The following is a 56,341-nucleotide window of genomic DNA, read 5'->3' as shown; positions in this document are numbered from 1 at the left end:
CGGCTTCCTGATCCTCGGCGGCCCCTATCCGGTCGTGGTCGACACCGGCTATCGCTCCAATCAGATCATGGAGACGCTGGGCATGCGGGGTCTCCAGTATCATGAGAACATGATCGAGAACCAGCTCGCGCGCCACGGCGTCCGCATGGGCGACGTTCGCTTCGTCTGCCACACCCATCTGCACATCGACCATGCCGGCAAGGACGATCTGTTCCCGATGAACACGACCGTCGTCCTGAACCGCAGGGAGCTCGAATATTCCGTCTCCGGCCTGATGCATCCGCAATATCCGGCGCCCGACATCAAGCACCTGATCGACCGCCTGCACACCAAGAGCGCGCTGCGCTTCCTGGATCTCGAGATCACCGGACCGATCGAGCTGATGCCCGGCGTCTATTGCGACGCCGCCAACGCGCACACCGAGGGCTCGATGAATATCATCGTCCACACAGCCGACGGCATTGCGACCATCTGCGGCGATGTGATCTACGACTTCAACGATCAGATCGTCACGCCTTTCCATGAAATACACGATTGGGAGCCGCGCACCACCGGCAACCATGGCACCACCAAGCGCGCAGAGAAGGCGGCCATCAAGAAGCTTCTCAGCAATTCGCGCTACCTGCTCCCGGTGCACGACCGGCCCGCCAAGATCGAAGGCGGCAACGTCGTGGGTCGGCTGCATGATCAGGTCCCCGGCCCGATCGTACAGTCCCTCCCCCAGCGCAACTGGTTCCCGGCTTAAGGTTGTCGAGGATCGACCGATGACGCATGTGACGTTGCGAAGCGAGTTCGAGACCCTGATCGACCCCTATGCGCCGGTCGCCCAGATCGGCACCGGCTTCGACTTCACGGAAGGGCCGATCTGGCATCCGGTCGATCATTATCTGCTGTTCTCGGACATGCCGGCCGACGTGCGCAGGCGCTGGGATGCGCGGCGGGGCGTCGTCGAGGTCAAACGCCCATCGAACAAATGCAACGGCATGACCTATGACGCCGAGCTCAATTTGATTGTTTGCGAGCACGCGACCTCGTCGCTGGTCCGCGAACGCCCGGACGGACGGCGCGAGGTGCTGGCCTCGCATTTCGGCGGCCAGGAGCTCAACAGCCCGAACGACGTCTGCGTGCACTCATCCGGCGCGATCTATTTCTCCGATCCCTGGTATGGCCGCATGCCGGTCTATGGCGTCGAGCGGCCGCGCCAGCTCGGCTTCCAGGGCGTTTATCGCCTCGTGCCCGGCAGCGAGCCGAAGCTCGTGGTCGAGCGCAATCTGTTCGATCAGCCGAACGGGCTGTGCTTCTCGCCTGACGAGCGGCTGCTCTATGTCAACGACACCGTGCAGGCCCTGGTCCGCGTTTTCGACGTCAACGGCGACGGTTCGCTGGCCAATGCACGGGTGTTTGCGAGCGGCATCAAGTCCGAACTCGAGCCCGGTCTGCCCGACGGCATGAAGTGCGACCAGCACGGCAATGTCTGGGTTACGGCACCCGGCGGCATCTGGGTCTATTCGCCACGGGGCGAACTGCTCGGCAAGGTCCGCGTGCCGGAGCTGGTCGCCAACCTCGCCTGGGGCGGGCCGGATTTCCGCACGCTCTACCTGACCGCGACGCGTTCGGTCTATGCGATCCCGACCAAGGCCGGTCCGCGGCACGAGCCGTATATGAGCGGCCGGCGAAGCAGCGGTGGCGCAACATCGAGCTCCGCCCCGGCCGCGCCCATTCTCGCCGAGGGTGAGCTGCGGCTCGATCCGCAACGCTGCGCCATGATCATCCAGGATCTCCAGAATGATGTCATCATGGACGGCGGCGCCTTCGCCGAGTCCGGCGCGCCGGGACACGCCAAGCAGCAGCATGTCGTGGAGAATGTGCGGCGCCTGGCGGAAGCCGCACGGGCCCGCGGCGTCGTCATCATCCATGTCTGGTTCGTCGTCGAGCCCGGCGCCCCCGGCGTCACACTGAACGCGCCGCTGTTCGAGGGCCTCGTCGACAGCAAGGCGATGGTGCGCGGAAGCTGGGGCGCCGCGCCCGTTTCGGGCCTCGAGCCGCGGCCCGGCGATTTCGTGGTCGAGAAGATGCGCATGAGCGCCTGGGAAGGTACGCGGCTGGAGACGATTCTCAAGGCCACCGGCCGCGACATGATCATCAATACCGGCGCCTGGACCAACATGTCGGTCGAGCACACAGCGCGGACCGGCGCCGACAAGGGCTATTTCATGATCGTGCCCGAGGATTGCTGCTCGACCATGAATGCCGACTGGCACCACGCCTCGATCAACTTCGCCATGCAGAACGTCGCCGTCGTGACCAGAGCCGACACCGTGATCAGAGCGCTGGGATGAGCTGTGGCAAAGCTCCTTCATCTGACCTGCTCGCCCCGCGCCGAGTCCGAGTCGAGTGCCGGAGCGCGCGTCTTTCTTGACGGATTTCGCCAAGCTCGGCCGGATTGGGACGTCGATCTCGTGGACATCTGGCGCGAGCGGATGCCGGAATTCACGGGCCCCATTGTCGAGGCCAAATATGCACGCATGAAGGCTCAGGCCTTCAACGGCACCCAACGCGACAGCTTTGCCGAGGCCGAGCGAATGGCGCTACGCTTTTCGCTGGCCGATCGGGTGCTGATCTCGACCCCGATGTGGAACTTCGGCATTCCCTACAAGCTCAAGCAGTGGTTCGACATCATCGTCCAGCCCGGTCTCACCTTTCGGTTCGATCCATCGCAGGGATATCTGCCGCTGCTCAACGACCGGCCGACGCTGGTGATCATCGCAAGCGGCAGCGATTTTGCCACCGGCATGAACCGCGGCCGGATCGATATGGCTACGCCCTATTTGCGGGAAATCCTGCGCTTCATCGGCATCAGAAATGTCCGTTTCGTTCTGATCGGTCCAACCACGGGACCGCAAGCGCCGATCGATGCTGCCCGCGAACGGGCCCATCAACGCCTCGCTGCAATGGCCGCGACCTTCTGAAGCGCGATGAGATGAGTCTTAATCGCTGCAACGACGGTAGTCGGCCCCCTCTCCCGCTTGCGGGAGAGGGTGTTTCCGCAATGGGATAATTCCTTAGAGGAGAAAGCCCTCACCCGCGCCGGAGCCTGTCATCGGGCGCGCCTTCGGCGCGACCCGGTGGGCGCGACCTCTCCCGCAAGCGGGAGAGGTTGCACCGAGCCCGTGGCAATCGATCGACCTAAAGCCATTCCGCGCTAGAGGCGCAGTCGGCGGCGAGTCGAGCTGAATCAGATCAGGCTCGACTTGCCCCGGCTGAGCACCTGGCCTGTACCTTTGGTGCCGACGATCCGGCCCTGGCTGCAGACCACCTGCCCCCTGGCGATCGTCGTCACCGGCCATCCCGTGACCTCGAAACCTTCCCAGGGCGTGTAGTCTGCGCCGTGGTGCAGATCGGCCTGCCGGATCGGCTTCTTCAATTTTGGATCCCAGAGAACGATGTCGGCATCAAAGCCGACGCCAATCGAGCCCTTACGCGGATAGAGGCCATAGATGCGGGCGTGGTTGGTCGCGGTCAACTCGACGAACTTCTGCAGGGTGATGCGGCCCTTCAAGACGCCTTCGGAGAACAGGATCGGCAGCCGGGTCTCGACGCCGGGGATGCCGTTCGGCACCCAGCGGAACGAGGTACGCGCATTCGGCGTCAGCTTCCCTTTGGGATCGTCGTAGCGGAACGGGCAATGATCGGACGAGAAGGTCTGGAACACGCCCGACGTGATGCCTTCCCAGATCGCCTGCTGGCTCTCGACATCGCGCGGCGGCGGCGAGCAGACGTATTTCGCGCCCGTGATGTCCATGTTGAGGCCCTTCATGTCGTCGGCCGTCAGCGTGATGTATTGGGGGCAGGTCTCCGCATGCACCGGCAGGCCGCACTGCTGGGCCCAGCGCACCTGCTCCATCGCCTCTCGGCCCGAGACGTGCACGATCATGATGGGAACGCCGATCACCTCGGCATGGCTGATGGCCCGGTGCGTCGCCTCGCGCTCGACCGCCTGCGGTCGCGAGGTGCCGTGATAGTACGGCGCGATATGACCTTCGCGCTCCAGCTTGCTGGTGAGAAAGCGGATGGCGTCGTAGCCCTCGCAATGGACCATGACCAGCGCCTCCTCGCGGCGCGCGACGTCGAACACTTCGAGCAGCTGCTTGTCGCTGAGCACGAGGTCGTCATAGGTCATGAACACCTTGAACGAGGTGTAGCCATCCTTGACCAGCGCCGGCAGCTCCTGCCCGAGTACCACGGCAGTCGGGTCGGAGATGATGAGATGGAAGGCGGTGTCGATGTAGCATTCGCCCTCGGCGAGCTTGCGATAGTTCTCGACGCAGCTGCGCAGCGAGGTACCCTTCTCCTGCAGCGCGAAGGGCAGCACCATGGTGTTGCCGCCGGCCGCCGCCGCACGCGTCGCCGAGGCAAAATCGTCGGCCATCACCACGTCGGGGCCCGAGGGCTGCGAGATATGGACGTGGCTGTCGATGCCGCCCGGCAGCGCCAATAGGCCCGTCGCATCGATCTCGCGTACCGCGCCCTCGATGCTATCGGCGATGCTGACGATGCGGCCGTCGCAAATGCCGATATCGGCGCGAAACTCGTCGCTGGCCGTCACGATGGTGCCGCCGCGAATGGCGAGGTCGAGCTGCGTCACTGATGCCTCCGTCACTTGATGCCTGGCAATGTCTGGAAGATCCGCCCCCACTGCGCAAGCGCCCGGATGTCGCCGCCGGCGAGGCCGAGCGATCGCCACAGCGTCACTGCGACCGAATCGAGCACGGCGACGCCCAGCTCCCGCTCCATCGAGGCCGCCTGGGCAGCACTGTCGAGATTGGTGCAGAGAATGACGATCACGTCAGCCCCCTCCGCCGCCACAGCACGGATCATGTCCGCAATCGCCGCCGGCGCGACCTCGGCGAAGGAGAAGTTGTCGCGCAAGCCCAGATGCCGCTCGGCATGCGGAGCAACGCCCTCCTCGGCCCAGACGTCGGCGATGCGCCGCTGGACATCGTCGGTATAGGGCGAGACCAGGCCGACGCGCCTGGCACCGAGCGCGCGGGCGGCATCGATGCAGGCCAGCGTCGATGTCGTCGCCGGCACATTTGTGCGGACCGTGATCGCCTCGCACAGGCTGCGGTCGCGGGCGATGCCGAGCCAGCTTGCGGACGTACCGTTCCAAGCGATGGCGTCAACCTTGGCATCCGCCAGCAGGTCCGCGGCCGGAAGCATCGCGGAGGCATCGAACTGGTTCAGCGCGGCGGCGTCGAGCGCAATCTCGGTGACGCGGAAGCGCGAAAAATGCGCAGTGACGCCGGGAGCGTCGGCCAGCATGGCGCTGGTGACGGGCTCGAGCACAGAGTTGGAGGACGGCGTGATCATGCCGAGACGCTTGCGCATGTCGAAACCTTACGACGCCTGCGCCAGGCGCGTCGACTCCTCGCGGATCAGGGACAGGATGCGGCGTTTTGCATCGTTGAACTCGGGGCTGGTGATGTCGCGCGGGCGCGGCAGGTCGAAGTTGACGGCCTCGCGGATCCGGCCCGGCCGCCTGGTCATGACCACGATCTTGTTGCCGAGCACCAGCGCCTCGTCGACGCTGTGGGTGACGAACACGATGGTACAGCGGCGCTTCTGCCAGATTGCGACCAGTTCCTCCTGCATTTCGAGCTTGGTCTGGGCATCCAGCGCCGCGAACGGCTCGTCCATCAGGATGACACTCGGGTTCATCAGCAGCGCGCGGGCGATGCCCACGCGCTGATTCATGCCGCCCGACATTTCGGAAGGATGATGATGCTCGAAACCGCGAAGGCCGACGAGGTCGATGAACTCCATGGCGCGCTGGTGCCGCTCGGCTCTGGCAACGCCCTTGAGCTTGAGATGGAAGGCGATGTTGTCGATCGCTGTCAGCCACGGCATCAGGGTCGGCTGCTGGAATACCACGCCACGGTCCGAGCCGGGCCGCTCCACCTGTCTGCCGTCGACCAGCGTGCGACCGGAGGTCGCCTGCTCGAAGCCGGCGATGATGTTCAGGAGGGTCGACTTGCCGCAGCCAGAAGGGCCGAGCAGACAGACGAAATCATTGGCCTCGATGTCGAGATTGATGTTGTCCAGCGTCAGCAGGTCACGGCCGCGCCGCTTGTCGGAGAACACCTTGACGATGTTGCGAAGCTCGATTGCCGCCATCAGCCCGCCCTGCCCTGAACGGTGGTTGTCTGCTGCCAGCGCAGCGTGCGCGCCATGATCGCCTTGAGGCCGAGGTCGGAGAGATAGCCGAGCAGCCCGATCGATATCATCGCCGCGAGCACGATGTCGTAGCGCAGGAAGTAGTAGGAATCCCAGAGCACGTAGCCGAGGCCGCTCTTCACCGCGACCATCTCGGCCGTGACCGTCAGCATCCAGGCCGAACCGACCGCAATGCGAAGCCCTGCGAAGATCGAGGGGAGCGCCGCCGGCAGCACGATGTCCGTCAGCATCTGCCGCCCGTTCGCGCCCATCATCGCGCCGGCCCGCACGAGATTGTGGTCCACGGTCTTGACACCATGGATGCTGTTCATCAGCACCGGAAAGAATGCGCCGAGGAAGACCAGGAAGATCGCCGGCTTGTCGGCGATGCCGAACCAGATGATGGCGAGCGGAATCCAGGATACCGGCGGGATCGGGCGCAACATCTGCAGCGTCGGCTCCAGCGTCTTCTCGAACAGCCGCGACCAACCGATCGCGACCCCGGCGAGGATGCCGAGCAGGCTGGCCAATGCAAAGCCGCCAAAGACGCGAAGAGCGCTGGCGAGCGCATCACGCAGCCAATGGCCAGAGTAGGTCTGCGTGGTCTCGTCGAAGCCGAACACCCAGTCGCCGAGCGCATGCAGCACCGCACTCGGCGCCGGCAGCAGCGCGGGCGGCAGCATGCCGCTGCGGGCAAACGCCTCCCAGCCCGCAATCAGCAGCGCGGGGACGACGAGGCGTTCGAGCCCCTGGAACGCCCGCGTCAGCCGGAACGTCGGCCTCGCGGGCGAGACGTCAGTAACCGAGGTCATTCTTGGCCTTTCCCGTGGCCTTTTCCAGGAACGAATAGTCCATGTTCTTCTCCGCTTCCGCGGAGACGTCCTTGGAGATGTATTTGAGGTCGCGCATCATGGCGGCGATCGCCAGCGTCTGCGACCGATGGATCGCAGGATCGGGCGAGGCATTTTTCAGCGCCTCCGTCGCGACCGTCTTGTCGAGGCCGGTGAGCTTGTTGATGACCTCGATCCACGGCCCCTTGTCGGCGATCAGCTTGTTGTCGAGCTCGACCACGGCGCTGACGACGCCCTGGACGCCGACGCGCTGGCCCGCGATCACGTCGGAGCGGGTGACGATCAAGTTGGTCAGATTGCCTGCGGCCTGTTCATACGGCAACACGAAGTGCTTGCCGGCACCGGCGAGCCGGATTTGCGATGCAAACGGCTCGACCGAGCAGATCATGTCGACCTCGCCGCGCTGGAGTGCAGCGAGATGGTCGGACGGATTGGGAATGTTGATGAACTGGATGTCCTTGTTGGGATCGACGCCCTGCTTGAGGAATGCCCCGCGCATATGGATGTCCTGCGCGTTGCCGCGGGAGGCCGCAACCTTCAGCGGCTGACCGTCGCTCTTCGCCTTCGCAACGGTCGCCTTGAACGTGGCCCAGTCCTCGGGCGGCAGGCTCAGCTTCGCGGAGGACAGGCATTCCGAGCCGCCATTGATCTGACCGGACACGGCAACAACGTCAAAGCCTTTGTCGAGCGCGGTGATGTAGTGGAGATAGGTGACCTGCGCGACGTCGATGCTCTTCGATATCAAGGCGGTGAGAACGTCGTTCCCCGAGTTGAAGCCGGTGGCATCGACCTCGACGCCCTTGGCCATGCCTGGGATCAGCGACATCGGCAAGCAGTGCGCGCATTTGGCGTAGCCGAGCTTGATCTTCGCCGTCTGCGCCGAGGCGAGATCGCCTCCGCCAAGCATTGCCGCCATTGCCACTAGACCCAGTCGCAAACTCATCCGCATCGCTTACTCCGCTCCGAAGGCGCGATATCCGCGCATTGCGCAGGATCATCCGTCGAACTGCCGCCGGGTTCGCAGACCCAGGAGACCTGGCTGTCAAAGGAGCTCGGCGTGTCCCGCACCCCCTTGCGCGAGGCCATGAAAGTGCTTGCCGCGGAGGGGTTGATCGAGCTTCGCCCCAACCGCAGCCCGCGCATTGCCGATATCGCGGCGGACGACATCTCGGAATTGTTCGAGGCGCTCGCCGGAATCGAGCGGCTCGCCGCCGAGCTCGCTGCGGAGCGCGCGACCGAGCGCGACCTCGCCCGCCTGCGCACGCTTCAGGCCCGCATGGAGGGTCATCACCGCAGCGGCAAGCTGGACGACTATTTCGCCATCAACGGCGAGATCCACAACGCCATCGTCCGCATGGCCCGCAACACGCCGCTGCGGGAAGCTCACGAGACGCTGATCACCCGGGCCGAGCGCGCGCGATATCTCGCCCTCGGCGCCGACCGGCGCTGGAGCAATTCGGTCGACGAGCACGCCGATATCCTGGCCGCCCTCGAAGCGCGCGACGGCGAAGCGGCGGGCCGCCTGCTCGGCGCGCATGTCGCGCGCACCGGCACGGCCCTGCTCGAAGTCCTCGCCGCCTCTCAGGCCAAGCAGACAGCGGCATAGTCATGAAGCTGCTGCTGCTCAACCCGAACACCAGCGCCGAGGTCACGCACCTGATGATGGGTGTCGGGCAGCGGGCGGTCTCGCCCGGGACGGAGCTGATCCCCTGCACAGCGACCCGCGGCGTGCCCTATATCGCGACGCGCACCGAGGCGCAGATCGGCGGGGCCATTGCGCTGGAGATGCTGGCCGAGCAGCACAGGAGGGTCGATGCCGCGATCATCGCGGCCTTCGGCGATCCCGGCCTGTTCGCCGCGCGCGAGACCTTCAACATTCCCGTGGTCGGCATGGCGGAAGCAGCGATGCTGACCGCCTGCATGGCGGGGCGTCGCTTCGCCATCGTCACCTTCGCCCAGGCGCTTGGTCCCTGGTACGAGGAGTGCGTCCGCGCCCACGGGCTGTGGGAGCGTTGCGCCGGCATCCGCATGCTCGATACGCCGTTTCAGGCCATCTCCGAGGTCGGCACCGAGAAGGAGGACGTGCTGGTCGAACTCGCCCACCGCGCCATCGTCGAGGACAAGGCCGATGTTCTGATCTTTGCCGGGGCCCCGCTCTCCGGCCTCGCCGAGCGCGTCGCCGACCGGATTCCCGTTCCCGTGGTCGATCAGGTCGTTGCCTCAGTGAAGCAGGCCGAAGCGCTGGTGGCCTTGCGCCTGCGCAAGGCAGCAACGGGAACGTTCCAGCGGCCCGCGGCCAAACCGACCCTCGGTCTCGCCGCTGCGCTCGCCGCCCGGATCGAGCATCGCGACAGCTGATCAGAGAGGCGGCCGACGATGCGAAAAGCCCAATTCGTTCTCGAGAACACGGCCAAAGGCAAACAAGCGGGATTCCCCGCCCGGCAGCGCGATGATCTGGATGCCGAAGGGCAGTTCGCTCGCTTCTCGTCGTCGTACCGGTATGGTCAGGACCGGAAAGCCGACCAGCGACACGATGAAGGTGACCGCGAGATAGTCGATCGGCGTCTCCAATGCCGCCCCGTCAATTGCGGTGACATCGCTGATCTCGTTCGGCCAGGAGAAGACGGACGCGGCCGGCGCAATCAGGAAATCGGTACCGATGAACAGTTCGCGAAAGCTGCGGTAGATGGCAGTGCGACGCCGTTCTGCGTTGAGGTAGTCCTGCGCGGACAGTTTCGTGCCGGCCTCGATATTCCAGATCACCGTCGGAGTGAGCTCCGCACGCCGGGTCCTCAGCAACTCGCCATAGCTGTTGGCGATGTGCGCAGCGCGCAGCACGCGGAAGGTTTCGACCGCGCCGCTACAATCGGGCGACGACGGCACGATTTCGGCAACCCGGGCCAGCGCCTCGCACGCGGTGGTGAAACGCACGCGAACGTCGCGCGCGACCGGTGCAACGCCGAAATCGGGTGTGACGGCGATCCTCGGACGTCCCGCGTTCGACCAATCGTCGCTGCCGAGGCCGAGCGATACCGGGTCGTGCCCATCGCTTCCCTTGCACACGGACAGCGCAAGCGCGAGGTCATCGACACCGCGGGCCAGGAAACCGTGGGTCGCCAGCATGTCCCAGCCGAGCGGCCGGCGCGGCGACGGAATGCGGCCGGGCGTCGGCCGGATCGAGGCGACGCCGCAGAAGCTTGCGGGCGTGCGCACCGAGCCGCCGAAATCGGTGCCATGCGCCAACGGCACCATGCCCGCCGCGACAGCGACGGCAGAGCCGCCGGACGATCCGCCGGAGGTCAGTGCGGAATCGTAGGGATTGCGCGTCGGCCCGCACAATCGGTTGGTGCAGACCGCGCCGAAACCGAACTCCGGCGTGTTGGTCTTGCCCAGAATGATCGCACCGGCGCGGCGCAGCCGCGCGACCACCAGATCGTCCTCGGCCGGAACGTGATCGCGAAACAGCATCGATCCATAGGTCGTCTTAAGCCCGCCGGTGTCGGTGAGGTCCTTGATCCCGATAGGCACACCGTGCAGCGGACCGAGCGGCTCCGATGTCGCATCGCAAATCTGCGCGGCGCGGCGAGCACCATCGGCATCGACAGTCACGAACGCCGCCAACCGACTGTTGAGACTCGCAATCCGCGCAAGATGCGCTTCAACGGCCTCACGCGAGGACAGTTCGCGCCTCGCAATCGTGCGAGCAAGCTCCGTGGTTGTGAGGTAGCAAACCGATCGATCCGATGTCATCGGGCCACCATGCCTGAGCGCGCGCCGAAAAGCGACAGGCACGGGCATGAGACTTGCTTTCTCCTCTGGGGCAACGGGAGGCAACACCATGGCTGAAACGCAAGGCGGCCGATCGCTCGTCGTCGATGCGGTCACGCACCGGTACCCGAGTGGCGCGCTTGCAGTCGAGAACATCAATCTCGACATCAAGGGTGGCGAGATCATCGCCCTGCTCGGCCCGTCCGGCTGCGGCAAGACAACGCTCTTGCGTATCATCGCCGGCTTCATCGCGCAGACGCAAGGACGGATCATCATCGGCGACGACATCGTGGACACGCTGCCGCCGAACCGCCGCGCCGTCGGGATCGTGTTCCAGAACTACGCGCTGTTTCCGCACCTGTCGATCAGTGAGAACGTCGCCTACGGCCTCGCCGCCCGCGGCATCGACAAGGCGACGCGCCAGCGCGAGGCGCAACGCCTGCTGGATCTGGTGCAGCTGCCGGCTATGGGTGAGCGGCTCCCGAGGCAACTCTCCGGCGGCCAGCAGCAGCGTGTCGCGCTGGCCCGGGCGCTCGCGATCAAGCCGTCGATCCTGCTACTGGATGAGCCATTTGCCGCGCTGGACAAGAATCTGCGGCTCGACATGCAGATCGAGGTCAAGCGGCTGCAACGCGTTTCCGGCATCACCACGCTCATCGTCACTCACGACCAGGAAGAGGCGCTATCGATGGCGGACCGCGTCGCCGTGCTGAGCCACGGCAAGCTCGAGCAGTTCGGCACACCGTCCGACGTCTACGACCGGCCGCAGACATTGTTCGTCAATACTTTCGTCGGTTCGACCAACCGCATGCCCGGCGTGGTGGTTTCGGCGGACCGTACCGCCGCCAAGGTGCGCCTCGACGCCGGCGCGGAGATCATCGCACGGCCCGCCGGCGGGGCGCTCAGCGAAGGTGGCCGAGTCACCGTCTGCATCCGTCCCGAGCATCTGCAATTCGTCGGCGACGAGACCGGCTTTGCCGGCGTCGTCGGCATGTCGCTGCCGCTGGGCGCGACCGTCGTCCACGAGGTCACGACCGCCGACGGCTCCGGCGTCAAGGTCTCCCAGGCGCGCATCGGCGAGACGCGCGCGCTGGAGAACGGTGCTGCGGTGCGCCTCGCGCCGCTCGCCCCGTCGCTCGCCAACGCCTTTCCCGCAACGCTTTAAATCCAGTCTTTGTCCAGAGGGGAGTTTGATATGATCATGAACCGCAGAAGCCTGCTGACCACGGCGCTCACGCTCGGGGCCATGAAGGCATTTCCAGGTTTGAGCTTTGCCCAGGCTCGCCCACTGGTGTTCGCGACCTTCACCGGAAGTTGGGAGGAAGCTCACAAGGCCGTGCTGGTGCCGGCATTTCGCAAGGCGAACGCAGACGCCGCGATCGTGCTCGATCCCATGCTCTCGGTGGACCAGATCGCCAAGGTCAACGCTGCGAAAGCCAATCCGCCGATCGACGTCATGCTGCATGATCCCGGCCCTGCACTCATCGCCATCGGCCAGGATCTGGTCGAGCCCTATCCGGTCGAGAAAAGCGTCCATTACAAGGACCTGATCGCCGAGGCGCAGGAGCCGATGGGCCCTGCCCCGTTCTTCCAGGTCGTCGGCCTCACCTACAATCCGGAAGCCGTCAAGACGCCGCCGACATCGTGGGCCGACCTCTGGAAGCCCGAGTTCAAGGGCCGGGTCGGAATCACCAACCTCAACTCGACGCTCGGCACCGGATGGCTGGTCGAGATCGCCAAGATGCGCGGCGGCTCGGAAGCCAATGTCGATCCCGCCTTCAAGGCGCTGGAAGAGCTCAAGCCCAATCTCGCCGCGGTCGCCGCCAATCCCGGCGCACTCGCGACCCTGTTCCAGCAGGGCCAGATCGACATCTCGCCCGGCAACTTCAACGCCATCCAGATCCTGAAAGCGCGCGGCGTGCCGGTCGAGTTCGTGGCGCCCAAGGAAGGCGCCATCGCCTTCAAGACCACGATCCACATCGTCAAGAACTCGCCGAACCGCGAGCTCGCGTTCAAGCTGATCGAGGCGGCGCTGACACCGGAGGTGCAGACCACGCTGATGAATCCGCCCTATCTGATCGTGCCGACCAATTCCAAGGTCACGATGGGCGGTGAGATCGCGCGCGTGCTGGCCAAGGACACGGCCGAGCTGAAGAAGAAGTTCGTGTTCCAGGACTGGAAGAAGATCAACGAGCAGCGCTCGGCCTGGATCGAACGCTTCAACCGCGAAATCAAGATCTAGAGCATGATGAGATTAGATTCGACTGCCGTGACGAGGGAGGTGTGCACCCTCCCCCGTTTGCGGGAGAGGGCTGGGGAGAGGGTATCTCCGCAATCGAGACCCCCCAAGAGGAGAGAACCCTCACCCGGCGCATTGCGCCGACCTCTCCCGCAAGCGGGAGAGGTGCACCGAGTCCGCGGCCGATTGATTCAACTTAAGACCATTTCATCCTAGAACATTCGAGGAATGGCGATGGGCACAGCACCGGCATCACGCGATGTGACATCCTACGGGATGGGATTGGCAGCGCCGCTGGCGCTGTTCTTCCTCCTCTTCTTCGTCGCGCCGCTGCTGCAATTGTTCTGGCTCTCGCTGCACAACGACACGGCCGGGCTCCACTGGGGGCTCGGCCAGTACCTGCACTTTCTCACCGATCCATTCAGCCTGGGCGTGCTCGGCTCGACACTGCTGCTGGGCGCCGAGGTAACCGCCGTCTGTCTCGTGCTCGGCTTTCCCATCGCCTGGCTCTATCAACGAGTCGGACCAAAGCTTCAGACCATCATCATCCTGATCGTGTTGCTGCCGCTTTTGACCAGCGTGGTCGTGCGCACCTTCGCCTGGATCGTCATCCTGGGCCGGCAGGGAATCATCAACGCCACGCTGCAATCGCTGGGGATCATCGATACCCCCCTCAAGCTGCTTTATACACAGTTCGGCGTGGTGATCGCGCTGGCGCAGGTGCAGATGCCGCTGATGACGCTGCCGCTGATCACCGCGCTCGGCCGCATCGAGCCCAATCTCGACGATGCCTCCTGCTCGCTCGGCGCCGGAAGCTGGCGCACCTTCTTCCGCGTCGTGCTGCCACTGTCATTGCCCGGCGTGATCGCCGGCTGCACGCTGACCTATGCCGCTGCGATCACCGCCTTCATCACCCTGTCGCTGGTCGGCGGCGGGCAGATGCTGTTCATGCCGATGTATCTCTATCAGCAAGCCTCCACGCTCCAGAACTGGCCGTTTGCGGCGGCGATCTCCATCATCTTCCTGCTCGCCGTGCTCGCGGTCGTCTCGGTCTTCACCACGCTCGGCCGCCTGTCGCGCGGCCATGGAGGCGCGTAATGAGCGGCCGCAGGCGTACCCTGGAAGCCCTGAGCTTCGAGCTGGTCATGACCGTGATCGCGGTGATCGCGCTGATCATCATCATCGCGCCGTCGCTGGTCGTTGTGATCGTCTCCTTCACGAGCGGCTTCTCGCTGCGCTTCCCGCCGCCCGGCTATTCGCTGCGTTGGTACGCCGAATTGTGGAATGCCTGGCAACTGCATTTCGCGGCGAAGAACAGCCTGATCGTGGCGTTCTGGGCGACCGGCCTCTCCGTTGTGCTCGGCGTCGCAGCCGCGCTCGCAATCTCGCGGTCGCGGACGTTGTCCGCACGGCTGCTCGATTCCCTCTTCATGTCGCCGCTGGTCTTGCCGGCGCTCGCCTTCGGCCTTGCCGCCCTGATGCTGTTCTCGCTGGTCGGCCTGCCGGTGTCGCCGCTGACGCTGGTGATCGGACACACCGTGGTCTGCGTCCCCTATGTCGTGCGCAACACCGTCGCCGCCCTCGCCCAGCTCGAGCCGACCCTGCTCGAAAGCTCGGCCGTGCTGGGGGCAAGCCGTCTCTACACGTTCCGCCGCATCGTGCTGCCGCTGATCCGGCCCGGCATCATCGCGGGCGCCTTCATCGCCTTCATGTCGTCCTTCGACAACGTGCCGGTGTCGCTGTTCCTGCGCGATGCCGCGACCGACATGCTGCCGATCCGGATGTGGCAGGATCTCGAAGGCAAGCTCGACGTGACCATCGCCGCGCTCTCCGGCGTGCTGATCATCGCCACCGTCGCGCTGGTCGCGGTCATGGAGCGTGTAACTGGCCTGTCGCGGCGCCTGACCAACTGATCAGGCACCGCGAAACAGCGAGTAGCCCCAGCGCGTGAATTTCAGCGGCAGATGAAAATGCTCGTCAACGTTCTTGATGCGGAACCGGAACGGCGTCACGGTCAGGAAACCGTCGCGCTCGCCAAAGAACTCGCCGAGATGAAACAGCACCTCGTACTCGCCGGCCGTCACGCCAGCGCCTTGCGCGACGGGATGATCGAGCGCGCCGTTGGCGCCGAGCCGCCCGTCGGCGATGCGCGCGGAGTCCGGATCGATCCGCCAGATCTCGACGCGCAGCCCCTGCGCCGGCCGCCCGCTCGCCACATCAACCGCGTGAATGGAAATGCCGCCTGCCACGTTGTTCCTCCCATGAGCAAGCCGCCATGGTAGACAGAAACGCGGCCGTTCGGCCAGCACCCGCATTGCTGCCGGCCCTTGGCGCGATGACCTTGCTGCAGGCCCTCGTTGCGTTTGCCTTGTTCGCGCCTGGCGTGGTCGCGCCGCGCGCCCATATCGAGGTCTGGCAGCTCTCGATATTCTCCTGCGCTGTGTTCGCCGTTGGCATCCCGGCCTCGTTCTGGGGCGGCGGCTTCATCGCGCGGGCAGGCTCGCTGCGGATCGCGAGCCTGTGCGCGGCGGCCATCGTCGTCGCCATGGCGCTGGCCGCGCTCGGATCGACCGCCGCCCTGCTGGCCGCGGGCATCTGCCTTGGCCTTGCGATGGGGCCCGAAACACCGGCGAGCGCGGCGCTGCTGGCGCGGCTCGTGACCGCCGAGCGGCGCACCTTCGTGTTCTCGGTGCGCCAGACCGGCAACCAGATTGGCGCTGTCTGCGGCTCGCTGGCCCTGCCCGCGATCGCCATCGCATTCGGACCGGCCTGGTGCTATGCGGTGGTGGGCCTCTGCGCGCTGCTGGCGATCGTTCTGTTTGAATGGTTACGGCCGGCCTACGCCGTCAAGCTCGTCCCGCCCCCAAAGCTCGATCTCCGCGCGCGGCTGGCGCTGATGACAGCGGACCGGCGTATCGCGATGCTGGCGCTGGCCTCGATGCCGTTCAGCGCCATGCAGGTGTCGCTCAACACGGTGTTCGTCACGCTCGGCACCCGCGAGCTCGGCCTCAGCCATATCGAGGCCGGCATGGCGCTCGCCTGCGCGCAAGCTGGCGGCCTCGTCGGCCGGCTCGGCTGGGGATTTGTGGCGATGCGGCTCGATGCTCCGCGCATGGTGCTCATCGTCATCGGTCTCGGCATGGCCTTCTGCGCCGCGCTGCTCGGCCTCGACGGCGGATCGCTCAGTCGCACCTGGCAGTTCGCGATTGCGGCGTTGTTCGGCTTGACGGCGTCGGGCTGGAATGGCGTCTTCATTGCCGAGATCGCCCGCCTCGCCCCTCAAGACCGGATCGGCGAAACCACCGGCGCGGTGCTGACCGCATCCTATGCCGGCCTGCTGGTGGCGCCCGCGCTGGTATCAATCCTTGATGGTGTGGCCGGCCTCGGCGCGGCCTTCTTTGCCTTGGCGTGCCTCGCCCTCTGCGGCACGGTGGCGCTGATCTGGGGAGGCCGTGCCAATGCCAGCGCATAGTGCCCGCGAGATCGCGGCCGATTTCGCAGCCGGGCGGACGAGCGCCGTCGAAACCGCAAAGGCCGCGCTCGCGCGGATCGAGGCCGCTAAGGCGTTGAACGCGGTCGTCACGATCGATCCCGCACACACGCTGGCCGACGCTGCGGCGGTCGACGATCGCCTGCGTGCCGGCGAGGCGATGCCGCTCGCCGGCGTCCCCGTCATCGTGAAGGACAACATCTGGGTCGGCGGCTGGCGCGTGACGCAGGGCTCGCGCCTGTTTAGCGATTTCATCGCACCGCACGATGCCGTCGCGATCGAGCGCCTGCGCAGGGCCGGAGCGGTCGTCGTCGGCATCGGCGCAACATCCGAGTTCGCATGCAAGGGCGTCACCACCTCGCCGCTGTATGGGTCAACGCGGCATCCGCTCGATCCCGCGCTGACGCCAGGTGGCTCGTCGGGGGGACCGGCGGCCGCGGTTGCGGCCGGCCTCGTGCCGCTCGCGATCGGCACCGATGCGGGTGGCTCGAGCCGCAGGCCGCCAGCCCATGTCGGGGTCGCCGGCTTCAAGCCGTCCTATGGCGCGATCCCCTATGGGCCAGGTTTCGCCGAGCCCTTCTTTGGCCTCTCCGTCATCGCGCCGATCGCAGCTGATGCGGCCGATATCGCACTGGTGTTCGAAGCCATGGTCGGCGCCGATCCGCGCGATCCGGATTCTTCTGTCGTTGCGCTGCAGGCCGAAGACATCGGCGGCCAGCGCATCGCGTTCTCGCCGCGCCTTGGCCTCGATGTCGCGATTGATGACGTCGTCGCGAATGGGCTCGCCTCCGCCATCGAGCGCCTTTCCGCGGCAGGTTTGTGCATCACGCAACGCGATCCCGTTTGGCCGGCAGGCACCACGGAAGACGCCATCATGCCGCTTCAGCATGCGGGTCTCGCGGCACTCTACGGTGATACTTTCCGCAAAGATCCTACCATCTTCGATCCCGACATCGCCAGGCAGATCGAGCGAGGTCTCTCCTGGTCGGGTGCCGAGGTTGCCGGAGCGCTACTCGCAAGCGCTGCGATCGCCAATGCCTTCGCGGCTTTCTTCACTGAAGTTGACCTCTTGCTGACGCCGACTGTGCCATGCGTCGCGTGGCCGCTGACGCAGCTCGGCCCGGACATGATCGGTGGAAAACCCGCAAGCCCGCGGGCCCACGCGGTGTTCACGCCCTTTATCAATCACGCCCACCTGCCGGCGATTTCGATTCGGTGCGGAACGGATCGGTGCGGGCTTCCATTCGGCCTTCAGATCATCGCCGCGCGCGGACAAGACCGCTCGCTGCTCGGAGCAGCGCAAGAGATTGAGGCCATCCTGCGAGTGTAAATCCTGCCGTGACTGAGCGGCACATCGACCTCGAACACCTGCTCGTCTGCGCATCTCGGATCGCTCGGCCATAATGGGCCCGTCGAGCCGACTGCGAAACCGCTCGTATCGGTCCAACGCCTTTTTCAAGCCTGCGGGACCGCCTCCTCGATCGACCGGTCCATCAATGCATAGTGTGCGATGCCTCCGACAATAGTCCTGAAGAAGTTCAGAGTGAAGCGACCGTAAAGAGCGCCTAACCCGGATCCCGAGGATGCAAAGCGATAGGAGGCACTGAGGACACGCGCGATCTCGAACAATCCCATGAGCTCGTGGTACACCAGCGCCGACTGAATGCCGAGCAGCGGCAGCAACAGGGACTGCAAACCGACGCTGGTCATGACGCCCTCGCTTCGGGGCGCGGCAACGGCAGGAATTGCGCAAGGTGAGCACTCCTCCACTGATATGGCGTATTGCCGGCGAAGCGCTTGAAGACTGTCGTGAAATGAGCCTGGGTCTGGAACCCGACGGTCAAGGCGATGTCTACGAGCGAGATGTCCGACCGCTGCAGCAATTCCTGAGCACGCTCGATCCGCCGCTTCAGCAAATATTCGTGCGGCCGCATGCCGACGGCCGCCCGGAACTGCGCGGCGAAGTGCATCCGGCTGAGGCCAGCAACGGCGGCCAGATGCTGCAAGGTGACCTTCGCGTCCAGATTGTCGTCGATATACTGCATGACGCGCTTGAGACGCCATTTTTGCAACGACCGCACCGCCCGGCAGGCGTGCCCTCCGCGGTCGCTCTCGGTCGGCTCGGACTGGCCTCGTCCGGCCGTCGTTCCCCCGCTGGCCTTCCGGGTCAGAATGGCCAGGCGCAATGCGTCGACGAGAATAGCGGAATGCGGATCTTGCATGGCTTTGGTTGCCGCGAGTGCATCCGAGAGGCGCCGCATCACCGGGTCCGCGCTTCCCTCCGCACCCGTCTCCCGATCGGACTCCGCGGACGCGTGCGCAAGGCGTTTTGCCGACACCCTGAAGCTTGGCCCGCCACTGGCAGATCCCCGCACGTCCGGCGCAGGCGACTCGATGGCCAGCGCAACATCCAGATGCACGAGGGAGAGCATCACTGCCGCCTCGCTGGAGCGCGGCGAACGCTTCAATGACCGCAGCTGCGGGCCGTCGATGGGAGAGACGTCCATCGTGGCGGCGACATGATCCTCGGCATTTTGCGGGTATGATATCTGCAGCGACATCGTCGAACCTCCTTGTCCCAATTTGCACCAGCAATGCCTGGCCGGCTTGTCCGAATGCTATGGGAACAGAGTAGCTCGGCGATCCGCACGCTCCATTCTACGCGCGGGTGCATGGATAAGGTCTCGGGTTAACCGCGTCATACGTAGGTATGATCGCGGGCGAGAGAGCGAGCGGAACACTCCGCCCCAGCCTCGAGCCCTGAAGCTGCCCTGCCTGCGGTAAGTTGACGCGTCCGCGATGGGCAAAATCACCGATAGGCCTTGTTTCGCTGGGGAATTTCCGTCGCGCCGCCCTCGCCGCATTGGACTATCCACGGGGTCTTCTAAGAGGGCACGAAAATCCTCTAGGGGGATATTGTGGGCGCGATCAAATCGCGGCATCAACGCGGCTGCGATGAGAAGAAGCCCTAGCTGAGACGATGACGAACTTTGATCGGCCCACGGGCTTGTCCATGAGCCGCGCCGGCCTGCGGTTCTGGTCCGCCGTCCTCGCCTTCGCGGTCTTCATGGTGGACGTGCTGACGCCGCTCGAAGGCGCGGTCGCGGTTCTCTACGTCATTGCGATCCTGCTCGCGGCGAGGACGAACCGGCGCAACGACATCATCGTCGCCGCGATCGGCTGTGCCGCCCTGACGATCACCGCGTATCTGTTATCGCATGATCACGAGCCCATCGGCTCACCGGCCCTTCGTGCCCTGGTGAGCCTAGCGGCCATCGCAATCACCACGCTGCTCGCGCTCCAGAATCATGCCGCAACCAATCGCCTGGCGGCGCAGGCTCGCCTCCTCAACCTCTCGCATGACATGATCTTCGTCCGGGATCGCGCCGGCGTGATCAATTTCTGGAACAAGGCCGCGGAACAGACCTACGGCTGGACCACCGAGGAGGCGCTCGGCCAGATCGCCGACAAGCTTCTGCGAACCAGCTATCCCGACCGGAGGGAAGTCATCGAGGCCGCCCTGCTCGATACCGGGCGATGGGAAGGCAGGGTTGAGCAGCGCACGAAGGCCGGTGCCGTACTCGCGGTCGATGCCCGCTGGGCGCTGCAACACGACCATCTCGGCAAACCCGTCGGGGTGCTCGAAACGCACACCGACGTCACGGACCAGGTGGCGGCGCACAGCGCGCTCGTGCAGAGCGAGCAACGATACCGCCGAATGTTCGACGCGAGCCGGATCGGCGTCGTAGAGGAAGACTGGAGCGGACTACGGACCGCGCTGCGTTCGCTACCCACCCAAGGGGCAGACCTGCGCGATTATCTGGCACGGCATCCCGATTTCGTCCGCCATGCCCGCGGACTTGCCAGAATTGCCGACGTCAATCCTGCCCTGCAGAAGATGGCGGGGGCGAGCAGCTCTGCGGCCTTCATCGAGAACGTGGACAAGCTGCTAGGCGAGAACGATCGCAGTTTCCTCGACGCGCTGGTGGCATTCGCGGAAGGAGAGCAGTTCCACGAAGGGGAGAGCGAGCTCGTGCGCCTCGACGGACGCAAGCTCCCCGTGCTGTTCACGATCACCTTTCCGCCTCAATCCGACGAAGATCACAACGTGCTCATCTTCGTCGTCGACATTACCGAGCGTCGGCAGGCGCAGGATGCGCTGCTGGCGGCGCAAGCCGAGCTCGCTCATGCTGCACGCGTTGCAACCCTCGGCGAGCTCAGCGCGTCAATTGCGCATGAGGTGAACCAGCCGCTGGCGGCGATCGTCACCAGCGGCGAGGCCGGCTTGCGCTGGCTGCGGCGCGACGTCCCCGATCTCAAGGAGGTTACGACGACGATCGGCCATGTCGTCGCTCAGGGCCGCCGTGCCAGCGAGATCGTGACCCGCATCCGCACCTTCCTCAAGAAGGCCCCGCCCCAGCGGGATATGCTGCAAATCGGCGAGATCATCGAGGAGGCGACCGCACTGGTCGCGCGCGAACTCGCCAAGGACCAGGTCACCCTCACCGTCGAGTCGCAGCACGATCTGCCGCCGATTCGCGGCGACCGGGTCCAACTACAACAGGTCCTGGTCAACCTTCTGATCAATGCCGGCCAAGCCATGTCAGGCCAGCCCGGTTCCCGCACCATCACGCTGCGCGCCGGCAACGAGGACAGCGAAACCCTCGCCATCATGGTACAGGATAGCGGCCCGGGCATCCAACCTGAGGATCTGCCGCGCCTGTTTGATCCGTTCTTCACGACGAAGGATGGCGGAATGGGCATGGGACTTGCGATCTGCCGAACCACGGTGGAAGCTCACGGCGGCCGGTTGTCTGTGGCGAGCACTCCGGGCTCGGGAACGACCTTCCACCTGACATTGCCATTTAGCCAAGAACACGCCTTGCCATGACCCGACCCAACCAGGCGCAGCCGCCCGCCCAACCCTCCAGTGCATTGGTGATCGTCGTCGATGACGACGAAGGCATCCGCGCCTCGCTCGACAGCCTGTTCCGATCCGTCGGCCTGCAAACGCGCCTGTACGGCTCGCCCGCCGAATTGCTTGCCGGCTCGCTGCCCGACGGTCCCGGCTGCATCGTGCTGGACGTCCGCCTTCCGGGCGTGAGCGGGCTCGATCTGCAGAGCCAGTTCGTCCGGCAGGGCATCAGCTATCCGATCATCTTCATGACCGGCCACGGGGACATTCCGATGTCGGTGCGTGCCATGAAGGCCGGTGCCGTCGACTTCCTTTCAAAGCCGTTTCGCGACCAGGACATGCTGGATGCCGTGACCGCGGCGCTCGAGCGTGATGCGCAGCACCGTGCCGAAGCCGCGGCCAAGGAGGACATCCGCGCCCAGTACGAGACCCTGACGGCGCGCGAACGCGAGGTGATGGGCCATGTCACCGCCGGCCTGATGAACAAGCAGGTGGCGGCCCTGATCGGCCTCAGCGAGATCACGGTTAAAATCCACCGCGGGAACGTCATGCGCAAGATGGGGGTTAGGTCATTGGCCGACCTCGTTCGCAAGGCCGAGGCGCTCGGAGTTTCCCAAACCCGCAGGACTACGGACCAAACCTGAGTATAATTTCGGCGGTCCGGGCCCCGGGTGCATAAGGCATTATCGGCCGCGCAACGGGAGATATCCTCCTTGCCTTGCGGAACACCGCGGTCAGGATTGTGCGCAAATGGCCAAGACCCCTGTGATTGCGATTGTGGACGATGATGAAGGCGTTCGCGCTTCGCTTGCGAGCCTGGTGCGTTCGCTCGGCTACGAGGCCGATGCCTACGAGTCCGGCCTGGACTTCCTGCGGCATGCGCCGGGAGATGATCCGGCATGCATGATCACCGACGTGCAGATGCCGGTCATCACGGGCGATGAGTTGCAGGCCCAATTGATTGCCGCCGGCCGCCGCTTCCCGATCATCTTCATGACCGCATTTCCAAGCGAATCCGTGCGCCAGCGTGTGATGGCGGCGGGCGCGCATTGCTATCTCGGCAAGCCCTCCAGCGGCGATGAGATCATCCGCTGCCTCGAAGAGGCGCTGGCAGGCCACGCGCCGTAGCCCGCCTATTCGTCCCTCGCGCAACGGCCCTCCTCCCCAACCAGACGTGCATTCCGACAACTGGGTTGATGGACCGGAAATACCGGCAGGAACTGCAAACCTCATAATCGTCGTCGACTTTTTCGACTTCGGCCGGGCGGCACGCTTTGCCGAAAAACGGATGAGGCACGATGCCCGTGAACGCCACCAGTGCTGCCGCGCCGTCCCCGTTGGTCTTCGCCGGCTTCCCGGCAAGCTCCTGGGGCTTCGCGCTGCGGGTATGGCTGGCGATGATGCTCGCACTCTATGCGAGCTTCTGGCTCGAGCTCGAATCCCCCTCGTCGGCAGCCTTGACCGTGGCGATCCTGGCTTTGCCGACACGCGGTCAGGGCATGGAAAAGGCCGGTTACCGGCTGCTCGCGACGGCGATTGGGGTCATGGCATCGATTGCGATCGCCGGCGTGTTTTCTCAGACCGACGGCCTCCTGCTCGCCGTGCTCGGCATCTGGGTCGGGCTCTGCGTCTATGTCGCCGCCATGTTGGACGGCAATCGTGCCTATGCGGCGGCGCTCGGCTGCATCACCGTTGCCCTGATCGCCATCCAGCAGATCGACACGCCGCTCCAGGTGTTTCCGGCCGGCATCGCGCGCGGTGCCGCCATCGGCATCGGGGTGCTTGCGGTGGCGCTTGTCAACGAGGTGCTGGCCGCGCCGAACTATCATCCGGTACTGGCAGGCCGCATCGAGGCGCTGTACGACCGGGTCAAGGCCCTCACGCACGGTACCGACCTTGACTCCGCAGCGGCTGCCGCGAGCCTGTTGCACGACATCGCTGCGATACGTCCGGAGATCGCCAGCCTTACCACGGAATCGAGCATCGGCACGGCACGGACCGCGGCCGCGCGTTCCGCGCTGGTCGACCTCGTCAGCGTCCTCTCCCTTGGGCGCATGCTCGCGGCGCTCCCGGTCACGTCCGCCCCGGCGCAGAGTGCGAACGGCCCGGTCCAGAAGGCGGCCACGCTGACGGCCATTTCCCGATCCTGGCTCCGCAGCGAGATCAGCCATAAGCTTGCCCAGGTCCGCAGCAGCCTCGATGCGCTGCACCAAGGGGTACGTCCGTATCATGCATGGCGAGCGCCGCTCTACCGCTCGCGCCGCATCGCGGCGAAGGCCGGCGCACGGGCCGCGATCTCATTCACGCTGATCGCGATCTTCTTCGTCCTGACAGGCTGGCCGACCACCGAGCTCTGCCTCTCGCTCGTCGCGGTGATCCTCGGCCTCGGCTCGACGGCGCCCGCGCCACGCACCTTCACGATGGTGACGGTGATGGCGATGCCGATCGCCTGCGCGCTGGCGGGCATCCTGAAATATTTCGTCTTCAACGGCGTGTCCGAATTTCAACTGCTGGCGATCGGTCTCGCGCCTGTCGTCATCGGCTTCGCGCTGCTGATCTCGTCGCCGAACCCGCTGCTGTCTTCCCTCGGCCGGCTCACGCTGGTGTTCACGATCGCCGTCCTCGCACCGACCAACCCGCAGAACTACGACCCCGAGGTCTTTCTCGTGACGAGCTTCTTTGCCTGCCTGTCGTCCGTGCTCGTGCTCGCAGCGCAGACGCTGCTGCCTCCATTGTCGGGCGACCAGCGAGTTCGTCTGCTGTTGCGAGAGGCCACGGACCAGCTGGGCCAGCTCGACCGCTGGCGAGTTCGAGACCTCGCGCCAGAGGAAGCCGCGTTTCGCGACGCGGGGCGAGTCGAACAGATTTTGAGCGCAAACGGCGCCTCGGCTCTCAATGGTCAGATCGCGGCGAAGGCGATGCGCTGTTTCGACCAGGTTGAGAGCTTGCGACGCTGCCGCGCCGAACTGGAGCGGCTGACTCAAGGTCCGCTCGCCCGGCTGGTGCAGGACGCACGAGACGCCCTCGCCCAGCGCAACGGTGCCGCGATCCTCGTCGCTGCCGGGGCGCTGAGCAAGGCGGCATCGCAAAACAACCTGTCCGCGAATTCGGCCATCGCCGTGCTGGTTCCGGCAGCTACCATATTTGCACCATCGCAGTCTCCAACAGAGCCCAGCCAAGGCAAGCAGCCATGACAAACACATATCGGGAGCTCGTCATCGGTGGCGTGCTCATTGCTCCCATCGTCTCCTATGCCGCAATCGCGCTGCTTGCGTTCCTGATGCTTCGCCCGCTGCTGCGCTTCGTCGGCTTCGCGAGAGTCTTCAGCAACCCGTCGCTCGCCGAACTTTGCCTCTACGTGGCGATGTTCGGCACGCTCGCGCTGTTCTTCTAGGAGACGTGCCATGGAAGCCACCCTGCCTCGGGACGTCACCCCGCTTCACGGCGAGCCCCCAGCCGAAGCACCGGTCGATGCCGCAGACGCCGTGGACGGTTCAAACGCGCCGCAGACCGTGGCGCGCGACACCAGCGATCGGGCACTGCACAGCATCAGCCCCTCCGCATGGGCTACGCCTGCCACGAGGCGCCTGCGCCAAGCGGTCGGCCGCTTCATGCGCGGTGCCGGCAGGCACCTTGCGACACTCGGCATCGCATTGGTCGCAATTCTCATAGCGGCTTCAACCTGGCAGCACTACGTCACCGCGCCCTGGACGCGGAACGGCAGCGTCCGCGTGCAGGTCGCCAACGTGGCGCCGCAAGTGGCGGGCAAGATCGTGGAGCTTCGGGTGGCCGACAACCAGTTCGTCCACAAGGGCGACATCCTCTACGTGATCGATCCGTTCGACTTCGAGGTGGCCGTTCGGGTCGGCAAGGCTCTGGTCGACCAGCGGGCGGCGGACCTCGTGGTGAAGCAGGCCGAGTTCGACCGCCGGCAGCACCTGTCCGATCTTGCGACGACGCCCGAAGAACAGCAAATCTATGCAGGCAACGCGGCGCAGGCGAAGGCTGCCTACGAGGCTGCGGCGCACCAGCTCGCACAGGCGGAACTGAACCTGAAGCGTACGAGCGTGGTCAGTCCCGTCGATGGTTACGTCACCAACCTCCTGTTGCGCGCGGGAGACTATGCCGTCACCGGCGTCAGCAACGTTTCCGTGATCGATTCCAACAGTTTCTGGATCGACGGCTATTTCGAGGAAACCAAGATGGCGCGGGTTTGCGTCGGCGATCGCGCCGAAGCCCAACTGATCGGCTATCCCAAGCCGATATTGGGACATGTGAAGACCGTGACACGCGGCGTCAGCGTGTCGAACGCCGCCGCTGGCACACAGGGCCTGCCCAACGTGGACCCGATCTACACCTGGGTGCGGCTCGCGCAGCGCGTACCGGTTCGCCTCGCCATCGACACTGTGCCACCCGATGTGCCGCTCGTCTCCGGCATGACAGCGACGGTGACGATCCGGCAGCCATCCGCGAGCGAGGGCCAAACCTGGCTCGACCGGTTCCGCGCGAACTTCGTCGATCCCGTCTCCGATCTGTTCGGCGCAGGCCGCCCGCCTCGTCCGGACTGCCTGCAGGCGACATCGCAGCAACGCCCCGAGGTGGAAGCACTTCCCTATACGCGCGAGCCCGCGGTTCCTCCGGCAGAGAAGATCGCACCCGGCCTAACACCCGGCATCGACGCCTCGCCACGCCTGCCCTGAAGCAGGCCAGGACGCTTGACCTGGACGAGACGCACCATGCGTCTCGTCCCTTCCGCACGCACCAGCGCGACAGCCAGCACGAGTTCCGTGCGGCGACCTGACCTCGACACCCGCGAAGGCCCGGTCTCACGTACTGCGTGCGGGCCTCTTGTGGATCATGCGAAATGAGAAACGGCGGGGGTTCATGAAATACTCTGGCTGCGGGATCGGCGATGGTGTGCGTGTTAAGTGACTGAGACCCCCAAGTCACGGCTCGAGCCTCCCTCCTCCCTAGGCATCCGAGCATTTTAGGGGCCGTCCTCCCCCAAGGGACGGCCCCCTTTTTTTTCGACGGCACAATGGGCGATCGAGGGCATCTCCCGTTCGTGATTTGCCGGCGCTAGCTAGAGGATGACGTGACGCGTGAGCCAGGTGCGGACGCCCTGAAGGCTCCTGAAATCATCCAGCGCGTGCGCCGGAACTCCGGGTGCGGCTTCCGCAGCCATGCCGCTCAGCGCGTGTCCCGGCCCGAGTTCGAGAAATCCTGTCGCGCCCGCTTCGACACAGGCTTGCAGGCAATCGGCCCATTGCACGGTTTGCGAGATTTGCGCGGCGAGTTTGTCGAGACCAGTCCCGGGGGAGACGACCGGAGCGGCATCGATTCCGCTCAGAATGCGCGCACCGGTCCGCGGGGGGAATATCACCGATGCCTCGTGCAAGGTCTGACGAAAGACGGCAGACGCCGCGGCGAGTCGTTCGGTGTGGGAGGCGACCTCGACCGGCAACGCAACGATCCTTGCGTGCATCGCCCGCGCGTCTCGGACAAAATCGCTTAGCGCCTCACGGCCGCCGCCGATGACAAAGGCATCGCCCGGATTGACGATGGCGACCGCCGTACCGTGACACTCGCAAAGGCGATCGACCTCGTCCCGGGAAGGACCGTGGACGAAGATCAGTCCGTCACCGGTGTGCGTGGCCTCATTCATGACCTCCGCCCGGCGTGCCACGAGGTCCAGCGTGACGGTCGCGTCAAGCAGGCCGCCGACACCCCAGGCCGCGACCTCGCCGACACTGTAGCCGGCAATGATGGCGCTAGGTGGAATGGCATCTCCGAGCGCGGCCGCGGCGGCGAGGGCCTGCAAGGTGCACAGAACCTGGCCAGCACGATTGCGATGCAGGGCCTCGTCGGATTCGGCGCGCGCGAAATTGCGTGGATCCTTGCCGCCCAGCAATGTCGCCGCATGCGCAAACAGGGGCGCGGCCTCCGGCGCATCGCCCGTGAGGGCGAACATATCGCGATGCTGCCCGCCCTGCCCCGAACAAAGGATTGCCAATGTCATGGTCACGCCCTAATGCGGAAAGAGCAGCGCAATCACAATCGCCAGCGTCGGAACGCTGAATGCGGTGCTGGCGATAACCATGGACCCCACCCTTGCGGAATCCAGCCGGTAGTTGACCGCGAACAAAATCCCGAAAAAGCCCGAGGGAACCGCGGCGAGCAGAATGGCCGTCTTCGCTGCATCCTGCGCGATCGGAAGGACGAGAATGACCGCGACAGCCAACAACGGGCGGACGATGTCCGAGGCCACCGTTGCAGCGCTGATCTTCCAATCCAGCCGAAACGATTGCGCCGACAGAATGGCTCCGGTGAGGAACAGGGCGACGCCGGCTGCCGAGCTTCCGATCAGGGCGAGGCTCGCATGAGCCAGCGCGCCGAGGCTGACGTCCGACAACGAGAACACGATGCCGAGCGCGGGCGCCAGCACCACCGGCTTGGTGATCGCACGGCGGACTGCCGTCAAGATCTGCCGCGCCGCCATTTCTTCGCCACGAGCCTTGGCGGCACCCATTTCCGCTACGATCAGGGTCAATGGGCTGATGAGGATCGAGCCCGCCGCCAATGCGACGGCAACCGGAACGGCGCCGGTTGGACCCACGACTGAGGTCATGATCGGAAGACCCACCCCGGCGAGATTCGGGAAGCCGATCGTCAACGCCTGCAGGGCGGCCTCGGACTGGGAGAGCTTGGAGAGCCGACGTGCGACAAAATACCAGGCAAGATAGAGCAGCAGCATCGTGACGCCGAGCACCAGGAAGAGCGGTACCTGGTCGATCATCTCACGGCGCGACGCTGAGGCGGTCGCGGCGAACAGTGAAGCGGGCAATGCAAAATCCATCACGAGCGCGTTGAGAGCGTCGACATGGAGATTGTCGACGACATGAAGTTTTCCGGCCGCGTATCCCAACAAGAGAACGAAGAAGATCGGCACGAGCGCCATCAGGATTGCATTGGACATCATCGGCATGGGCTCTCATGGGCATCGACAAAGAGTGTCATCGCGAGCAAATCGGCCGATCCACCCGGGCTGAGACGACGGGCGACGAAGCTGTCATGGATCGATTGCGCCCGCGTACGCCAACCGGGCACGCTGACGCCGCCGGCATCGATGAAGCATCGCGCCGCATCATGCGCAAAGCGAAGGCCGTCGAACCCACCGCGATGCAGGAGGTTGGTGTCCTCGACCGAGGCGATCAGGGCAAAGCATGCCTCGACCCGGGCGGCTTCAGTATCTTCCGGCACGGCATGCGCCACCCTGCGCAGCGCCGGCAATCCGATCCGGTAGACGCTGGGAAATCCGTTCGCGGCCTCGGTACGCGCACCGCCGGCGTGAAAACGGCGTCGGGCCGCGCTGCCGTGGCTATGCAACAGCACCGGACCGTCGAGGATGCCGTCGCTCCACAGGCGCCTCACGACCTCGCCAAGCGAAAGCTCGGGATCGACCAGCCCGCCGGCCCTCGCACCGGCCGCCGCACACAACAGGCCGAGCCCGAAGATCGCGCCGCGATGCGTGTTGACGCCAGAGGTCGCTACAAACATCGCGTGCTCGGCCTCGAGGCCGATGATCCGCAGCCGCCCCATGCCGCAAGCGCGCGCGCCTGCATCGGCCAGGCGCTGAAGATGGGGCTCGATCGCCGCAGCGCTGCGACGGAACGTGCCGGCATCCATATCAACGTGACTGCCATTGTCGATATGACTCACGAGCCCCGGCTTCGGCCAGGTTTCCAGCTCCTCGACGAGGCAGCGGGCGGCGATGGCGCCGATGGCGGAAACGTCGGGCGTGATGCGCGCCCGCCGCTGAACCGACCGTTCCAAACCTCGCATGGCCGCGGTGATCATGATCCCCTCGCTCCGGAAATGAATCGATCCCTGCCGAGCAGGATCACGCTCTCGATGCTTTTCACCAGGAGCTCGCTACCGCCGCCGTGGAGTTCGCGCCAGTTCACGGCAGCACCATCCGCCCGCATCAGTTCGCCATCGATCCGCATCGGTGCTTCGATTTCGATCGCAGCCACATCGGCAACGAAACGATCGACGTCGGTTTCACCGCGAAACTCGAACAGCACGTCGAGGTCCGATCGGTCCGTCACGTAGTCGAGCCCGGTCAGCGACTGCCAGGCCAGGCTGCCGAAGACGCGCGCGTCCACCGAGTGACGAAGCTCCAACCGGTCGAGCCGATCGAGCGTCGGCCACCAGTTGCGCGGCGCGTAAGCCCGCGCCTGCCGCAGCGACGGCGGTCTCGCGACCGAGACGACGTGGTCGATATCAACCAGGAGGGAGATCCGCTTCTTGCCGGCCGATGGCGGCAATGGCAAGCCCAGAGCAAGACCGGCTTCCTCGCATGGCAGAGCGCGCCGCCTGATCGCTGGCCAGCCCATTTTGGACCAACGTGCGACCAACGCATCGGTAGCGAGATCGCCGCGCGCTTCCAGCATCGCACGCCATCCCGCCGGGCTGACGAAAACGAGGTCATGACGATCTGGTGAGCGCTCACCGTGCTTGCAGGGCCAGGTCACGAACCCGCTCCGCAATATCAGCGGCCTTCAGCCGGCCACCACGCGCCTTACCAAGCGCATCCCGCTGGTCTCGCGCGGCCGGCATGTCGGCCAGCAGCGCCTCCAGTTGATCAGCGAGCGAGGCGTCATTGCTCCATGTCATGTGAACCGCGCCCATCTGCACGAGATTGGACAGCCCCGGCGCGAACACCGGCGTCGACTTCGCCTTCTCCTCGAGCGCTTCCATCGATAGCTTGGTGACCTTCGCCGTTGACGGCAGGTCCATCACTGCAGGGTGTGCGCCGGGCAATCCGATCAGCACGCGGGTTGCAAGTCCCGTCGCGAGCAGAGCGCCCGCCGCCGAGTGACCGTAGAGAAGGCCGATGGTCGGGCGGCCGTTCATGTCCGCGTGGATCAACACTTTCGCCAGATGCGCAAGGAATTCGTTCAGCCCGAGCAACTCGTCGCGCTTGCTCATGCGCTGGCTGTCGCTATCGACGAGCACCAGGATCGGGCCAGAGTCCCGGCCGATCGACGCCAGGACATGGCCGGACAATCGGATCGCCTCGTCGACGCCCAGTGCGGTTCGATCCGCGACACCGAGGACGAGCATTTTGTCGCCGCGTCGCAGCGTCGCCGAGCCGAGAAGGACGCCTTTGTCGTTCCTGATCTCATGGCCCTTTGGGAACAGCGAGGCGAGAATGTCATCGAGCGTCACGGCTGGTCCTCCCGATCCTGTCGGCGAGCGTAATGAACTGGTCGGCCGGCAGCTGCGGAACCGTTTCAGCATGCGCGATGCCTTGCGCCGCCCAGATGTCGACGGCATCCAAGCAGGCACCGTAGCGGCTTAGCCGGTCGGCAAGCCGCTCCTGCTCCGCCTTCAAGCGGTCGAGGCCGAAAGGTCCGATCAGACCCAGCAGTTCCAACGCGGCCTCGCGGAAATCCTGCACGTTGTCATCGGCAAAGACGTCGGCGGCGCCGAGCAGCCGGCGATGCTTGCCGCCCATGGTGCGCCAGACCAGCGCGCGGTCGCGGGAGTCGAACTCCTCGACGCCGCGATTGGTCTCGATGACCTCGGGGCCCGACACCGCAATCCGCCCGGGCTCCGAGACGGCGAGAGCCGAGCAGCAGCCTGCGATCAACCCACCGCCGCCGTAGCATCCGGACCGGCCGCCGATCAGGCCGACCACCTTCACGCCGGCGCTGCGCGCCTCCATCACCGCCCGCATGATCTCGGCGATGGCGAGCTCGCCCGCATTGGCTTCCTGCAACCGGACGCCGCCGGTGTCGAACAGGATCAGGACGGGCATCGATGCGATCTGGCTTGCCGCGCGGAGCAACCCGATCAGCTTGGCGCCATGCACCTCGCCGAAGGCGCCGCCCATGAAACGGCCCTCCTGTGCGGCGACGAACACGGGCGAGTCATCGAGGCGGCCATGGCCGACGACGATGCCGTCGTCGAACTGCTCGGGCAGATCAAAAATCTTCAGATGCGGACTGACCTCGCGCTGCTCCGGACCGATGAACTCGGCGAAGCTGCCGGCATCCAGCAGCAACTCCAGCCGCGTGCGGGCCGACGCTTCGTAGAAGCTGGTGCTGCGGGCGCGCTCGGCCGGTGTGACGTCCTCGAGTGGTGTGGTCATTGGCCGTTCTCCGTGATCAATCGCACTGCCTGCGCCAACCGAAGCGAGACCGTATCGGGGCGCGCGCCGCCGTCATTGATCGAGAATCTCAGCCCGCCGGGTGAATAGCGCTCGACGAAATCGCCGATTACGGCGGTCCAGACCTCGCCGAAGCCAACCGCCGCGGTCCTGATCTCGATGGCGCATTCCGCATCCGGGAGGACACGTTCCACCAGCACCTCCAGATTGCCCGAAGCGACAACGCCGACGATCGCGCTCTGCCTGGCGCCGCCGGCCCTGGTACGAACGCTGTGCTGAAACCTAAGATCTTCCATGGCCCGTCCTCACCAGTTCCTGAACTTCGACGGCGGCGCGTAGAGTCCGCCAGACCAGCGCACGAGATCCTTGATCGAGCGCGCCGCGAGCAGGCTGCGATCCGCATCGAGCGGATTGATGCCGAGATCCTCCGGGCGCCGGATCACCCCGCGTTCGCGCAAGTGCGCGACCATGCGGTGATCCCGCCGACGGCCGACGTCGGTGTAGCCGGCGACGCCGCGGATGGCGTGCTCACGCTCCTGCGCAGTACGGCACAGCAGCAGGTTGGCAACGCCCTCCTCGGTGACGATGTGCGTGACGTCGTCGCCATAGATCATGATCGGCGCGAGCTCGAGCTCCAGCTTCTCCGCGAGTTCGATGGCATCGAGCTTCTCGACGAACAGCGGTACGTTCTTGTCGCCGAACGTCTCGCCGATCTGCACCACCAGCTTGCGGCCGCGGCGCATCAGGGGCGAGCCGTCCGGATCGGACTCCGCCCCGGCCTTCAGCCAGGGCTCGCTCGGATGACGCCGGCCGCGCGCATCCGCTCCCATGTTCGGCGCCCCGCCGAACCCGGCGATGCGGGAGGTGGTGACGGTCGACGAATTTCCCTGAAGATCGATCTGCAACGTCGAACCGATAAACATGTCGCAGGCATAGAGCCCGGCGGTCTGGCAAAAGGCACGGTTGGAGCGCAGCGAGCCGTCGGGGCCGGTGAAGTAGACGTCGGATCGGGCGCGGATGTAGTCGTCCATGCCGACCTCCGAACCGAACGAGTGGATTTGCCGGACCCAGCCGGATTCGATCGCCGGAATGAGTGCGGGATGCGGGTTCAGAGCAAAATGGGTTGCGATCTTGCCCTTGAGGCCGAGCCGCTCGCCGAAGGTCGGCAGCAGGAGCTCGATCGCGGCCGTACTGAAGCCGATGCCGTGATTGAGCCGCTGCACGCCATAGGGAGCATAGATGCCCTTGATCGCGAGCATCGCCGTCAGGATCTGTCCCTCGGTGATCGCGGCCGGATCGCGCGTGAACAGCGGCTCGACGAAGAACGGCTTGTCGGACTTGACGACAAAGTGGACACGATCCGCCGGGATGTCGACCCGCGGAACCTGCTCGACGATCTCGTTGACCTGGGCGATCACGATGCCGTCCTTGAAGGCCGTTGCCTCCACCACGGTCGGCGTGTCCTCGGTGTTCGGACCAGTGTAGAGATTCCCGTCATGGTCGGCGCTGACGGCAGCGATCAGCGCAACGTGCGGCGTCAAGTCGATGAAGTAGCGCGCGAACAGTTCGAGATAGGTGTGGACCGCGCCCAGCTCGATCTTGCCGCCGAACAGCATGCGCGCGATGCGGGCCGATTGCGGACCGGAATAGGCATAGTCCAGCCGCTTCGCGACGCCGCGGTCGAACAGATCCAGATGTTCTGGAAGAACGACGCCCGACTGCACCATGTGCAGATCGTTGACCCTGGAAAGATCGACCGCGAGCAGCGCGCGACTGAGCAGATCGGCCTGCTTCTGGTTGTCGCCTTCCAGGCAGATCCGGTCGCCCGGCCGGATCACGGCCTCGAGCAGGCGCGTGGCATTGCCCGCTTCCACGACTTTGCCGCGGGCAAGTCCGCCGCCTGCGGCGATGCGGGCATCACGCGTGGCGCGGTTGTTCTGCCAGCTCGTCATGGCCTTTGCTCCTTGACGCGCGTCAGGTCACGAACCGGTCCTCGACTTGCGCTGGTCTTCTCGATCACGCTCATGGAATTCTCCGGGGGTGGGCAGTCAGGCCGGCGGGAGTGCTGCCTCTCCCGCCGGCCCTCCGTTCACCGGCCGTGCGTTAGGACTGGCAAAATGCGGCGTCAGCGGGTGACCGGTTGATCGATGCTGCGCGCTGCGCGCGTGATGACAGCCGCCACTTCCTTGGGATGTGACTCGTAGACCGAGTGGCTCGCGCCCGGGATCACCGTTGTGTGGCTCTTGGCACGCTCGTAGTACCAGCGCTCCAGATCGGGGTTGATGATCTGGTCGCCGCCGGCAACGATGCCCCAGCTCGGCTTGGTCTTCCACGCAGCCGCCGTCAGTGGGGTGCTGAACACCTGTGCCGCGGCCAGGACCTGGGAGCGTGCCACGAACTCGGCGCGCTCACGCGGCAGATCGGGCGCGAACAGTTTCGGAAATTGCACGGGATCGAGATAGGTGAACTTGTCCGGCGTGACCTTGATGACGCCCTCGGTCTTTCCAAGCACGCTCGGCGTCTTCTTGCCAAGCGCCGATTCATCCTCGCCGACATCGGGGGCGTGCGCGGCGACGTAGACGAGGCCGGCGACTTTGGGATGAACGCCGGCCTCGGTGATGATCGAGCCGCCATAGCTGTGGCCGACGAGGAGTGTCGGACCATCCTGGAGATCGAGAATCCGCTTCGCTGCCGTGACGTCGTCGGCGAACGACGTTTCCGGCTCCTGCACCATGGTCACGCGGAAGCCTTCCTTGCTCAGGATCTCGTAGACCGGCTTCCAGCCGGACGCATCCACCCAGGCGCCGTGCACCAGGACGATGTTCTTAACGGGTTCCGCACGCGCCGGGGCGACGCTCGCGAACAGGGAAAGAGCTGCAGCAAAGGCGAGACCTGTGTTGAGGTGTTTCATGTCGGGATCACTCCGGGTTGGAACGATACGACACTACGTTGGCCGCTTGCCTGCGTATTTCGGCAAACAACGGCCCTTGCCACTTCGCACGCCGGGAATTATCGGCCGCAGCTCTGATCCAGCTCACGCTCCGGTTTCTCTGATGGCACGATCTCGTGCGCATGCAAAGCAGCCGACGTTCGCAAGCGAAAGACGGCGCGTATCGGTCCTGTCATTCCAGACAGACGTTCGCTACCGACACGAGAGGATCGACAATGACATCGAATTCACTCATCCGGATTGCAGCTGCCACTATAATCCTCCTGCAGGCGGCATCCCCGGCCCATGCTGCGTCCTGCGAAGATTCGATCGGGCGTGTCCAGGCACAGCTGGACGCCGCGATCGAGAAGAATGCCGGCGCACATGGCTGGAGCACGGAAAGCCTCGATGCACTGCGCGGTCATCAGCCCACGCCACGATCGCTGGCGCAAGCGGAAGGCGCGAGCGGAGTGTACCTTCGACTCGCGCTCGATGCCCTCGACCGCGCACGCGCCGCGGACGGCTCCAGCGACATCGCCACGTGCCGCCGGGAGCTGTCCGAAGCAAAGCGACTGCTTCGGAAGGGACCCCAATGATCCCGGGGTGGATAGCTTTCGATCGTGCGGCCAGACAGCGGGACGTGCATTCAGGGAATACCGGCACGCCGGCCGCTTCCTATCGTTCCGCACACATGAAAGAATCCGGAGCAGTCCATGCGAGAACAGCTCTCATTGAACAGGTTCGGATGCCACCGATTTGCATCGATGCATCTGGGCGTGGCGCTCGCAACCAGCCTGATTTGGCTGATCCCGGCCGCGGCGAATGCGCAGATGACGCTGCCGACAACGCTGCCTCCTGTCGGCATGTCTGCAACCTCGCCGCTCAACCTGGGCTCCACGCGGCCAGAAGGCATTCCGCTGGGCTCGACCGAAATCGCCACCCCTGGCGTATCTCCGATCAATCCTTCGCAAGCAATGACGAACTGCCCCCCATCAGGGAATACCGGATCGTCGGGGGCCTTGTTTGACGGCGGCGGGCTCTCCGGAAGCCCGTCACTCGGCTGCCCCGACGGCACGACGACCCAGGCGGCCTTGCCACCCTCGACATCGACGGTCGGACGCGTCGGGATTCCGCTCGGATCCACCGAGCTCGGCGGCGCCGGAATCAGTCCGTCCCTGCCGGTACCCGGCCCTGCCCCCATGGGCAGCACGAGCTCAATCGACGGTTCCGGCAATCCCTGAGATCAAGAAGGACCATCACCGTGAAACGGAAGCTCACCCTTGCACTGGTTGCTCTGGCCGCGATCCTGATCGGCGCAAGCCTCTGGTTCTACGGCAGCGACCACAGGCCGGTCGTGGCGGCCGCGCCGGTGCCAGCTGCCGTGCCGGTCGTCGCAGCCACCGTCACCGGCAAGGACGTCCCGATCTATCTGCGCGGCATCGGCACCGTGATCGCGTACAACACCGACGTCGTGCGCAGCCAGATTCAGGGGCAGATCGTCAAGATCGCCTTCACCGAGGGACAGACCGTCAAGGCCGGCGACCTGCTCGCCCAGATTGATCCGCGTCCCTACGAGGCGCAGATCGAGCAACTGACGGCCAACCGCGACAGGGACCAGGCGCAGCTCGTGAACGCCGAGGCCAATCTCGCACGCTACAATCAGCTCGGCGACAAGGGCTACGCGACCCCGCAACTGATCGAGACGCAGACGGCGCAGGTGGCGCAGCTCAAGGCCGCCGTGAAGGCCGACCAGGCGTTGATCGATCAGGCCAACGTCCAGCTCAGCTACACGCGCCTGACCTCGGCCATTCCCGGCATCACGGGCGTCCGCCAGATCGATGTCGGCAACGTGATCCATCCGACCGACCCCAATGGCCTCGTCGTCGTCACCCAGATCGAACCGATCTCGCTGCTGTTCACCCTGCCGCAGACCGACCTGCCCTTAATCCAGGAGCACGCTGCGAAGGGATCGCTGAAGGTCATTGCCTACAGCCAGGACAACAAGATGAAGCTCGACGAGGGCACGCTGCTGCTGGTCAACAACGAAATCGCAGGGACGACCGGCACCGTCCAGCTCAAGGCGGTGTTCCCGAACCGTGAGCACCGGCTGTGGCCGGGCCAGCTTGTGAACGCGCGCCTGCTGCTCGAAATTCAGAAGGACGCGCTCACTGTCGCGGGCTCGGCCGTGCAGCAGGGACCGAACGGCAGCTATGTCTACGTCGTGACCAAGGACCAGACGGCCGCCTTGCGCCCCGTTCACGTCGCACAGATCAGTGATGGCCAGGCACTGATCGACCAGGGGCTGAAGTCAGGTGACGTGGTCGTGGTCGACGGCCAGTATCGGCTGACGGAAGGCAGCCGCGTCCGGGAACTGCACGGCAAAGCTGCGCAGGAAGCCGACCTGCAGAGCGCCGTGCAGGACGCGATCCCATGAACCTCTCGGCGCCCTTCATCCTGCGGCCGATCGCAACCGCGCTGCTGATGGCCGGCTTGCTGCTGTGCGGCCTTGCGGCCTATCCACTGCTGCCGGTCGGTGCGCTGCCGAACGTCAACTACCCGACGATCCAGATCTCGGCGCAATTGCCCGGCGCCGATCCGGGCACCATTGCTTCGTCGCTCGCCACACCGCTCGAGCAGCAGCTCAGCCAGATCCCCGGCATCACCCAGCTCACCTCGTCCAGTGCGCTCGGCGTGGCCCAGCTCACGGTGCAATTCGAGCTGTCGCGGACGGTGGACAGCGCGGCGGTTGACGTGCTGGCCGCGATCAATGCCGCCAGCCCCTTCCTGCCGCCGAACATCCCCTACCCGCCGACGATCAGGAAGGTGAATCCGGCGGAGACGCCGATCATGCTGATCGCGCTGACGTCGGACTCGCTGCCACTGACCACGGTCGATGCCTACGCCGAAAACATCCTGCTGCCGAAGATTTCGCAGGTGCCAGGTGTCGGCCTCGTCGGCATCGGCGGCCAGCAGAAGCCGGCGATCCGTGTTCGCGTCAATCCGCAAGCGCTTGCCGCCCGTGGGATCGGTCTCGAAGACGTCCGCAACGTCATCGCCGGCGCCAATGTCGATCTGCCCAAGGGCACGCTCAACAGCCCGCGCGTCACCTACACGCTGAACACCAACGACCAGCTGCTGAAGCCCTCCGCCTATGAAGACCTCATCATCGCGTATCGCAACGGCTCGCCGGTGCGAATCCGCGATATCGGCACGGCGATCGAGGCGCCGGAAAACGATCTCCTGGCCGGCTGGTACGGCAAAGAGCGCGCCATTATTCTGGCGGTCCAGCGCGTGCCCGGCGCCAATGTGATCGAAACGGTCGACCACATCAAGAAGCTGCTGCCGCAGCTGCAGGCCTCCGTTCCGCCGGCGATCAAGGTGACGATCGCCGCCGATCGCACCGCCACCATTCGCGCAGCGGTTTCCGACGTCCAATTCACATTGCTCCTGACCGTCGCCCTGGTGGTGATGGTCATATTCCTGTTCCTGCGGAATTTCTGGGCCACCGTCATTCCGGCGATCACCGTTCCCCTGGCGCTGATCGGGACGTTCGCGGTGCTCTATGTGCTCGGCTACAGCCTCGACAACCTCTCGCTGATGGCACTGTCGATCGCCGTCGGATTCGTGGTCGACGATGCCGTCGTGGTCATCGAGAATATCGTGCGCCATCTCGAACAGGGCATGACGCCGCTGGAGGCGGCACTCAAGGGCTCCGCCGAGATCGGCTTCACGATTGTCTCCATCACCTTGTCGTTGATTGCAGTGTTCATCCCGCTGTTCCTGATGGGCGGCTATGTCGGCAAGCTGTTCCAGGAATTCGCCGTCACTATAACCGCCTCGCTGCTGCTCTCGCTGGTCATCTCGCTCACCCTGACGCCCATGATGTGCGCGCGCCTTCTGAAGGACGATTCGCGAAGGAAGCACGGCCGGGTTTATCTCCTGTTCGAGCACGGCTTCGATGCCCTGCTTGCGCTCTACGCGCGGGGCTTGCGCGTGGTGCTGCGGCATCGCTTCGCGACGCTGCTCGTCATGCTCTCGACTGTCGCGTTGACCGGCTACCTCTACGTGATCATCCCGAAGGGATTCTTCCCGCAACAGGACACCGGGCAGATCGTCGGCATCACCGAGGCCGCCCAGGACATCTCCTTCCCCGCCATGTCCGAACGCCAGCAGGCGATCGTCGACATCCTATCGAAGGATCCGGCAATCCAGTCGGTGGCGAGCTATATCGGGCCGGGGGGCCCAACCGCAACGCTCAACCAGGGGCGCATCTTCATCGTGCTGAAGCCGAAGCCGGAGCGCAAGGCGAGCGCCGACCAGATCATCGATCGTCTGCGCCCGCGGCTTGCCCATATCCAGGGCATCACGCTCTATATGCAGGCGGCGCAAGACATCACGATCGGCGCGCGCCTGTCGAAGACACAGTATCAGTACACCCTGACGGACGCCGATTCCAACGAGCTCACCCACTGGTCGGCGATCTTCCTGGAGAAGCTCCGCGCGCTCGACGTCATCAGCGACGTCGCAAGCGACCAGGCCAACGCCGGCCCACGGCTGGAGGTCACCGTCAATCGCGAGGTCGCCTCGAGCTTCGGAATCCTGCCGACGACGATCGACAATGCGCTCGACGACGCTTTCGGCCAGCGCATCGTCTCCACCATGTTCACCTCGCTGAACCAGTACCACGTCGTGATGGAGGTCGATCCCAAGTTCCAGTACGGGCCCGAAGCGCTCAAGGACATCTACCTGAACTCGGCCAGCGGCCAGCAGGTCCCGCTCAGTACGCTGGTCCATGCCGTCATCAAGCCTGCGCCCATCCTGATCAACCACCAGAGCCTGTTTCCCTCGGTGACGATCTCGTTCAACCTGCGGCCAGGCGTCGCGCTGGGCGATGCGGTGACGGCGATCCAGAAGATCGAGAAGGACACCGGAAAGCCCGCCTCGCTGTCGACGTCGTTCCAGGGCAACGCCCAGGCCTTCCAGTCCTCCCTGTCCGGCACGCCGCTGCTGATCGGGGCCGCGTTGATCGTGATCTACATCATTCTCGGCGTTCTCTATGAGAGCCTGATCCATCCGATCACGATCCTGTCGACGCTACCCTCGGCGGGTATCGGCGCGCTGCTGCTGCTGCTGGCTGTCCACATGGACCTCAGCGTCATCGCCATCATCGGCATCATCCTGCTGATCGGCATCGTCAAGAAGAACGGCATCATGCTGGTCGATTTCGCGCTCGAAGTGGAGCGCCGGCACGGGCTCAGCCCTGAAGAGGCGATCTACCAAGCCTGCACGCTTCGCTTCCGCCCGATTCTGATGACGACGATGGCTGCGCTGCTCGGCGGCGTGCCGCTGATGGTCGGCTCCGGCACCGGTGCGGAGCTGCGTCAGCCGCTCGGCTACACGATCGTCGGCGGCCTGATGCTGTCGCAGATCCTGACACTCTACACCACGCCCGTCGTCTATCTCTATCTCGATCGGCTCGGCAACTGGCTCACCGGGCGCAAGCCGCAGGCCGCCAAGACATCCACCCCATCCACGACCGAGGCACAGACGGAATTGAGCCATGAATCCGCTTGAGAAAGTGACGACCGGCATGACCGCCGAAAAACTGGTGACCGTCACGCCCGAGATGACAGTCGGCCATGTGGTGCCGGGCATGCCTGAAGTCTACGGCACGCCGATGATGATCCTGCACATGGAAATAGCAGCCGGATCGGCGGTTCAGCCGTTCCTTCCCGCAGGTCATGTCAGCGTCGGGATGATGGTCAATATCCGCCATCTGGCCGCGACGCCGGTCGGCCGCACGGTGCGGGCGACGGCACGGGTCATTGCGATCGACGCCAGAAGCGTCCTGTTCGAGGTCGAGGCCTGGGAGGGCGACCGCAAGATCGGCGACGGCACCCACCGCCGTGGCGTCGTCAATGTCGCCGAGTTCGAGCAGCGATTCGGCGTCACGAGGCCAACCGCCGAGATGGCCCAGGATCGCATCCAGCAAGCCCGATCGCAGTTTCGTGCGTTTTGACAAGACGCCTGCGAAAACGCAAAAGACCTCCCGTCGGCGGCGCGCTAGACCTTCCGCATGATGCTCGAACGCCTAGGTGGCTCACCCCCCGTACAGCCCCAGCGATGGTGGCGGCGTTTGCTGCCGATCCAGACAATACAGGATCGGATTCTGCTGTGGGCTTGGGGTAGCCTTGTTCTGACCCTGCTGTCCTTCGCCTGTTCACTGCTTGGAGACAATTTCACGGCGATCGCTTTCGCTGCTTTTTTAGCCGCTTCGCTGACGCTCGTCGGCGCGATCATGGATATCACGGCCCTGAAGAAGACCAGTGCCGAGCTGGAGCGGAGCGAGCAGCGCTACCGCCAGCTGTTCAACCGCATGCCGATCGCATTCCGGCAGCTCGACGCCAGCAGACTCGTTGCGCTGTTCCGAAAGCTGCGTGCCGAGGGCGTCAAGGACCTCGGCGCCTATTTCGACAGCCATCCCGAATTCCTCCGCACCTGCATGGATGCGCTCACGTTTCAGGAGGCCAACGAACGAGCCATCCAGATGTTCGGGGGAGGCGTCGAAAGCTTCGTCGGACGTTCCATGGCGGACACCTGGAGGGAACGGCCCGATACGTTCCGCCGGGCGATGGAGTCCCGCTATCGCGGCGAGACGAATTTCGAGGAAGAGACCAAGATGGTCACTTGGGACGGTCGCATCGTCGACGTTCTCTTCACGACCGCGCGCGTCGGCCCTATCAATGATCTCGAAATAAGCCTGGTCGGCACGATCGACATCTCACAGCGTCTTCGCGCCCAGCAGAAGCTCCAGCAGGTACAGGCCGAGTTCGCGCATGCCGCCCGGGTCTCGATGCTCGGCGAGCTCACCGCATCGATCGCCCACGAAGTCAATCAGCCCCTCGCAGCCATCGCCACCAATGGCGCCGCCGGACTGCGATGGCTGAACAGGCCCACTCCCGATATCGTCGAGATCCGCAAGACCATCGAAAACATCGCCGTAGATGCGCAGCGGGCGGCGAACATCGTGGCGCGCGTTCACGGAATGGCTTCCCGGAGGGCCCCCGAACAGACATCGCTGTCATTTGATGAAATCATTCGCGAAGCGCTTCTCTTCCTCCGGCACGAACTCGAATCCCGCGCGGTGACGATCGTGCATCGGCCCGACCCGAGCGCGCCGCAGGTGCTCGGTGATCGCACCCAGCTCCAGCAGGTGATCGTCAATCTGGCCATCAACGCGGTGCAGGCAATGACGCAGGCCGGATATGACGATCGCCGGATCGTCATCAGCACGATCACGCCGGACCCGTCGACACTATGCTGCTCTGTTGAGGACAACGGGCCTGGCATCGATGCCGAACATGTCGGTCGGCTCTTCGACAGCTTCTTTACGACCAAGGAGACCGGGATGGGCATGGGACTGTCCATCTGCCGGTCGATCGTCGAAGCGCATGGAGGCCGGATCGGCGCGGAAGGCAATGGCGCGCATGGCGGAGCCCGTTTCTGGTTCACGCTGCCGGTCTCCGTCCGGGCGGATGCGCCGTGCTGCGATGCGTGACCGCAACGCGCCTGTCGCTGGCTCTATTCCCGGGCCGCAGCCGAGCGCACAAGGCGAATCGGAACGCCCTTGTATGACGGCGTGAAGCTGAGAGGATCCCGGGCATAGAGCGGGACCAGCGGATTGGTTTCCGGATAGTACGCGGCGCAGCAGCCGGTCGGGAACGAATAGGCCACCACGCGGAAGTTGCGCACGATCCGCTCGGCGCCATCGGTTGATACGGTGATCAGGTCGACGCGGTCGCCGTCGACCAGTCCCCGCTTCTTCAGCTCATACTCGTTGAGGAAGACCACGTCGCGCTGGCCGAACACGCCGCGGTAGCGGTCGGACATCGAGTAGAGCGTGGTGTTGTACTGATCGTGGCTGCGTATGGTGGTGAGCCAGAGGAAATCGGCATCGCTCTGCGGGTCTTCGCCGCACCCCGGAAACACCAGGAAGTTCGCCTTGCCCGACGGCGTCGCCCATATCCGCTCGCGCGCCGTCGAGGTGAGGTGGAAGCCGCCGGGGACACGAATACGGGCATTGTAACCCTGGAAAATCGGGAACACCGCCTCGATCGCATCGCGGATCCTGTCGTAGTCGGCAACGAAGCCGTCCCAGTCGACCACGGTGCGTTCGCCCAGCGTCGCCTTGGCGACGCCGGCAATGATCGCAACCTCGCTGCGCAGATGCTCCGATGCAGGCTTGTTGCGGCCGCCGGACGCATGCACCATCGACATCGAGTCCTCCACCGTGATCGATTGCGGCCCTGACGCCTGGATATCGATCTCGGTGCGTCCGAGGCATGGCAGGATCAGGGCGGCGCGGCCATGGATCAGGTGGCTGCGGTTGAGCTTGGTCGAGACGTGGACGGTGAGATCGAGCTTGCCGAGTGCCGCCTGCGTCGCCTGCCAATCCGGAATGGCCGCGGCGAAATTGCCGCCCATCGCGAAGAAGGCCTTCACCTCGCCGCGGATCATCGCCTCCAGCGCGGTCACCACGTTGTGTCCCGGCGCGACCGGCGGCTTGAAGCCGAAGCGTTGCTCGAGGCGATCGAGGAAGTCCGCCTTGGGAACCTCGGTGATTCCCACGGTGCGATCGCCCTGCACGTTGGAATGGCCTCGAACCGGGCAGACGCCGGCGCCCTCGCGCCCGACATTGCCGCGCAACAGCGCGAGGTTGGCGATCTGCTGCACGTTGTGCGCGCCGCGCCAGTGCTGGGTGATGCCCATGCCGTAGACGATGATGGCACGCTCGGCCTTCCTGTACGCGCCGGCGGCGTATTCCATGTCCTCGCGCGTCAGGCCGGACTGACGTTCGATGTCGGGCCATTGCGTGCGCTTGAGGTCGTCGATCAACGCCTCAACACCGACGGTGTGACCGCGAATGAAATCCCAGTCCAGGATCTCCGGCTGCTCGGCGGTGCGGGCGGCCTCGTCCGCCTCGACCAGGATCTTCATGATCCCTTTGAGGACAGCGACGTCGCCGCCGACCCGCACCTGGAAGAGCTTCGAGCTGATCGTCGTCGAGCTCAGCGTGATCATCTCGATCGGGCTCTGCGGCGCCTGGAATCGCTCCAGCGCACGTTCGCGAAACGGGTTGAACGAGATGATCGATGCGCCGCGACGCGCCGCATTGCGCAGGCTGGTCATCATCCGCGGGCTGTTGGTGCCCGGATTCTGGCCGAAAATGAAAATGCAATCGGCCTTGTCGAAGTCCTCCAGCAGCACGGTGCCCTTGCCGACCCCGAGTGAGTACGGCAGGCCGACGCTGGTCGCCTCATGGCACATGTTCGAGCAGTCGGGGAAATTGTTGGTACCGTATTCGCGCACGAAGAGCTGGTAGAGGAAAGCTGCTTCGTTCGAGGTCCGCCCGGAAGTGTAGAACTCCGCCATGTTCGGATCCGGCAATGCCCTGAGCTCCCGTCCGATCATGTCGAACGCATCGCTCCATTCCACCGGGACATAGCGGTCGGATGCGGCATCATAGGCCATCGGATGCGTGAGGCGTCCGACCATTTCGAGATCATAATCATTCCAGCTGGCGAGCTCGGTGACGGTGTGCTCCGCGAAGAACTCCGGTGTGCAACGCTTTGACGTCGCCTCCCAGGCGATCGCCTTGCCGCCGTTCTCACAGAATTCGAACGAAGAAGTGTGCTTCGGATCGGGCCATGCGCAACCGGGACAATCAAAGCCCTGCGGCTGATTCATCCGGCTCAGCGTCGCCGCGCCCTTCAGCGGCACCCGCTGCACCAGAAGCGCCTCGCTGAGCGCCTTGAGTGCGCCCCAGCCGCCGGCAGGTTCACGGTAGGGACGAACCGATTTCTTGGTCATCTCGATGTCTCTCGATCTTGCGCTTCTCCGGGTCAGTTAAGGATCACGCGGGCAGAGCCGTCTTTTCAAAACGAAGCCGAATTTCTCAATTGCACACGGCCGAGCCCGGCCGGCTTGCCGCAACAGCCCGTGCATTCCGGCAAGAAGAACGCCGTTCGCGGAAGCTGGAACAGCAGGTGGAAACTAGGCTGGACGGTTGGAGCCCCGTCGAAACAGAGGGCTTTGGACAATCCTCAGGAGCGACCCAACATGTTCTCACGACGTGATTTGCTGGCCATGTCCGCGGCAGGCGCCGCCATGGTCGGCACAGGTGCGCAGGCCGCAAGCTTCGGCAATCCGGACGAGCCACCGCAAGGTGCCGTAAACGCCACGAGTCCGGGAAGCCTGACCGATCCCGGTCCGCAGAATCCCGCGCTGGCCAGGCAATTCCCATCGGTGCAGAGCCCGCCCGCGACCGATGTCGGCGGCCTGCCGATGGATTGGGCCTCCTTCAATAATGCGCCGAAGCGCATCCAGAATGGCGGCTGGGCCCGTCAGGTCACCGTTGCGGATTTCGCCATCTCCAAGGAGATATCCGGCGTCAACATGCGGCTGTCCGCCGGCGGCATCCGCGAGCTGCATTGGCATCAGGCCGCCGAATGGGCGATCCTACGGCACCTGCCGCATCACGGTGCTCGACACCCAGGGACGCCCCTATGTCGCCGACGTCAAAGCCGGCGACCTCTGGTATTTCCCGTCGGGCGCGCCTCATTCGTTGCAGGGATTGGGGCCCGACGGCTGCGAGTTCGTGATCTGCTTCGATGACGGCCACGCCAATGAGTTCAACACGCTGCTGGTAACGGATTGGCTCGCCCATACCCCGCCCGAGGTCCTGGCGAAGAATTTCGGCGTCCCAGCCGAGGCCTTCGCAAAGATCCCGCTGCACAATCTCTGGATCTTCCAGGGGACGGTGCCCGGCGATCTCGCCGCCGATCGCGCCGCAGTCGCCAGGCACGCCGAAGCGCCGCCCTACCCCTTTGTCCACTCGCTCGGCAGCTCAACCCCGGTCAAGGAGAGCTCTGCCGGAAGCATCCGCGTTGCCGACAGCAGCAACTTCAAGGTGTCCACGACCGTCGCCGCGGCACTGGTGACGATGCCGCCGGGAGCGGTCCGGGAAATGCACTGGCACCCGAACGCCGACGAATGGCAGTACTACATCAAGGGCAAGGCGCGGATGACGGTGTTCGACACCGGTCCGAACGCGCTGACGACGGATTTCGCGGCCGGCGACATCGGCTATGTCCGGCGCAATCTCGGCCATTATGTCGAGAATGTCGGCGATACCGAGCTGCAGTTCGTCGGCGTGTTCCGTGCGCCGCGCTACGAGGAGGTCTCGCTCACCAACTGGCTGACGCACACACCGCCCAAGCTCGTCGCCCAGCATTTCAACATCGACGAGAAGCTGATCGCGAAATGGCCGGACAACAGTCCCGGCGTCATGCCCAAGTCCTGAAGGAAGCCGTTCAACGAGAGCTCCTCAACGCGAAAGGCGCCGGCAACGGCGCCTTTCTTCGTGTCCGCTGTAGTTCCGCGGCAAGTTCGAGCCGTCTGGCCGTCAGTAGTGGTCGACGGCCTGGACAGACTTGCCGCGGAAGACGCGGTAGCCGACCGCGACATAGAGCAGCATCAGCGGAAAGACGAACAGGCCGGCCCCCCAGAACATGAACGCGAGACTTGCATGAGGCGCCGCGGCCTCGTCGATCGTCAGGACGAACGGAATCATATAGGGCCAGAATGACAGGGCGAGCGTGCCGAACGCCGCCGCGAAGATCAGCGCGACCATGTGAAATGGCCAGTAATCGTCGTGGCGCAGGACACTCGTGGCGAGCACGGCAGCGGCACCGGCCCCGATGAGCGGAAACAAGAACAGATAGGGCCGGTCGGTCCAGCGCTGCAGAATCGGCAGATGTTCGGCAAGCGCATAGGCGAAGACGACGATCAGGAACATCAGGACGCCGATCGCCAGCGGCGGGATCTGGCGCCGCGCGGCGTCCCGAACGAGACCATCGCACTTCCGCACCAGCCAGCAGGCGCCGAGCAGCGAATATCCGAAGCAGAGTCCAATCCCGCACAGGGCGGAAAAGGCGGTGAGCCAGCCGAACGTCCCGCCGACGTAGTCGCCGTTGGAGAATTGAAGTCCTTCGACCAGGGCGCCCACCATCGCGCCCTGCATGAAGCTGGCAGCGAACGAGCCCGCGACGAAGCTGACGTCCCAAATCCAGCGCGAACGGAGCGCCTTGCTGCGAAACTCGAACGCAACGCCGCGGAGGATCAATCCGAGCAGCATCACGATAACCGGGATATAGAAGGCTGACATCACCGTGGCATATGCCAGCGGAAACGCGCCCCACATGATCACGCCCGCGACGACCAGCCAGGTCTCGTTGCCATCCCAGACCGGAGCAACCGTGTGCAGCATCGTCTCCCGCTTCGCCTCGCTGCGTGCGAGGCCGCATAGCATCCCAACCCCGAGGTCGAAACCGTCCAGAAGGAGATAGATCAGGATGCTGATGGCAAGAAGCGCAACCCAGAACGTCACCATGGCTATTCTCCCGCCTCGACGATTGTCGGCATTTTGTCGGCGAGCGACATCGGCCGGTTGGGCACGGGAACGTCCAGCGGTTTGCCGCTGAGTCCCGCCGGTCCGGCGCGCAAGAGCCGATAGATGTAATAGGTTCCGAACGAGAAGATGAAGGCATAGACCGCGACGAAGAGGATCAGCGAAGCCGTGGCGGCCGACGCGGTCAGGAACGGCGTCGCGGCATCTGCCGTGCGTAGCACGCCATAGACCGTCCATGGCTGGCGGCCGACTTCCGCGGTGTACCAGCCCGTGAGGATGGCGATCCAGGGCAATGGAAAGCTGAGGAAGATGCCCCACAGCAGCAAGCGGCTGCGCTCGAGCCGATGCTTGAGCCCTAGCCAGGTCCCGAGCCAGGCAAGCCCCAGCATCACGAAGCCGCAGCCGACCATGATGCGAAAGGCAAAGAACGGGATTGCCACCGGGGGGCGGTCCTGCGGCGCGAAGCTGCTCAGGCCGACCTCCTTCGAGCTCAGGCTCATGCTTGCGATGATGCTGCCGAGCACCGGGATCGAGATCGCATATCTGTTCGATTCGGTGCTCGAGTCCGGGATCGCGATCAGCACCTCCGAAGCCGGTTGCTCGTCATGCCAGCGCGCTTCGATCGCGGCGAACTTGGCCGGCTGGTAATCGTGAACGTAGTCGCCGACGAGATGCCCGATGAACAATTGCAGCGGAAGCAGCGCCGCCGCGAGCGCAAGACCCATGCGCAGCATCACATGCGCCTCGGCCCGATAGGTCCGGCGCAGCAGATACCACGCGCCGGTCGCCGCCACGCAGAACGCGCCCGTCAGATACGAGGCGAGCAGCATGTGCGGAAACCTGACCCAGACCACCCGGTTGAAGATGATCTGTGCCCAATCGTCAGGCACGAACTGGCCGTTTTGCAGGACATAGCCGGTCGGCACCTGCATCCAGCTGTTGTTGACCATGATCCAGAACGCCGACAGCGTGGTTCCAAGCGCGACCATCGCGGTCGAGAACAGATAGAACCAGGGCGGTACCCTAGGCCGTCCGAAGATGAGGATACCGAAGAAACCCGCCTCCAGCATGAAGGCGGTGAACGTCTCGTAGGCCAGTAGCGGGCCCTGGATCGGCCCCGACATCTTGGACAGCACGCTCCAGTTCGTTCCGAACTGGAACGCCATCACGACGCCCGACACGACGCCCATGCCGAAGGCGACACCGAAGATCTTGAGCCAGAACTCGAACAACGTCCGGTACACTGGCCTGCCGCTGTACTGGTGCATCGCTTCGAGCACGGTCAGCCAGGCGGCAAGCCCGATCGTGAACGCCGGGAAGATGATGTGGAACGAGATGGTGAACGCGAACTGCAGCCGCGACAGGAGAAGCGCCGTCGGATCCATTGGGAAGCCTCCTCTCCAATCATGCCCGTGCCGGGGGCGCCGCCGCCGCCTGCGCGGCCGGCGGCGGGATGTTGTCGACCTTGAGCACCTCCGCCGTCGCGGCACGAATCTGGCGACAGAAATCCGCGTCATCGATCAGCGATACGCCATAGGACGGGATGATCTGCTTCAGCTTCGGCAGCCAGGCGCTTGCCGTCAGCTCGCCGGCGAAGCATTTCTCCAGCACGCTGATGGCGATGAAGGCCGCGGTGGACGCGCCCGGCGAGGCGCCGAGAAGGGCCACCAGCGAATGATCGTCCGCGCCGACGAGCTCAGTGCCGAATTCGAGCAGTCCGCCGCGCGTGACATCGGGCTTGATGATCTGGACGCGCTGGCCCGCCACCTGCAACCTCCAGTCCTTCGGGTCTGCCTTCGGGAAATACTCGTCGAGCGCCGCCAGACGGTGGCTCTCGGACTGCAGCACCTGTCCGACCAGGTACTCGGTCAGATCGAAATTGTCGCGCGCCACCGAAAGCAGCGGCTTGACGTTCGCGGGACGGATGGACTCGAAGAGGTCGAGCAGCGAGCCATGTTTGAGGAACTTGCTCGAGAAGCCGGCATAGGGGCCGAACAACAACGAGCGCTGGCCGCCGATCACGCGCGTGTCGAGATGCGGCACCGACATCGGCGGCGAGCCGACCGCGGCCTTGCCGTAGACCTTGGCATGATGACGCCGGTTGATCTCCGGATCATCGCAGCGCAGCCAGATGCCGCTGACCGGGAAACCGCCATAACCGCGTCCTTCCGGAATCCCGGACTTCTCCAGCAGCGGCAGCGCACCGCCACCGGCACCGATGAAGACGAACTTCGCGCGGACGGACCGCGTCTCGCCGCTGTCGGTGTCGCGCACCTCGATGCGCCAGCGACCGTCCTGCTCGCGAGCGAGATCGGTGACACAGCTCTTGTAGTGCACGGCGCAGCCCGGCTGTCCGACGAGATGACGGACGAGAAGATGCGTCAGTGAGCCGTAGTCGACGTCGGTCCCCGTGATGATACGCGTTGCCGCCACGGGATCACCGCCAGTGCGGCCATCCATTACCAACGGCGCCCACTCGGCGATTTTCGTCGGATCCTCGCTGTATTCCATGCCCTCATAGCAATGATGGGCGGCCATCGTCTTGAACCGCTTCCTGAGAAAGGCGACGTTGTCGACGCCGTGCACGAAGCTCATGTGCGGCACGGGATGAATGAAGGATCGCGGATCGGCGATCGCGCCGCGCCCGACGAGATAGGACCAGAACTGCCGCGACAGGTCGAACTCGACATTGACCTGGAGCGCCTTCGAGATATCGACGCTGCCGTCGGGCCTCTCCGGCGTGTAGTTCATCTCGCAATTGGCCGCATGCCCGGTGCCCGCATTGTTCCACGCGTCCGAGCTTTCGAGCGCACAATCCCCGAGGACCTCCAGCATCTGGATCGAGAGGGAGGGCTCGAGCTCCTTGAGAAAGGCGCCGAGGGTGGCACTCATGATGCCGGCACCGATGAGGACGACGTCGGTTTCGCGGTCGGACACTGCTGACATGGTCTTTCCCTTCATTGGGTGTTGCTGTTCGGATGTCTCGATCAGGCTCGCGCCGGTTGCTGTCCCTTGGCGCGGAACGGCACGTCCGCTCCCGGCCGCAGCACCACATAGGCACGGCGCCAGGACGAATCGTCGGTCAATTTCCAGCTATGCCCCGAGCCAGCGGTGTCTTCGGCCAGGAGGACGTTGCCGGGGTGAATCAGAAAGTTGTGGCCGTCACGTGTCTGGAAATCGAGCGTTCCGCTCAGCGTGATCACCAGTTGCCGGATCGGCGCGGTGTGCCAGGAGAAGGCGCCGCCCGACTCGGTCTCCTGGAAGGAGACGCTGACGGCATCGATCTTGCCGCTCAGGAAGTCGCCGCGCTGGCCGGGCTCCAGCTCGAGGATACCTTCCTCGAAATGCGAGTTATTGTCCTCTCCGGTCCATAGACGTACACAGCGGATCATCGTATCTCTCCTTTTCCGGCTTCCGAGCCGATTGCGAGCGGCACCTTGATCTCGGCCACATAGGGTCTGACCATCTTGGCGGGATCCACGATGCGGTCGAACTCCGGCTCGGTCACGAAGCCGAGCTTCAGCGCCGCAGATTTCAGCGTGAGATCGTTGTCCATCGCGTAATGCGCGATCCGCGACGCCTTGTCGTAGCCGATCACCGGCGCCAGCGCGGTCACGAGCATCAACGACTTCTCGACATACTCCTGAATCTTCCTGCGGTTCGGCTCGGTGCCCTCGACGAGGAATGTACGGAAGTTCGTGCAGCCGTCGGCCAGGATGGTGATGGACTGCGCGATGTTGTGGATGATCAGGGGTTTGTAGACGTTCATTTCGAGATAGCCGCCGGCGCCACCGAACCCGACGGCGACGTCGTTCGCCATCACCTGCACGGCGATCATCGTCAGCGCTTCCGCCTGTGTCGGATTGACCTTGCCCGGCATGATCGACGAGCCGGGCTCGTTCTCGGGGATCAGCAATTCGGCAAACCCCGCACGCGGACCGCATGACATCAGGCGGATGTCGTTCGCGATCTTGTAGAGCGAGCCGGCGAGCGTCCGCAGCGTGCCGGACAGCTGCACCAGCGCGTCATGCGCGCCCTGCACCGCGAACTTGTTCGGCGCGCTGACGAACGGCAGACCCGTCAACCGTGCGACCTCGGCCGCAACGGCCTCGGCGAATCCGGGCGCCGCGTTGATCCCGGTACCAACGGCCGTGCCACCGAGAGCGAGCCGGAAGACGTCCTTGAGGGCGTCGCCGATGCGCGTCAGATCGTCGGCGAGCATGCCGGCGTAACCCGACCATTCCTGCCCGAGCGTCAGCGGAGTCGCATCCTGCATGTGGGTCCGGCCGATCTTGACGATATCGTCCCACTGGCTCGACTTTGCCGCGATCGCGTCATGCAGCGCCTCGACCGCGGGAACGAGCCGTTCCGTCACGTTCAGCGCGGCCGCGATATACATGGCCGAGGGGAAGCTGTCGTTCGACGATTGCGACATGTTGACGTGATCGTTCGGATGAACCGGCAGCTTGCTGCCGAGCGCGGTGCCCGCGAGTTGGCAGCACCGGTTCGAGATCACCTCGTTCACGTTCATGTTGAACTGCGTTCCGCTGCCCGTCATCCAGACGTGAAGCGGGAACATGTCGTGATGCTGGCCCGCGAGAATTTCGTCACAGACCTGGACGATGAGCTTGTGGATCTTGCCGTCGAGCCGACCGCCTGCGTAATTGGCGTTGGCGGCCGCCTTCTTCAAGATCGCGTAGGACTGGATCATTTCGCGGGGCATCAGGTCCCTGCCGATGCTGAAATGCTCGAGCGAACGTTGCGTCTGCGCGCCCCAGAGCTTGTCCGCGGCAACACTCACTTCACCCAGGCTGTCGGTCTCTTTGCGGAGGTCGTTCATTCTTGCCTCTCTGGCAGTTGATGTCGGCGCCGCCGTTCCGGCGCTTGCTGGAAATCATAGACCGCGCGCAGCGCGCCTGCTACCGCGAGCGAACGTCCCTTTTCCGAATGGCATGGTGCGTCGGCGCATGTCCGGGAGACCGATCAGCCGGTGTCGCGCCAGCGCCGATTCCGCAAGCACACCAGGAGCACACAGCTCGACAATGCGATCGGCACGGCAAGGCCGGCCGCATCCAGCCGCTTCGTCGCATAACCGCCGGCCACGGCGCCGAACAGGAACATCAGGCAGAGCACGAGCATGGCCGCGCCGCCACGCGAGGCGTCGCGATCGGATGTCGACACGAATTGATCGATGGCGCGCAGCATGTTGCCGGTCACGGTGACCGAGAGATAGCCCCAGCGCTCGACGTGCCTGAAGCTGGCGGACTGCAGCGCGATACCAAAGGATATTCCGAAGATGGCGATTGGATCAGGGATCCGGTGCAGCAGCAGCATCGCCGCCGCGAGGCAGGCAATATGCGCCATGAGACAACACAGCGGCGCCTGGACACGGACCGCCACCCAGGCGCCGAGAAGAAATCCGACGATCGGCAGCAGATGGTCCGCCGCCCGCGGCCATTGCCCGGACAGGGCGTCGATGCCAAGGAAGACGACATTGCCGGTCTGCGAGCTCGCGAACACACCACCGAGCGAGAGCCAGGTGAAGGCATCGAGGAATCCGCCGGACATGGTCAGCATGGATGCAACCAGGAGCGATCGCTCCGGCGCATGGGCTGTGACGCGTGGGTCCGCTCCCGGCACCGCAGATGCGGCCTGCGTCGTCATACTGGTCGGCCCGCGAGGTTAACACCCGAGGCGCGGCGCGGCCTCGTCGGGCAGCAAAACGCGCCGCGGGTGTGTGAACACGCCGTATCCGTCATCGCGGGCAATCGCCACGAGCGTGATGCCCGCTTCCTTCGCAGTCTGGATGGCGAGCGCGGTCGGAGCGGATACGGCCACGACGACCGGCACGCCCATCATCGCCGCCTTCTGCACCATCTCGACCGAGACGCGGCTCGTCAGGAGCACGGCGCCCTCGCCGGCCGAAACGCCGTCGCGGAGGACCGCACCCGCGAGCTTGTCGAGAGCATTGTGCCGGCCAACGTCCTCCCGGACCGGACCGATGCCGCTGCGCGGCGTCCAGAACGCCGCCGCATGAACGGATCGCGTGTGCTGATTCAATGTCTGGAGCGGAGACAGGGCCTGCATCGCGTCCAGCAGATCCCGTGCGCGGAAGACAATGTTACGATCTTTCACCCGCGAGGGTGCACGGCGCGCCTGTTCAAGGCTTTCGATACCGCATAGCCCACACCCAACCGGACCGCTGATGGCACGGCGGCGGGCCGCCAAGGACGCCGAGCAGTCGCCATCGAGCCACATCCGCACCTCGACGCCCAGCTCGTTCGGAATCAGATCGATGCTCCTGATTTCGTCTCTTCGTCCTACGATGGCTTCGGTGAGGCTGAAGCCGATACCGAAATCCTCCAGGTCGGCGGGCGTTCCCATCATCACGGCATGGGTCGAGCCGTTATAGGTGAACGCGATGGCCGTCTCCTCGGCGATCAGCCGAGAGGTCGACCGCGTCTGGCCGCCGCGCCAGGCAATCTCCGAGTGCCGCGTGAAAGTCGATCCCGTCATCATGGCTCACACCGTCGCCGGCTGGGCCGAGTGGCGGGACGCCCGGCTCCTGAGCGCCAGCCCGAATGCAATGAAACCCCAGCCCTGGAAGATCAGGTCGACCACCAGCATCGCACCGGGCAGCCACAGGCCGATCGCGGGCCAAGCCGCCACCAGCATGACGCCGACACAGACCGTCAGAACACCGGCCGCGACGATCCAGCGCCAACCCGCAGCCGGTCGCATATGAAAGCCTGCCCAGATCCGCATCACACCGGCAACGACGAGGAAGGCGCACACCGCGAGAGACAGCGTGAACGAGGCCAGGACCGGATCAAAGAGGATGATGATCCCGGCCGCGCCGTAAACAACGCCCGCGAGCAGCCAGAACAGGAATCCCCGCATAGCGCGCACCGAGAAGGCATGCACAATCTGGAAGACGCCGGCGGCAGCCATGGTGGCGCCAATGACCAGCACGGAGGCGAGACTGGCGGCCACCAGGTTTGCGGACGCAATGCCACCGAGGACCAATTCGCCTGCGCCCAGAGCAACGAACCAGCCCCATTTTCCGCTGATCGCGTGGATGGCCCTTCCAAGCGACGCCTTCGAGTTCGACATATCTGCCATGGCTTGACCCTCGCACGTATGACCGCTCTCCCGGTCATGGATGGGAGAAAGCGTACAAGCGGGCCCACGCACCATCTTTCGCAAAAACGACGATATTGTTGATCTGCACGATGCGGAGCGTTGGCGCGGTGAGCTTGCGGGGCACGAACGGGAAGCTTCCCGTCGCCGCGCGTCGAGACCGCGCTAGGCCCGCCGCGGGATCCCGACGACGGTCCTGGTCCCGTCGGGTCCGAAGCGGATATCCATCGTTCCATTCAGACGCGCAACGAGCATATCGACGATGGAACGGTCGAGCCCGGGCCGGCCTTCGGCGGTTGCCCCATTGTCGATGATACAGCACATGACCGAATTTGCCGTTCCCCAGACTTCGAGCCGGATGGCGCCGGCCCCATCGAGGGAGAGGTGACGCGCCGAGGCGGTAATCAGTTCGAAGACGATCATGCCCAGCAGCCAGCAACGCTCGGAGCTTACCTTGAGCGGCTGGAGCAGGAGCGAAAGCGCGATGCCCTCATACTCGAGCCGTGAGCGGCTGATCGACCTGCACAGTTGCTGGAGATAGGAGGCCAGATCGATGGTCGTGGCGAACTGGGGCATCTGCAATGCGTGGTGGAGGCACACATGGCTTTCCAGTCGATCCTGCACGGAAGTGAGTATCGCTCTCGCCTCCGCGCCTTCGCAGCGACCGGCAGCCTCCGACAGCAACTCGATCACGGATACGAGCTCGCCCTCGATCTGATGGGCCAGCTCGCGCAGCAACATGCGCTCCGCGTTGGTGCCGCTATCCGGTGATAGCTCCGAGAGACTGCTCATCCTTCACACGCCTCCCGGCCGAACGGCTTGCCTTCTTACGAATTCGCACCGCTCCGCCCGGTCTCGTACAGGAACCAGATCCGCCGCTCCGTCTCGTCGATCCAGTTCTCCAGCAGGCTCGCGGTGGCGACATCGTCATATTCGTCGCAGAGCTCGTGGACCCGGCGCATTTCCCGGGTCAGCTGCTGATTGTCGCTGCGCAGCTCGGCCAACATATCCTGCGGATCGACATAATCCGCGTCATTGTCGAGAATGCGCTGCTCGCGGGCGATGTGACCGATCGATCGCAGCGTGGTGCCGCCGATCTTGCGCGCGCGCTCGGCGATATCGTCGGTCATGGCGAAGATCTGTTCGGCCTGCTCATCGAGCATGAGATGGTAGTCGCGAAAATGACTGCCAGATACGTGCCAATGGAAGTTCTTCGTCTTCAGGTACAGCGCGAAGACGTCGGCGAGCAGCGCTCTCAACGCGGCAGGAACATCCCGGTTCGCATTGGCTCCCAGATCGGTCGGGCCTTGCAGGTCTGCTTTTGTCATGGTTGGCATCCTTGTTGGAAAGTGGACAATTTCTAGCCAGAGGGCGGGCAGCCGGTCTTTCCGTGCCGAAGCATCGTTCCCGGATTGCACGCCCACAGGCGCGCGGTGACTCATTCGGTCGGCTTCATCCGCTGCCGCTGCGGCAGAGGCGAGATCGTCGCGAACACGCCATCGCGACGGATCAGGGCGTGGAACAGCGCCGCTGCCAGATGCAGCAGCACGAGGGCGAAGAACGCGAACCCCAGATAGACATGCGCATTCCAAAACAGCGTGTGCGCGTGGTCGCTCTGCGGCAGCAACGCCGGAATCCGAATCCCGCCATACAGGACAACCGGATAGGCCGCAGCCCAGAGCATGCCGAGACCTAGCAAGGGCATGACGATCATGAAGCCATAGAGCAAAAGATGCGACAATCGCGCTCCCAGCTTCATCGCCGGCGGAAGGTCGGCCGGCAATGGCGGTGCGCCGAAATGAAGCCGCAACGCCAGCCTGACGAGGACGAGCACGAGGAGCGCAACGCCGAGCGTCTTGTGGATCAGGATGAGCGGCAGGTATTTCTGAGCCACGGAGGACACCATGCCTACACCGATGAAGAGCATGGCGATGATGCAGATCGCCATCAGCCAGTGCAGCAGCCGCTGGATCGGGGCGAAGTGTTGCGGGGCATTGGTCATGGCTTGGCAACCTCGGTTCTCGGATAGTCGCTGGCTTCGGCTGCGCGAAGATCGTAGGATTTGCGGTAGACGGACGAGCGCGCCGCCGGGAAGGGATCGTCCGACACCCGGACTCCCTGCGGCAGCACGGTCGGATCGAAGTTGATGTCGC

The 56,341-nt window shown here is 64.7% G+C and carries 53 protein-coding genes and 2 pseudogenes (2 of these 55 running past the window's edge); 24 read left to right on the top strand and 31 right to left on the bottom strand.

Annotated features, from left to right (window positions below; all coding sequences use genetic code 11):
* The 3 genes in view from H1B27_RS07280 to H1B27_RS07270 are tightly spaced (at most 19 nt apart) and all read left to right on the top strand, a layout consistent with a single transcriptional unit that may run on beyond the window.
* Positions 1-745, top strand: partial view of an MBL fold metallo-hydrolase gene (locus H1B27_RS07280; RefSeq protein ID WP_197965515.1) — the 3' portion only. It extends 104 nt beyond the left edge of the window; the window shows 745 of its 849 coding nt (coding positions 105-849); its start codon lies off the left edge, out of view; the stop codon is at positions 743-745.
* A 19-nt stretch (positions 746-764) separates the two neighbouring features.
* Entirely contained in the window at positions 765-2,339 is a 1,575-nt protein-coding gene (locus H1B27_RS07275) for an isochorismatase family protein (protein ID WP_197965514.1), read from the top strand.
* Between the two features lie 3 nt (positions 2,340-2,342).
* Positions 2,343-2,969: an FMN-dependent NADH-azoreductase gene (locus H1B27_RS07270; RefSeq protein WP_197965513.1), complete on the top strand. Its 627-nt coding sequence runs from the start codon at positions 2,343-2,345 to the stop codon at positions 2,967-2,969.
* A gap of 266 nt (positions 2,970-3,235) precedes the next feature.
* On the opposite strand, the gene hydA is transcribed toward H1B27_RS07270, so the two are convergent.
* Genes hydA through H1B27_RS07245 form a run of 5 tightly spaced genes read right to left on the bottom strand, consistent with a single transcriptional unit; the run spans position 3,236 to position 8,013 of the window.
* A complete protein-coding gene (gene hydA, locus H1B27_RS07265; protein ID WP_197965512.1) occupies positions 3,236-4,645 on the bottom strand; it encodes a dihydropyrimidinase in 1,410 nt (469 codons plus the stop codon).
* A gap of 11 nt (positions 4,646-4,656) precedes the next feature.
* The gene (locus H1B27_RS07260) at positions 4,657-5,388 is read right to left on the bottom strand and encodes a maleate cis-trans isomerase family protein (RefSeq protein ID WP_197965511.1); all 732 of its coding nucleotides are present in this window, start codon (positions 5,386-5,388) and stop codon (positions 4,657-4,659) included.
* 9 nt (positions 5,389-5,397) lie between these two features.
* On the bottom strand, positions 5,398-6,174 hold the full coding sequence (locus H1B27_RS07255; RefSeq protein WP_197965510.1) for an ABC transporter ATP-binding protein: 777 nt from the start codon (positions 6,172-6,174) through the stop codon (positions 5,398-5,400).
* Entirely contained in the window at positions 6,174-7,025 is an 852-nt protein-coding gene (locus H1B27_RS07250; RefSeq protein WP_194388115.1) for an ABC transporter permease, read from the bottom strand. Before H1B27_RS07250 ends, H1B27_RS07255 begins: the two co-directional genes overlap by 1 nt.
* Positions 7,009-8,013, bottom strand: a complete 1,005-nt coding sequence (locus H1B27_RS07245) for an ABC transporter substrate-binding protein (RefSeq protein ID WP_061882116.1) — start codon at positions 8,011-8,013, stop codon at positions 7,009-7,011. Before H1B27_RS07245 ends, H1B27_RS07250 begins: the two co-directional genes overlap by 17 nt.
* Before the next feature lie 26 nt (positions 8,014-8,039).
* Here H1B27_RS07245 and H1B27_RS07240 point away from each other — a divergent pair.
* A pseudogene (locus H1B27_RS07240) lies at positions 8,040-8,670 on the top strand (GntR family transcriptional regulator).
* Between the two features lie 2 nt (positions 8,671-8,672).
* The gene (locus H1B27_RS07235; RefSeq protein ID WP_061882115.1) at positions 8,673-9,422 is read left to right on the top strand and encodes an aspartate/glutamate racemase family protein; all 750 of its coding nucleotides are present in this window, start codon (positions 8,673-8,675) and stop codon (positions 9,420-9,422) included.
* Here the strand turns inward: H1B27_RS07235 and H1B27_RS07230 are convergent, their stop codons facing one another.
* Complete coding sequence (locus H1B27_RS07230) at positions 9,423-10,814, bottom strand: amidase (RefSeq protein ID WP_197965509.1); 1,392 nt, start codon at positions 10,812-10,814, stop codon at positions 9,423-9,425.
* A gap of 88 nt (positions 10,815-10,902) precedes the next feature.
* Between H1B27_RS07230 and H1B27_RS07225 the strand changes: the two genes are divergently transcribed.
* The 4 genes from H1B27_RS07225 to H1B27_RS07210 all read left to right on the top strand — a co-directional run bounded on the left by H1B27_RS07225 (position 10,903) and on the right by H1B27_RS07210 (position 14,984).
* Positions 10,903-11,997, top strand: a complete 1,095-nt coding sequence (locus H1B27_RS07225; protein ID WP_061882113.1) for an ABC transporter ATP-binding protein — start codon at positions 10,903-10,905, stop codon at positions 11,995-11,997.
* A 30-nt stretch (positions 11,998-12,027) separates the two neighbouring features.
* Positions 12,028-13,074: an ABC transporter substrate-binding protein gene (locus H1B27_RS07220; protein ID WP_197965508.1), complete on the top strand. Its 1,047-nt coding sequence runs from the start codon at positions 12,028-12,030 to the stop codon at positions 13,072-13,074.
* Between the two features lie 231 nt (positions 13,075-13,305).
* On the top strand, positions 13,306-14,169 hold the full coding sequence (locus H1B27_RS07215) for an ABC transporter permease (RefSeq protein WP_197965507.1): 864 nt from the start codon (positions 13,306-13,308) through the stop codon (positions 14,167-14,169).
* Entirely contained in the window at positions 14,169-14,984 is an 816-nt protein-coding gene (locus H1B27_RS07210) for an ABC transporter permease (protein WP_197965506.1), read from the top strand. The genes H1B27_RS07215 and H1B27_RS07210 overlap by 1 nt, the downstream gene beginning before the upstream one ends.
* Here H1B27_RS07210 and H1B27_RS07205 read toward each other — a convergent pair whose 3' ends face one another.
* Positions 14,985-15,320 (bottom strand): hydroxyisourate hydrolase, encoded by a 336-nt coding sequence (locus H1B27_RS07205; RefSeq protein ID WP_197965505.1) that lies wholly within the window; start codon positions 15,318-15,320, stop codon positions 14,985-14,987.
* A gap of 26 nt (positions 15,321-15,346) precedes the next feature.
* Between H1B27_RS07205 and H1B27_RS07200 the strand changes: the two genes are divergently transcribed.
* Positions 15,347-16,543, top strand: coding sequence for an MFS transporter (locus H1B27_RS07200; RefSeq protein ID WP_197965504.1), 1,197 nt, complete (start codon positions 15,347-15,349; stop codon positions 16,541-16,543).
* Positions 16,530-17,891: an amidase gene (locus tag H1B27_RS07195; protein ID WP_197965503.1), complete on the top strand. Its 1,362-nt coding sequence runs from the start codon at positions 16,530-16,532 to the stop codon at positions 17,889-17,891. The genes H1B27_RS07200 and H1B27_RS07195 overlap by 14 nt, the downstream gene beginning before the upstream one ends.
* A gap of 125 nt (positions 17,892-18,016) precedes the next feature.
* Here the strand turns inward: H1B27_RS07195 and H1B27_RS07190 are convergent, their stop codons facing one another.
* Both H1B27_RS07190 and H1B27_RS07185 read right to left on the bottom strand, forming a co-directional pair.
* Entirely contained in the window at positions 18,017-18,271 is a 255-nt protein-coding gene (locus tag H1B27_RS07190; RefSeq protein WP_061882106.1) for a hypothetical protein, read from the bottom strand.
* Entirely contained in the window at positions 18,268-19,122 is an 855-nt protein-coding gene (locus tag H1B27_RS07185; RefSeq protein ID WP_197965502.1) for a helix-turn-helix domain-containing protein, read from the bottom strand. Before H1B27_RS07185 ends, H1B27_RS07190 begins: the two co-directional genes overlap by 4 nt.
* A 506-nt stretch (positions 19,123-19,628) precedes the next feature.
* On the opposite strand from H1B27_RS07185, the gene H1B27_RS07180 reads away from it, so the two are divergent.
* The 6 genes from H1B27_RS07180 to H1B27_RS07155 all read left to right on the top strand — a co-directional run bounded on the left by H1B27_RS07180 (position 19,629) and on the right by H1B27_RS07155 (position 26,176).
* Positions 19,629-21,452, top strand: coding sequence for a PAS domain-containing sensor histidine kinase (locus H1B27_RS07180; RefSeq protein WP_246515239.1), 1,824 nt, complete (start codon positions 19,629-19,631; stop codon positions 21,450-21,452).
* Positions 21,449-22,120: a response regulator transcription factor gene (locus H1B27_RS07175; protein WP_028179426.1), complete on the top strand. Its 672-nt coding sequence runs from the start codon at positions 21,449-21,451 to the stop codon at positions 22,118-22,120. Before H1B27_RS07180 ends, H1B27_RS07175 begins: the two co-directional genes overlap by 4 nt.
* A 106-nt stretch (positions 22,121-22,226) precedes the next feature.
* The gene (locus tag H1B27_RS07170; RefSeq protein WP_061882103.1) at positions 22,227-22,604 is read left to right on the top strand and encodes a response regulator transcription factor; all 378 of its coding nucleotides are present in this window, start codon (positions 22,227-22,229) and stop codon (positions 22,602-22,604) included.
* Between the two features lie 170 nt (positions 22,605-22,774).
* Positions 22,775-24,670, top strand: coding sequence for an FUSC family protein (locus H1B27_RS07165; protein ID WP_197965500.1), 1,896 nt, complete (start codon positions 22,775-22,777; stop codon positions 24,668-24,670).
* A complete protein-coding gene (locus H1B27_RS07160) occupies positions 24,667-24,870 on the top strand; it encodes a DUF1656 domain-containing protein (protein ID WP_028179429.1) in 204 nt (67 codons plus the stop codon). The genes H1B27_RS07165 and H1B27_RS07160 overlap by 4 nt, the downstream gene beginning before the upstream one ends.
* 10 nt (positions 24,871-24,880) lie before the next feature.
* Positions 24,881-26,176: an HlyD family secretion protein gene (locus H1B27_RS07155; RefSeq protein WP_197965499.1), complete on the top strand. Its 1,296-nt coding sequence runs from the start codon at positions 24,881-24,883 to the stop codon at positions 26,174-26,176.
* A gap of 383 nt (positions 26,177-26,559) precedes the next feature.
* On the opposite strand, the gene H1B27_RS07150 is transcribed toward H1B27_RS07155, so the two are convergent.
* From H1B27_RS07150 to H1B27_RS07110, 9 genes are all read right to left on the bottom strand, one after another.
* Positions 26,560-27,495 (bottom strand): acyltransferase domain-containing protein, encoded by a 936-nt coding sequence (locus H1B27_RS07150; protein WP_197965498.1) that lies wholly within the window; start codon positions 27,493-27,495, stop codon positions 26,560-26,562.
* 9 nt (positions 27,496-27,504) lie between these two features.
* The gene (locus H1B27_RS07145) at positions 27,505-28,455 is read right to left on the bottom strand and encodes an AEC family transporter (protein ID WP_061882306.1); all 951 of its coding nucleotides are present in this window, start codon (positions 28,453-28,455) and stop codon (positions 27,505-27,507) included.
* Positions 28,452-29,333 carry a triphosphoribosyl-dephospho-CoA synthase MdcB gene (gene mdcB, locus H1B27_RS07140; protein ID WP_197965497.1) on the bottom strand — a complete coding sequence of 294 codons (882 nt, stop codon included), beginning with the start codon at positions 29,331-29,333 and terminating at the stop codon, positions 28,452-28,454. The genes H1B27_RS07145 and mdcB overlap by 4 nt, the downstream gene beginning before the upstream one ends.
* Positions 29,330-30,010 (bottom strand): malonate decarboxylase holo-[acyl-carrier-protein] synthase, encoded by a 681-nt coding sequence (gene mdcG, locus H1B27_RS07135; RefSeq protein WP_197965496.1) that lies wholly within the window; start codon positions 30,008-30,010, stop codon positions 29,330-29,332. Before mdcG ends, mdcB begins: the two co-directional genes overlap by 4 nt.
* Positions 29,985-30,707: a biotin-independent malonate decarboxylase subunit gamma gene (gene mdcE / locus H1B27_RS07130; protein ID WP_197965495.1), complete on the bottom strand. Its 723-nt coding sequence runs from the start codon at positions 30,705-30,707 to the stop codon at positions 29,985-29,987. Before mdcE ends, mdcG begins: the two co-directional genes overlap by 26 nt.
* Positions 30,694-31,632, bottom strand: a complete 939-nt coding sequence (locus H1B27_RS07125) for a biotin-independent malonate decarboxylase subunit beta (protein WP_197965494.1) — start codon at positions 31,630-31,632, stop codon at positions 30,694-30,696. The genes mdcE and H1B27_RS07125 overlap by 14 nt, the downstream gene beginning before the upstream one ends.
* Positions 31,629-31,946: a malonate decarboxylase acyl carrier protein gene (gene mdcC, locus H1B27_RS07120; RefSeq protein WP_061882095.1), complete on the bottom strand. Its 318-nt coding sequence runs from the start codon at positions 31,944-31,946 to the stop codon at positions 31,629-31,631. The genes H1B27_RS07125 and mdcC overlap by 4 nt, the downstream gene beginning before the upstream one ends.
* A 9-nt stretch (positions 31,947-31,955) precedes the next feature.
* Positions 31,956-33,602 (bottom strand): malonate decarboxylase subunit alpha, encoded by a 1,647-nt coding sequence (gene mdcA / locus H1B27_RS07115; RefSeq protein WP_197965493.1) that lies wholly within the window; start codon positions 33,600-33,602, stop codon positions 31,956-31,958.
* A 173-nt stretch (positions 33,603-33,775) separates the two neighbouring features.
* The gene (locus tag H1B27_RS07110; RefSeq protein WP_197965492.1) at positions 33,776-34,561 is read right to left on the bottom strand and encodes an alpha/beta hydrolase; all 786 of its coding nucleotides are present in this window, start codon (positions 34,559-34,561) and stop codon (positions 33,776-33,778) included.
* A gap of 254 nt (positions 34,562-34,815) precedes the next feature.
* On the opposite strand from H1B27_RS07110, the gene H1B27_RS07105 reads away from it, so the two are divergent.
* From H1B27_RS07105 to H1B27_RS07080, 6 genes are all read left to right on the top strand, one after another.
* Positions 34,816-35,175, top strand: coding sequence for a hypothetical protein (locus H1B27_RS07105; protein WP_197965491.1), 360 nt, complete (start codon positions 34,816-34,818; stop codon positions 35,173-35,175).
* Between the two features lie 117 nt (positions 35,176-35,292).
* On the top strand, positions 35,293-35,820 hold the full coding sequence (locus H1B27_RS07100) for a hypothetical protein (protein WP_063816704.1): 528 nt from the start codon (positions 35,293-35,295) through the stop codon (positions 35,818-35,820).
* A 20-nt stretch (positions 35,821-35,840) separates the two neighbouring features.
* Positions 35,841-37,013 (top strand): efflux RND transporter periplasmic adaptor subunit, encoded by a 1,173-nt coding sequence (locus H1B27_RS07095; RefSeq protein WP_061882091.1) that lies wholly within the window; start codon positions 35,841-35,843, stop codon positions 37,011-37,013.
* Positions 37,010-40,153, top strand: a complete 3,144-nt coding sequence (locus H1B27_RS07090) for an efflux RND transporter permease subunit (protein WP_197965489.1) — start codon at positions 37,010-37,012, stop codon at positions 40,151-40,153. The genes H1B27_RS07095 and H1B27_RS07090 overlap by 4 nt, the downstream gene beginning before the upstream one ends.
* The gene (locus H1B27_RS07085) at positions 40,140-40,598 is read left to right on the top strand and encodes a thioesterase family protein (RefSeq protein WP_197965488.1); all 459 of its coding nucleotides are present in this window, start codon (positions 40,140-40,142) and stop codon (positions 40,596-40,598) included. Before H1B27_RS07090 ends, H1B27_RS07085 begins: the two co-directional genes overlap by 14 nt.
* Before the next feature lie 117 nt (positions 40,599-40,715).
* Positions 40,716-42,137, top strand: a complete 1,422-nt coding sequence (locus H1B27_RS07080; RefSeq protein WP_246515235.1) for a sensor histidine kinase — start codon at positions 40,716-40,718, stop codon at positions 42,135-42,137.
* Positions 42,138-42,160: 23 nt separating this feature from the next.
* On the opposite strand, the gene H1B27_RS07075 is transcribed toward H1B27_RS07080, so the two are convergent.
* Positions 42,161-44,449 carry an FdhF/YdeP family oxidoreductase gene (locus H1B27_RS07075; RefSeq protein WP_197965486.1) on the bottom strand — a complete coding sequence of 763 codons (2,289 nt, stop codon included), beginning with the start codon at positions 44,447-44,449 and terminating at the stop codon, positions 42,161-42,163.
* Between the two features lie 249 nt (positions 44,450-44,698).
* Between H1B27_RS07075 and H1B27_RS07070 the strand changes: the two are divergent.
* Positions 44,699-45,941: pseudogene (locus H1B27_RS07070) on the top strand (cupin domain-containing protein).
* 102 nt (positions 45,942-46,043) lie between these two features.
* Here the strand turns inward: H1B27_RS07070 and cydB are convergent.
* From cydB to H1B27_RS07010, 12 genes are all read right to left on the bottom strand, one after another.
* Positions 46,044-47,030, bottom strand: a complete 987-nt coding sequence (cydB, locus tag H1B27_RS07065) for a cytochrome d ubiquinol oxidase subunit II (protein ID WP_197965485.1) — start codon at positions 47,028-47,030, stop codon at positions 46,044-46,046.
* A 2-nt stretch (positions 47,031-47,032) separates the two neighbouring features.
* Positions 47,033-48,433, bottom strand: coding sequence for a cytochrome ubiquinol oxidase subunit I (locus H1B27_RS07060; protein WP_061882084.1), 1,401 nt, complete (start codon positions 48,431-48,433; stop codon positions 47,033-47,035).
* A gap of 19 nt (positions 48,434-48,452) precedes the next feature.
* Positions 48,453-49,994: a malate dehydrogenase (quinone) gene (gene mqo / locus H1B27_RS07055; RefSeq protein ID WP_197965484.1), complete on the bottom strand. Its 1,542-nt coding sequence runs from the start codon at positions 49,992-49,994 to the stop codon at positions 48,453-48,455.
* Between the two features lie 41 nt (positions 49,995-50,035).
* Complete coding sequence (locus H1B27_RS07050; RefSeq protein WP_197965483.1) at positions 50,036-50,440, bottom strand: cupin domain-containing protein; 405 nt, start codon at positions 50,438-50,440, stop codon at positions 50,036-50,038.
* Positions 50,437-51,888 carry a class II fumarate hydratase gene (gene fumC / locus H1B27_RS07045; RefSeq protein ID WP_197965482.1) on the bottom strand — a complete coding sequence of 484 codons (1,452 nt, stop codon included), beginning with the start codon at positions 51,886-51,888 and terminating at the stop codon, positions 50,437-50,439. The genes H1B27_RS07050 and fumC overlap by 4 nt, the downstream gene beginning before the upstream one ends.
* A gap of 143 nt (positions 51,889-52,031) precedes the next feature.
* Entirely contained in the window at positions 52,032-52,625 is a 594-nt protein-coding gene (locus H1B27_RS07040; RefSeq protein ID WP_245312167.1) for a YoaK family protein, read from the bottom strand.
* Between the two features lie 105 nt (positions 52,626-52,730).
* Positions 52,731-53,567, bottom strand: coding sequence for a formate dehydrogenase accessory sulfurtransferase FdhD (gene fdhD, locus H1B27_RS07035; protein WP_197965480.1), 837 nt, complete (start codon positions 53,565-53,567; stop codon positions 52,731-52,733).
* A gap of 3 nt (positions 53,568-53,570) precedes the next feature.
* The gene (locus H1B27_RS07030) at positions 53,571-54,170 is read right to left on the bottom strand and encodes an HdeD family acid-resistance protein (RefSeq protein WP_197965479.1); all 600 of its coding nucleotides are present in this window, start codon (positions 54,168-54,170) and stop codon (positions 53,571-53,573) included.
* Between the two features lie 183 nt (positions 54,171-54,353).
* Entirely contained in the window at positions 54,354-54,980 is a 627-nt protein-coding gene (locus tag H1B27_RS07025) for a histidine kinase dimerization/phosphoacceptor domain -containing protein (RefSeq protein WP_197965478.1), read from the bottom strand.
* A 35-nt stretch (positions 54,981-55,015) separates the two neighbouring features.
* On the bottom strand, positions 55,016-55,516 hold the full coding sequence (locus H1B27_RS07020; protein WP_197965637.1) for a Dps family protein: 501 nt from the start codon (positions 55,514-55,516) through the stop codon (positions 55,016-55,018).
* Between the two features lie 110 nt (positions 55,517-55,626).
* Complete coding sequence (locus H1B27_RS07015) at positions 55,627-56,190, bottom strand: cytochrome b (RefSeq protein WP_197965477.1); 564 nt, start codon at positions 56,188-56,190, stop codon at positions 55,627-55,629.
* Positions 56,187-56,341: the 3' portion of a catalase family peroxidase gene (locus H1B27_RS07010; protein WP_197965476.1), read on the bottom strand. Its footprint extends 898 nt past the window's final position; the window shows 155 of its 1,053 coding nt (coding positions 899-1,053); its start codon lies off the right edge, out of view; the stop codon is at positions 56,187-56,189. The genes H1B27_RS07015 and H1B27_RS07010 overlap by 4 nt, the downstream gene beginning before the upstream one ends.

The sequence above is a fragment of the Bradyrhizobium diversitatis genome (assembly GCF_016031635.1).
Lineage (GTDB): Bacteria > Pseudomonadota > Alphaproteobacteria > Rhizobiales > Xanthobacteraceae > Bradyrhizobium > Bradyrhizobium diversitatis.
This window is presented reverse-complemented; position numbering and strand designations above follow the sequence as displayed.

What these genes read in the sequence shown, in the direction of transcription:
- H1B27_RS07275 (WP_197965514.1), top strand. Translation starts at nt 765, where the DNA reads ATGACGCATGTGACGTTGCGAAGCGAGTTCGAGACCCTGATCGACCCC.
- H1B27_RS07260 (WP_197965511.1), bottom strand. Translation starts at nt 5,388, where the DNA reads ATGCGCAAGCGTCTCGGCATGATCACGCCGTCCTCCAACTCTGTGCTC.
- H1B27_RS07255 (WP_197965510.1), bottom strand. Translation starts at nt 6,174, where the DNA reads ATGGCGGCAATCGAGCTTCGCAACATCGTCAAGGTGTTCTCCGACAAG.
- H1B27_RS07250 (WP_194388115.1), bottom strand. Translation starts at nt 7,025, where the DNA reads ATGACCTCGGTTACTGACGTCTCGCCCGCGAGGCCGACGTTCCGGCTG.
- H1B27_RS07245 (WP_061882116.1), bottom strand. Translation starts at nt 8,013, where the DNA reads ATGCGGATGAGTTTGCGACTGGGTCTAGTGGCAATGGCGGCAATGCTT.
- H1B27_RS07235 (WP_061882115.1), top strand. Translation starts at nt 8,673, where the DNA reads ATGAAGCTGCTGCTGCTCAACCCGAACACCAGCGCCGAGGTCACGCAC.
- H1B27_RS07230 (WP_197965509.1), bottom strand. Translation starts at nt 10,814, where the DNA reads ATGACATCGGATCGATCGGTTTGCTACCTCACAACCACGGAGCTTGCT.
- H1B27_RS07225 (WP_061882113.1), top strand. Translation starts at nt 10,903, where the DNA reads ATGGCTGAAACGCAAGGCGGCCGATCGCTCGTCGTCGATGCGGTCACG.
- H1B27_RS07220 (WP_197965508.1), top strand. Translation starts at nt 12,028, where the DNA reads ATGATCATGAACCGCAGAAGCCTGCTGACCACGGCGCTCACGCTCGGG.
- H1B27_RS07215 (WP_197965507.1), top strand. Translation starts at nt 13,306, where the DNA reads ATGGGCACAGCACCGGCATCACGCGATGTGACATCCTACGGGATGGGA.
- H1B27_RS07210 (WP_197965506.1), top strand. Translation starts at nt 14,169, where the DNA reads ATGAGCGGCCGCAGGCGTACCCTGGAAGCCCTGAGCTTCGAGCTGGTC.
- H1B27_RS07200 (WP_197965504.1), top strand. Translation starts at nt 15,347, where the DNA reads ATGGTAGACAGAAACGCGGCCGTTCGGCCAGCACCCGCATTGCTGCCG.
- H1B27_RS07195 (WP_197965503.1), top strand. Translation starts at nt 16,530, where the DNA reads ATGCCAGCGCATAGTGCCCGCGAGATCGCGGCCGATTTCGCAGCCGGG.
- H1B27_RS07190 (WP_061882106.1), bottom strand. Translation starts at nt 18,271, where the DNA reads ATGACCAGCGTCGGTTTGCAGTCCCTGTTGCTGCCGCTGCTCGGCATT.
- H1B27_RS07185 (WP_197965502.1), bottom strand. Translation starts at nt 19,122, where the DNA reads ATGTCGCTGCAGATATCATACCCGCAAAATGCCGAGGATCATGTCGCC.
- H1B27_RS07180 (WP_246515239.1), top strand. Translation starts at nt 19,629, where the DNA reads ATGGTGGACGTGCTGACGCCGCTCGAAGGCGCGGTCGCGGTTCTCTAC.
- H1B27_RS07175 (WP_028179426.1), top strand. Translation starts at nt 21,449, where the DNA reads ATGACCCGACCCAACCAGGCGCAGCCGCCCGCCCAACCCTCCAGTGCA.
- H1B27_RS07170 (WP_061882103.1), top strand. Translation starts at nt 22,227, where the DNA reads ATGGCCAAGACCCCTGTGATTGCGATTGTGGACGATGATGAAGGCGTT.
- H1B27_RS07165 (WP_197965500.1), top strand. Translation starts at nt 22,775, where the DNA reads ATGCCCGTGAACGCCACCAGTGCTGCCGCGCCGTCCCCGTTGGTCTTC.
- H1B27_RS07160 (WP_028179429.1), top strand. Translation starts at nt 24,667, where the DNA reads ATGACAAACACATATCGGGAGCTCGTCATCGGTGGCGTGCTCATTGCT.
- H1B27_RS07155 (WP_197965499.1), top strand. Translation starts at nt 24,881, where the DNA reads ATGGAAGCCACCCTGCCTCGGGACGTCACCCCGCTTCACGGCGAGCCC.
- H1B27_RS07150 (WP_197965498.1), bottom strand. Translation starts at nt 27,495, where the DNA reads ATGACATTGGCAATCCTTTGTTCGGGGCAGGGCGGGCAGCATCGCGAT.
- H1B27_RS07145 (WP_061882306.1), bottom strand. Translation starts at nt 28,455, where the DNA reads ATGATGTCCAATGCAATCCTGATGGCGCTCGTGCCGATCTTCTTCGTT.
- mdcB (WP_197965497.1), bottom strand. Translation starts at nt 29,333, where the DNA reads ATGATCACCGCGGCCATGCGAGGTTTGGAACGGTCGGTTCAGCGGCGG.
- H1B27_RS07125 (WP_197965494.1), bottom strand. Translation starts at nt 31,632, where the DNA reads ATGACCACACCACTCGAGGACGTCACACCGGCCGAGCGCGCCCGCAGC.
- mdcC (WP_061882095.1), bottom strand. Translation starts at nt 31,946, where the DNA reads ATGGAAGATCTTAGGTTTCAGCACAGCGTTCGTACCAGGGCCGGCGGC.
- mdcA (WP_197965493.1), bottom strand. Translation starts at nt 33,602, where the DNA reads ATGACGAGCTGGCAGAACAACCGCGCCACGCGTGATGCCCGCATCGCC.
- H1B27_RS07110 (WP_197965492.1), bottom strand. Translation starts at nt 34,561, where the DNA reads ATGAAACACCTCAACACAGGTCTCGCCTTTGCTGCAGCTCTTTCCCTG.
- H1B27_RS07105 (WP_197965491.1), top strand. Translation starts at nt 34,816, where the DNA reads ATGACATCGAATTCACTCATCCGGATTGCAGCTGCCACTATAATCCTC.
- H1B27_RS07100 (WP_063816704.1), top strand. Translation starts at nt 35,293, where the DNA reads ATGCGAGAACAGCTCTCATTGAACAGGTTCGGATGCCACCGATTTGCA.
- H1B27_RS07090 (WP_197965489.1), top strand. Translation starts at nt 37,010, where the DNA reads ATGAACCTCTCGGCGCCCTTCATCCTGCGGCCGATCGCAACCGCGCTG.
- H1B27_RS07085 (WP_197965488.1), top strand. Translation starts at nt 40,140, where the DNA reads ATGAATCCGCTTGAGAAAGTGACGACCGGCATGACCGCCGAAAAACTG.
- H1B27_RS07075 (WP_197965486.1), bottom strand. Translation starts at nt 44,449, where the DNA reads ATGACCAAGAAATCGGTTCGTCCCTACCGTGAACCTGCCGGCGGCTGG.
- cydB (WP_197965485.1), bottom strand. Translation starts at nt 47,030, where the DNA reads ATGGTGACGTTCTGGGTTGCGCTTCTTGCCATCAGCATCCTGATCTAT.
- H1B27_RS07060 (WP_061882084.1), bottom strand. Translation starts at nt 48,433, where the DNA reads ATGGATCCGACGGCGCTTCTCCTGTCGCGGCTGCAGTTCGCGTTCACC.
- mqo (WP_197965484.1), bottom strand. Translation starts at nt 49,994, where the DNA reads ATGTCAGCAGTGTCCGACCGCGAAACCGACGTCGTCCTCATCGGTGCC.
- H1B27_RS07050 (WP_197965483.1), bottom strand. Translation starts at nt 50,440, where the DNA reads ATGATCCGCTGTGTACGTCTATGGACCGGAGAGGACAATAACTCGCAT.
- fumC (WP_197965482.1), bottom strand. Translation starts at nt 51,888, where the DNA reads ATGAACGACCTCCGCAAAGAGACCGACAGCCTGGGTGAAGTGAGTGTT.
- H1B27_RS07040 (WP_245312167.1), bottom strand. Translation starts at nt 52,625, where the DNA reads ATGCTGACCATGTCCGGCGGATTCCTCGATGCCTTCACCTGGCTCTCG.
- fdhD (WP_197965480.1), bottom strand. Translation starts at nt 53,567, where the DNA reads ATGATGACGGGATCGACTTTCACGCGGCACTCGGAGATTGCCTGGCGC.
- H1B27_RS07030 (WP_197965479.1), bottom strand. Translation starts at nt 54,170, where the DNA reads ATGGCAGATATGTCGAACTCGAAGGCGTCGCTTGGAAGGGCCATCCAC.
- H1B27_RS07025 (WP_197965478.1), bottom strand. Translation starts at nt 54,980, where the DNA reads ATGAGCAGTCTCTCGGAGCTATCACCGGATAGCGGCACCAACGCGGAG.
- H1B27_RS07020 (WP_197965637.1), bottom strand. Translation starts at nt 55,516, where the DNA reads ATGACAAAAGCAGACCTGCAAGGCCCGACCGATCTGGGAGCCAATGCG.
- H1B27_RS07015 (WP_197965477.1), bottom strand. Translation starts at nt 56,190, where the DNA reads ATGACCAATGCCCCGCAACACTTCGCCCCGATCCAGCGGCTGCTGCAC.